Source organism: Pantoea sp. EKM21T (assembly GCF_011800405.1).
Taxonomy (GTDB): Bacteria; Pseudomonadota; Gammaproteobacteria; order Enterobacterales; family Enterobacteriaceae; genus Pantoea; species Pantoea agglomerans.
The window spans coordinates 343,948-399,506 of record NZ_JAALFV010000003.1 but is presented as its reverse complement, the minus strand read 5'-3'; the positions used below and the strand labels follow the sequence as shown (position 1 = coordinate 399,506).

Sequence of the window (55,559 nt, the reverse complement as noted above, 5' to 3'; positions counted from 1 at the left end):
CAGGGGGGCCGCACTGGCGCTGGCTGCGGGTGTCGTGAGTGGTTCGATGCTCTGGGCGCTGCTGGCCGCCTGCGGTGTGCTGACCGTGCTGGCCACCTTCGCACAGTTGCTGATCGTGTTAAAAATTGGCGGAGGGTTATATCTGTTATGGCTGGCGTTTAAAGCCGGCAAATCTGCGTTACGCCGCACTGAGGCCAGCGATTTTAAAGCCAGCGATGAGCGTGTCGCGTATGGCAGACTGTTCCGTCAGGGGATACTTATGCATATCGGCAACCCCAAAGCGATTCTTACCTGGGTGGCCATTATGTCGTTTGCACTGAAGCCGGATGTGGTCGCCGCCACGCTGCCGATAATCATCTGCGGCTGTGCGGTGATTTGCGTGGTTGTGTTCGGCGGCTATGCTCTGCTGTTCTCAACCGCCGTGATGGGCGCATTTTACCGTCGCATTCGTCGCGGACTCGATGCGCTATTAGCCTGCTGCTTTGCGCTGGCAGGGCTGAAACTGGTATTCAGCCGCAGTTAGTACTGATGAAGGTGTACGAGGGGTTATCCGCTTCTGGCTCAAATCCGCAAAAGATCATGCAATGAGCCGGAGCGGCATTAAAATGACAGGCTTGCGGTAGCGCTTCAGCAGCCCCTTACTTAAACAGCACTATGATCAGGCAAGTAGTCAGACAAACCAGGAATCTGAGTGAATAGGATGATGAAATGAAAGGCGCATGTCTGTGTGAAACCGTTGCTTTCGAAATATCAGTAACCCCCACGCGCTATTACCGTTGTCACTGTTCTTTGTGCAGAAAACAGAGCGGAACCGGCTATAACCTGGCAACGATCGTAAAAGAGAGTGACTTTAGCTGGGTTTCTGGTGAGAGCCAGATCGCGTCATGGCGCAAACCCACAGGTTATCGCAACGATTTTTGCGCCAGCTGTGGCTCCACAGTGCCTAACCGGTTGCGTGGCAGACCTTATATCTGGCTTCCGGTTGGTTTACTCAGTGAGCCTGCCGATATGCAGTGCACTGGTGATTATTGTACTGATGACGCCATGCCCTGGGACACAATCCGTTCAGAGACAAATCATGCCGGGCCGGTAGAATCGCTGGACTCTCTTCTGACGAGCTTAAAGCTTATTGATTGATGGCAGTGGTGCTTCTTTGTTATTCAAAAAGTCACTGAGTCAAAGCGACCCCATTAACGGAAAACAGACGTTATTCCTGCAGCCTGCATTCATCGAATATTATTCGTTAGCTGTAATCCCCAGTAGTCAGAACAGGCTTTAACATCGCGGGGAGAAGGAAGCAGAAGTTTTGGCAGTCTGACCTGGTCGTAAAGCTTTTTATGGCGCTTTCGATTCTGCGGGGCAGTACGGATAATATATTTCAGCATCTCCAGGTTCATATGCTCTCTGCCCATCCCCAGACCGCCAATACGCGGAGTGGATGAGTAACATCTGCGAATGTACCGCAGCAGTGCCACTGTCACTTTTACATCCAGCAGAATTAAGCCTGTGGCACGCGCGAATCGTTCTTCAATGCATTTGGTGTAATTACCCTCCATTACCCATCTTTCCTGGCTCACCGCTTCAGCATGCAAACGGAGAAATTCTGCCGGTGCTCTGGGCACCCATTGACTGTCCGGAATATGGTGAAGCGGATCCAGATGAACTGCTGGTAGATCTTTTTTGCGAGCAATGGCCTCAGCTAAGGTCGATTTTCCGCTGTTCGATGGACCCATAATACAAATGCGTGGCCCAAGCGCGTCTAATGGAAGTGCACTATTCACAACGTTTCCTCTGAATTAACCCTGTCTGAAAATGGATAAATGCGTACTGCTCTGAAACTTTCCTGTGCACCCCGCAAAGTCTTAAACGCTGCCGGGAGCCGTTGGCTGGTCAGCCTGAGGATTCTGAACCTTTTCTGGATCAAAGTCAGGCCGCAGCGGCGATGATAGCCAGACTTGCCCTGAGACGTCTTAACCCAGGCAGCAATAAGATTTCGGTAAAGATTGGTTACATTTTGCCGATAAATTGTTCAACCAATCAAACCGTAGAGGGCATTATGGGGTTAATCAATGGCGTGACAACAGAGGTGGCAAGAGGATATTTAGCCACGCTCACCGTAACAAACAGATCTGAGAACACGACTAAAGAAACTATTACCGGAAAAGAATTACCTGCCAGTGTGGTGGTGATCTCGCCCGAGGCAAGAGCGCGCCTGGTGCAGGCTATCGCTGAGCCCATTACGGCAGAGCAGCAGGCCAAAAATTCAGAGGAACTGGCAAAGACAAAGTCATCCGGTCAGGGACCGTCCGTTAACCTCGGATATGCGTTATTCAACGATCCCTACACCAGCTGGGACGCCAGAACATTTACTCCGCTTCTGAGTATGACGGCTGCCAATACGCAGACCGCTATGGATGAGTTTGCCGCTGCACTCCATGAGGTGCTGGCTGAAGGCCAGGTGGGCCGTAATCAGTACGATAATTCGGATACCTCGGAAGCCATGGCGCTGACCCTGACGCAGTCTAAGCTCCATAAACTGATAGAAAAATATGTCTCCGGCGATAACCAGAAGCAGGCGAATGAGATTGCTGATGAGATGATAAGCGTCAAAGTTGCCATTCGTGAACGTCAGACGTTGCTGGGAGCACAGGATACGCTGGCGTTAGCCATACGTCATGGAACACGCGACATGCAGGAGAGCGCACGTGACTATCTAAGCCAGGTTAAGAGCGCAACCGCACGGCCACAGGCGGAGCTGGCCGGGATGATGGAAGCCATGAAGTCGGGCCGTGATATGGAATCTGTCTTCAGCACCTTTGCCGATTTGATTCGTGCCACGCCGAATCCTGACAACAAAGCACAGCCCTCCATTGATGGCGCACTCAGTCAACTGGAGGTTTATCGCCAGCAGTGGCAGGCGTTCACTGAAAAATACGCTTCTTAATGTTCTTATGATCCTGCAGGCAGCACCTCCGTCCCGGCGAAGCAATTTGCCTGAAAGCGGCGTCTGCAGGATCTCCTCCTTACGTTACGCAGTCAGGCGCTGCGCTGAGGGACTGTTAATCCCACGCGCTGTCAGCACTCACCCAGAAAGTGACCCTCTGCCAGAAACCACAGATACCGCTCCGGACAAAAAGCACAGATTACACATTTACAAATTTAAATGTGTAAATATAATGTCGCCTCTTCACACATCAGAGGATTTTTTGTCATGCCGTCACTTTTTACCCCCTTGAGTCTGGGCGACCTTCAGCTTCGTAACCGCATTGTACTGCCGCCGCTGACGCGCTGCCGCAGTGAACAACCGGGCAACATTCCCGGCGAGATGATGGTGGAGTACTACCGCCAGCGTTCCAGCGCGGGACTGATGATCACCGAAGGCACCCAGATTGAGCCTCGCGGGCAGGGCTATGCATGGACGCCGGGGATCCACAGCGAAGCGCAGATCGCCGGCTGGAAAAAGGTTACAGAGGCAGTACATCAGCAAGGGGCCACGATTTTCTGCCAGCTCTGGCATGTTGGCCGCGTGTCGCATAATGAACTGCAGCCGGGCAAGCAGGCACCCGTTGCCCCTTCAGCCATCGCAGCCGATAACGTTCGGGTATTTATTGAAACCGGGCCTGGCGCCGGCATATTGACCGCACCCAGCGAGCCACGCGCACTGACTACATCGGAAGTTAAAGAGATTGTAGAGCTTTACCGACGCGCGGCGGAGAATGCCAAAGCGGCCGGTTTCGACGGTGTGGAACTGCATTCCGCCAACGGTTATCTGATTAACCAGTTTATTTCTGAGCACACCAACTTCCGTACGGATGAATATGGCGGATCTGCTGAGAATCGTCTGCGCTTCCTGCGAGAAGTCGTTGAGGCGGTCAGCTCGGTATTTGGCAGCCACCGCGTTGGCGTCAGATTTGCGCCTCTGTTTACCAGTACCGACGAAGAGCGCGTCTATCTCGGCCTGGTTGAAAGTGATCCACACGCGACCTACATCCGCGCAGCAGCACTGCTGAACGAGCTGGAAGTTGGCTATCTCTCCATTGCTGAAGCCGACTGGGACAACAGTCCGGAGATGCCAGAGAGCTTCCGTGTCGCGCTGCGGGAAATATTTCGCTCTCCGATCATCTATTCGGGTCGCTACACGGCTGAAAAAGCGCAGCATGTGCTGGAAAAAGGCTGGGGCGATCTGTTTGGTTTTGGCCGCTCATTTATCGCTAATCCCGATCTGCCCGCGCGGATTAAATCAGGATATCCGCTGAATGAGGTCGATCACGCCTCCCTGTATGGCGGCACTGAGAAAGGCTATACTGACTATCCATTTTACCCATCCTGATATTCTGTGAGGCGGCATGTCCCCCGAAAATGCCCTGAAGTTACTGTCCAACCCGACCAGAGTGGCAGTGCTGAAGTGGCTTAAAAATCCTGACGAAGCGTTTGCGGGCTATACCCAGCTCTATCCCTTCGATCAGTATGGCGTCTGTGCCAGCCTCATACAGGACAAGGCGGGCTTATCACAGCCCGCCACCTCGTTATGCCTGAAAGCACTTCACAATGCGGGGCTGGTTGAAGCCAGCAAAGTCGGAAAATGGACTTACTATCGCCGCGCCGAACCGCGCATTCGTGAAATAACCGATGCGGTAACCCAATCGCTGCAGGCGCTTTAAAAGCGACGGCGTACAGGGTAATGTAGATGTCAGCACCATCCTTCTGAGGGTGACTTCACCGAACGCATTAACTCAGGGTCAGAAAATGTTTATGTCAGTTCTGTCTTTCACAACCGTCACCACCACCACCGCCTCTGGCGGCGGCGTGAGCGACTCTGTGACTGGCACCTGACACAACAGATTCTCACTCCCCGCCGAACCGGACGGGGAGCTGTTCTCCGTTCTTAAAAACTGAATGGAGACAGGTCATGGTTACATCTGAAAGTGCACTTTTAATTATCGACATGCAGCAGGGCCTTTTTAATGGTCCCGAGGCTCCCTTCGCCGCAAATTCGATCTTGTCGAACATCTCACTTCTCATTACTAAAGCCCGGGCTTCTGCCGTCCCCCTCTTTTTCGCACGCCATATCGGCCCGGATGATTCCCCTTTTAACGAGCAAAGCCCGCTGACGCGCCTGATCCCGGAATTGCAGGTTAACCCGCAGAGTGATGTCGTCTTCACCAAAAGATATCCCAGCTGTTTCAGGGATACTGGCCTGCAGCTTCAGCTGAGGCAAAAGGGCATTAAGCAACTGGTGATTGCGGGGATGAAAACGGAGTTCTGTATTGATACTACCTGTCGGGCAGCCCCGGAGCTGGGTTTTAACGTCGTACTGATTTCCGATGCGCACACCACCGTCGATAATCCCCACCTCTCTGCGGAGAAGATTATTGCGCATCACAACCAGACGCTGGCGGGCCCCTTTTTGACGCTGGCAACCGCAACTGACTGGCATTTCGGTTCTGCCGGTTAAGTCCGATTTTCTGACCCGGTTCCATGCAGTCTGCTTGACGAAGCTGTCTGCTTAACTTACAACTAAACCCGTCAGGGGAGTCTCGCCAGAGAGACTGAGAGGCTAATAGCGCACCGCGCGGCTTAGCGACCCTTAGAACCTGACCCAGTTGATACTGGCGTAGGAAGACGGGTATCTCATCAGATACTTGCCGCAGGGGCGCATTCGCAACGTTCCTGCCTTTTCCCTCTGTATCACGGGTCTTCGTTAACGGATAACGAGGCCAAAATGAAAAATCTCATCCTGAATCTTTCTTTTCCTGTCCGGTGGACACCATGAGCCGCTGGTCGGTGCTCGGCAGTGGCGTGGCCGGGCTTTGTGTCGCCACGCTGCTGCTGGAGCGGGGAGAAACGGTCGAAGTTATTACTCAGCCTGACTGCCGTGCGGCCTCGCACTGGGCGGGTGGCATGCTCGCGCCCTGGTGTGAAGCAGAAAGCGCACCGCCACAGGTGATCGAATGGGGCCAGCACGCGGCCAGCTGGTGGGCGAAACGCGTTGATGGCGTGGAACAGCAGGGCACGCTGGTGGTTGCTCCGCCGCGTGACAGCCGCGAACTGACGCGCTTCGCCAGCATGACGCAGCAGCATCAGTGGGTCTCTCCCGGTGACATTGAACCCGCACTGGAAAACCGCTTTGCCCGCGGCCTGTTTTTCGCCGCAGAGGCGCATCTCGAACCGCGCCGCGCCTTGCAGCAACTGCGCGACAAACTGCAACAGGCTGGCGTCCCCTTTCACAGCGGTAAACCCGGCGGCAAAATCATCGACTGCCGTGGCATCCACGCCACCGATCGGCAGCCAGCCCTGCGCGCCGTGCGGGGCGAAATGGTGATCCTGCACACATCCGACGTACAACTCTCCCGTCCTGTCCGGCTGCTGCACCCACGCTTTCCCTGCTATCTGGTACCGCGTGCCGGGGGCCACTTCATGCTGGGTGCCACCATGGTCGAAAGCCACGACAGCAGCCCGATCAGCGCCAGGGCGATGATGGAATTGCTCAGCGCCGCTTACAGCCTGCATCCGGCACTGGCCGAAGCGCGGATCGTGGAGAGCGGCACCGGTCTGCGTCCTGCTTACCGGCAGAACCTGCCGGAAGTCCGCTACGAAAATGGCCGTTTCTCACTTAACGGCCTCTACCGCCACGGCTTTTTGCTGGCCCCGATCATGGCTGAAAAACTTATGTTGCAACTGACTCAGGAGATGACTCATGCGCGTTGAACTGAATGGCCGCACGATTGAAACCGGCGCAACGACGCTGGCGGAGCTTATGGCGGAGCAGCAGATCGATCCGCGGACCGTCGCCACCGCGCTGAACGGGGAGTTTGTACCGCGTAGCCGCTATGCCAGCCAGCAACTTGAGGCGGGCAACCAGCTCGAAATCCTGTCACCGATGCAGGGAGGTTAACCATGTTCTATCAATTTACTCCGCAATCCCGATTTCTGCTCGGCACGGCCGGTTATCCGTCACCGGACATTCTGCAACAGGCGATCAACGCGTCAGGCGCGGAGATTATTACCGTCAGCCTGCGACGGGAAGGCAGTGAAGGCGGCGCTTTCCGCACGCTGCTGCAACAGCTCAACAAACGTATTCTGCCGAATACGGCGGGCTGCCACACGGTGAAAGAGGCGGTGACGACGGCGCAGATGGCGCGTGAACTGTTCGACACACCGTGGATCAAGCTGGAGGTGATTGGCCATGCCGACACGCTGCAGCCCGATCCTTTTGCGCTGGTTGAGGCCGCACGGATTCTCTGCGCTGACGGGTTCCAGGTGTTTCCCTACACTACGGAAGATCTGATTGTCGGCGAAAAATTGCTGGAAGCGGGCTGTGAAGTGCTGATGCCCTGGGGCGCGCCGATCGGCTCTGGCCAGGGGCTGCGTAATATCGAGGGACTGCGCGCTATGCGTGCGTGGTTTAAAGATGTGCCGCTGATTATTGATGCGGGCATTGGCGCGCCTGGCCAGGCGGCTCAGGCGATGGAGATGGGTTTCGATGGCGTGCTGCTCAACACGGCGGTGGCAAAAGCGCGCGATCCGGTGCGCATGGCGGGTGCCTTTGCTGCTGCGATCCACGGCGGACACGAGGCGTTCCAGGCGGGATTGATGGAGCAGCGCGACATGGCGTCTGCCTCTACGCCCATTTTTGGTCTGGCACAATTCAGTTAAGGAGCAGCGATGGAGCGTTATCAGCGACAGACGATGTTGCCAGAGATTGGTGAAGCGGGGCAGCAGCGGCTGAGCAGGGCAAGGGTGCTGGTGGTGGGGGCGGGCGGGCTTAGTGCGACGCTGCTGCCGTTACTGGCAGGCGCGGGTGTGGGATTTATCCGTCTTTACGATGGCGATCGGGTTGAACTGCACAACCTCCACCGGCAGACGCTGTTTGGCGTCGACGATGTGGGTCAGCAGAAAGTATTTTGCGCTCAGCGTGCGCTGGCGCAGCGCAATCCTGACTGTCGCGTTGAGGCGCATCCACACGCGCTAAGCGCCAGTCAACTGCCGCAGGCGCTGGAGGGAATCGATCTGGTGGTGGATGCGGCGGATAACTTCGCTATTACTTATCAGCTCTCCGACGCCTGTTATCCGGCAGGCCTGCCGCTGATCTGCGCCTCGGTGCTGGGACGCAAGGGCTATGTTGGCGGATTCTGTGGCGGTGCGCCTGGCTATCGCGCGCTGTTCCCGCAGCTGCCCACGGCCTCGGGTAACTGCAATACGGCAGGCGTAATGGGACCGGCGGTAGCGACGCTGGGCGCAATGCAGGCGCAGATGGCGCTGAGCGTATTGTTAAAACTGACGCCATCGCCGCTCGGCTGCATGATCCACTGTGACTTTGTTGACTGGCATATCAGGCAGTTTCGTTTTGATGACGCACCTGAACCTGACGCGCCCGGCACGCCCTTTATTGATCGGGCCATGCTGATGGAGGATGATTGCATAGTGGAGTTGCGCAGCCTGGAAGAGGCACCGGTCAGTGTGGCCGAGCGGGTGGTGCGAATTCTGCCGCAGCAGATAGCGGCCTGGCAACCGCCGGTCAATCAGCGTGTGGTTCTGGTGTGTGCCAGTGGCATGCGCGCAGCCCAGGCGGCTGAGAACCTTGCCGCGCGGGGGATTGCGCGGCTTGCGCTGGTGGCGGCAAACACCCTGTAGCGTGCCGGTTTAGACTACCTCGACCAGCTGGAACGTCTCGAAGATAAGCTCCATTTCGCTGTGAAAATAGCCAGCGCGCTCGAAGTAGCGCTGATGTTCCTGACGCCAGTGGTCGAGGCTCAGATCGCCTTCACCCTCCAGCATCGCCATCTCTGGCGTGACGCGATCAAAGCGCGTCAGGAACAAGCCGGTGGTGCGGATCACGCAGACGGGCTGCTGTTCGCCGTTGAGAACAATGCTGTAACCGCCCGGTTGAGGCAATGCTTCCTGATCCTGCCAGCTCCGCAACGACCCGCAGGTGGCCACTTTCTTACCGGCAATAATCAGCGTTGCGAGCTCGCTGGCTAATTCCGGGGAGTCACCAAATGCATCTGTGAAGGCACCCGGATATTTGTCCTGCAGTTGTTGCAGCGTCATCGTCATCAGCAAATCCTCAATGAATTAGGCGTGCGGGCCCGGCGTAACGTCAGGTTATCGCCATGCAGGCCAGCGGTGCCGTTAAGATGAACAACAGCAGCGGCTTTAATCCCACCGTCTGCTGCTGATAGCGGTACAGCTTACCCGGCCTCCACATGGGAAAACAGGCTTAATTATCAGGATATTGAGTTTGAGCGTGAGTGGGGTCGCAAAGGAGAGACTCAGTCTGGCGCGGCCGGGCACAGCCGCGCACTAATATTAACGAATCAGAAAGCTTGCCCAGTGCGCTATATCGTCACCGCTGCTGATTTCGGGCTGTACCAGACCGTTTACCATAAAGGTCGGTGAAACGTGAATGCCGTTCTGACGGGCATACTTGCAGTGCCATTTAATGGCGTTCTGCAGGTCGGGCTGATCAAACGCGGCGCTGGCATTCACGCCGCTGTAATCTTTCAGGCGGGCGAGGATCTGATTCGGCGTGGCATCGCGGTTCGGACCGGTACAGTGGTCGGTGAACTCAAACTCTTCACGATGATCGGCTACCGCCTGCATCACCTTTTTCGCGGCCTCTTTGCTTTCGCAGGCGGCGGCAAGGATATAGCGCACTATCAGCCCGGAATAGAGGTGCCACGGCTGTGATTGCAGACGGATCTTCAGGGTGATGTTCTCTTCACCTACGTGCGCCAGTAACGCGTCGAATTTATTGAAGGCGCGCACCGAAAAAGGACACGTGGGTTCCAGAAAGACTTCAAAGATTTCAGGGCCGTGGCCCCATACCAGTACATCAGCGTGCTGACTCATCGACAACTCCTTGAACATTAACCACACGGGAAACCTGTTTACCCTGGCAAATCCCTCTGACATCAGCCAGTTAAGAATCAGCTGTAATTGTTACAAAAAACAGCAATCAGCTGATGAGTCGCGTGTAATACGCGACAGGCAGGTCCATTAGTCGTTAGAATTGCCAACTTTGGCATTTTCAACTGCTGGCACGGCGTAGCCGCCCACGAACAGCTATAGTTGTCAGCAGTGTGCAATCTTTTGCAGGATGCAGCCATTTAAGCTGCTTCACTGCTGTTTGTTTGCCCGGAGCTGATAAGCGTTAGAAGAGGTTAATTTTGCATACCGATCTCACCTGGAAAACTCTCCATCACGTCATCAATCAGACGATCTCTGACATGCTTGACGAGCAGCAGACCATTGATGTGTTATCACTGCGCGCCCGGCTGCATGAACTGGCTGAAAAAGAGGAGGATGAGGTCATGCTGCTCTGTTACTGGCAGGCGAGCAAAATTCTGATGCGCTTACCCACGACCGTCACCGCCAGTCAGTTAATGACCGCGGCACGCCACGCTTTTCGTACCCCGCTGAATCACGATCTGCTTTAAAGGCTGCGTCCTACACAAATATCAGGATGGTCCTCACTCAAGCTTCAACAGCGTGTTCCCTTATTTTTCTCCTGAACACTGTTTTCCCCAATCTCTGTTAAAATTGAACCTCTGCGCCACTTTGCAGGATGCATGTTCGGGAGAAACTATGTTGTGGATTTGGAATGCCCTGATTGTTCTGGTCACTGTTATCGGAATGGAGATAACGGCTGCACTGGCGCACAGATACATTATGCATGGCTGGGGTTGGGGCTGGCATCTGTCACATCATGAACCGCATAAAGGCTGGTTTGAGGTTAACGACCTCTATGCCGTAGTGTTCGCCGCTCTGTCGATCTTGCTCATTTATCTGGGCAGCACGGGTGTCTGGCCGTTGCAGTGGATCGGGGCGGGTATGACGCTCTACGGCCTGCTCTATTTTATTGTGCATGACGGCCTGGTGCACCAGCGCTGGCCATTCCGCTATGTTCCGCGCCGGGGTTATTTACGCAGGCTTTATATGGCGCACCGCATGCATCATGCGGTACGAGGCAAAGAGGGCTGTGTCTCGTTTGGCTTTCTTTACGCGCCGCCGCTGTCAAAACTGCAGGCGACGCTGCGAGAACGTCATGGCGTTAAACGGGGCGCTGCCAGAGGTCAGCGGGGCGTGGAGCGTGACGCGCCACCCGGGAAGTAACCGCCTGACCCGATGCCGCCACCAGCAGTGCCAGTTTCTCTGGCGTGCTGGTGGACTGGCGTTGATCCCACGCCTGTGAACCCGCCTGAACCACCTTCATACCGATTTTACGATAGACCTGCTGCGCGGTAGCAATCGCCCATGCTGAACGCAGCGGTAAACCCGGCAGGCCAGCCGACGCCGATCGATAATAGGGCTCTGCCGTTTCCACCAGCCGACGGGCGACGCGGCTTAATGCCTGGCGATTTTGCGGATCGGCCAGATTCTCTCGGGTCAGCCCCTCTTCAGCCAGCCACGCAGCGGGCAGATAGCAGCGTCCCGCTTCAGCATCTTCAACGATATCGCGCGCAATATTGGTCAGCTGAAACGCCAGACCGAGATCGCAGGCGCGATCCAGCGTGGCGTTGTCGCGTACGCCCATAATCTGCGCCATCATCAGGCCAACCACGCCCGCGACGTGGTAACAGTAACGCAGCGTATCATCCAGCGTCTGATAGCGTGTCTCATGCACGTCCATCGCAAAGCCCGCCAGATGATCAAAAGCGTAAGCAGGCAGAATATCGTGTGCCATTGCCACCTCCTGAAAGGCCGCAAAGGCGGGCTCATGCATCTGGGACCCGGCATAGGCCTGACGCGTTTTCATCTCCAGCTGCGCCAGGCGCTGTTCGGCGGATTGCAGCGATGGCGTATCGTTGCTGAATCCCAGGACCTGATCGTCAATCACATCATCACAGTGACGGCACCAGGCGTAGAGCATCAGCACGCTGCGTCGGGTTTTGGCATCAAACAGTTTTGACGCGGTGGCAAAGCTTTTCGATCCCACCTCCATGGTGTCTACGGCATGATCGAGCAGTGACGGACTATTCAAGCCAGATCCTCCAGCATCAATCCTGCGGTAGCCTTGGCCGAGCCAATCACGCCTGGAATACCCGCGCCAGGATGGGTACCTGCACCGACCAGATAGAGATTATTAATATTTTTATCGCGGTTGTGAGGCCGGAACCAGGCGCTTTGCGTCAGGATCGGCTCCACCGAGAAGGCCGAGCCCTGATACGCATTCAGCTCATCGCGGAAATCAAACGGCGTGAAGATGCGATGCGTGACCAACTGGCTACGCAGGCCCGGCATATAGTGCTGTTCCAGATAGTCAAAAATGCGATCGCGCAGGCGCGGACCTTCAACGGCCCAGTCGATATCGGCGGTGCCGAGGTGCGGTACTGGCGCCAGCACGTAGTAGCTGCCGCAGCCCTCCGGCGCCAGTGAGGGATCGGTCACGCAGGGCGCATGCAGATAGAGCGAGAAGTCCTCTGCCAGGCCATCTTTGTTAAAGATCTCATCAATCAACTCACGATAGCGCGGACCAAAGCAGACCGTGTGGTGCGCCAGCTGATCGTGATGATGATTCAGGCCAAAATAGATCACAAACAGTGAGTTGCTCATGCGTTTGTTTTGCAGTGATCGTCCCTGCGCCTGCGAAGCGGGATGCTGGCTCAGCAGTTCGCGGTAGGTGTGAACCACATCTGCGTTGGAGGCAACCGCGCGGGTTGGGAAGACCCGGCCATCTTTCAGGTGTACCGCGGTAATCCTGTTTTCCTGGGTCTCCAGCCGGGCAACGCTGGCATTGAGCTCCACTTCGCCGCCCAGATCTTCAAACAGTTTCACCATGCCCTGCACCAGCGCGCCCGTGCCACCGCGCGGGAACCAGACGCCCCATTCACGTTCCAGCGCATGAATCAGGGTATAGATTGAGGAAGTGGCAAACGGATTTCCGCCCACCAGCAGTGAGTGGAAAGAGAAGGCCTGACGCAGATGCTCATCTTCAATGTAGCTCGCCACTTTGCTGTAAACGCTGCGCCATGCCTGAAGTTTTGCCAGCTGAGGCGCGGCCCGCAGCATGTCGCGGAATGACAGAAACGGCACGGTGCCAAGCTTCAAATAGCCTTCAGCAAACACCGCTCGGGAATAGGCCAGAAAGCGACGATATCCTTCAACGTCACGCGGATTAAACGCGGCAATCTGCGCTTCCAGCGCGGGCTGATCGTTGTCATAACTGAACACCTTGCCGGACTCCCAGCAGAGGCGATAAAACGGCTTCACCGGCATCAGCTCGACATAGTCAGAGAGCTTTTTACCCGCGAGGGTGAACAGCTCTTCAATGGCGCTGGGATCGGTGATTACTGTGGGGCCGGCATCAAACGTGAAGCCCTGATCCTGATAGACATAAGCCCGGCCGCCAGGCTTGTCACGCTGCTCCAGCAGTCGGGTAGGAACGCCTGACGCCTGAAGGCGAATGGCCAGAGCCAGACCACCAAAGCCTGCGCCAATTACTGTAGTTCTATTCATTGCATCGCCTGTTGACGGTGAGGAGTCATAATAGCCTGTAACGCCGCCAGAACGGGGACCGGGGGCTTGCCGCTTAAGATGCGCAGCCGATCAGGCAAAGTGAGTTTTCCCGCATAAAAACGGGCGATCAGACCTTCGGGAAGGCCGTAAAAACGTTGCATAACCTGCCAGCGCTGGTCAGCCGGACCCGCCAGAAACAGCATACGGTTCAGCATGCGGAAGAAGCGCTGTTGCTGCCAGGCCTGACTGGCGAATTGCTGAATGGTGGCGTGCAGGGTCTCAGAGGTAAACGTCTGCATCTGCGCCAGCCGATCAGCCAGCGCGACCGCCAGCGGCAGAGAATAGCCGGTGGTGGGATGGAATAACCCGGCACGCAAACCGCTGCAGGGCAGATCGTGTTTCTGCCAGAAGGCGGCCACGTCGCCGGTCAGCGTAATGGGTAACGCGCCTTGCTCTTCGCGTAGCAGCCGGTCTAATCGCCATCCCTGCTGCGCGGCATAGTCGCGGATATTCTGACGGGCGCGATCGCCTTCCAGCGTGGCGTTATCAATGTAGTGGGTATCTTCAATCAGCAGGGTGTCTGCAGAAAAGGGCAGGCTGTAGACAAAGCGATAGCCTGCCTGCTGATCTACCGTGGCATCCATGATGATCGGCGCGGTCAGGCCATGTGGCTCGCTGAGCTGCCACTCCTGTCCGACAAACGACTGGAAGCCCATGCGCAGCGCGGCATCGGGCTGGTAGCCACGGCCATCAATCACTGCGTCACTCTCCAGCACCCGGCCATCGTCCAGCGTAACCGCGCGTGAAGCGATGCTCGCAACCCGGGTATTCAGCAGCAGATCCGGCGCAAACCTGTCGCGGATGACCTGCGCGAAGCGCTCCGCAGTCACGCAAAAATAGCCACTGTTCAGGCTGCGACTGCGTTGGGGAAAGCGGACCTCATAGCCAGGCCAGTGATGTACTACCAGCGGAGCGATCCAGCGATGCTGCGTTTCGGTGAGATCTTCCGCATGAAACGACCAGGTGTGATTGGCACCCGGTTCACGTTCGGCGTCAATCAGCAGAATGCGCAGGGAGGGCCGCTGCTGTCTCAGGCGCAGGGCGATCAGCCCGTTGGCCAGTCCCGCACCCACCAGAATCAGATCATACCGCGGCATAGTCTCTCCTGGTGAGCACCGGCTGGCGGGTCAGCATCGCCTGTTCGACGATGTCCGCCGCCAGGGTGGTTCCGCCCGCCTGACGAAGTGCGCTACGCAGCGTTTTCATCTGCTGAACGTAGCTTTCATCAGCCAGTAAGGTCTGGAGCTGACGTGCCATGGAGTGGCTGGTGGTAAAGCGTGAGGCGCGACGTCCGATACCGTGCCAGACCACTCTGGCAGCCACACCCGGCTGATCAAAGGCCAGCGGGATCGTCAGCAGCGGCGTCAGGTGGTTAATCCCATCCAGCACCGTATTCATGCCGCCGTGCGTAATGGCAAGATCGGCCTGAGCCAGTGCAGCTGCCTGGTCGGCAAAATCGACCACCTGAACATGGCTGGCCTGCGCCAGTTTCTCCGCCTGGAAAGGTGACAACCGACCGCAGTGCGCCAGCAATAACTGAGCATCGATCTCCTGGCAGGCGCGGACGATGGTTTTAAACAGGCCGTAGCGATGTCCCTGCAGCGTGCCGAGGGAAGCAAAAATGCGCGGTCTGTCGCCATGCGGGAAGTAGCGAGGCTGCGACGCGGCGGATGCCGGTTCAGTGGTACGCAGCGGGCCAACCGAATGGAAATGATCGGGCAGCGCCTGGCGGGGAAAATCCAGTTCCGGAATCAGCTGGCTGATCTGCGCCAGCGGTGAAAAACAGTGATGCAGTTTTTCCCGTGGTGCTAATCCCATCGCATGAGCGTTGCGGGCGATCACCCGATCGTGACGTCGCATCAGCCAGTCATAGATTTTTTCACTGGTGCGATAGCGTTCCCGTGCCTGATCGGTCCTGGCATAGTCAAACGGCATCACGGCCAGCGGGAAATCCGCTTCACGGTTAAGTGGCAGCGCACAGGCAACCGAAACATAAGGCAGGTTCAGCGCTTCTGCCGCCAGTGCACCGGCAGGCTCCATCTGATCGACGATCACGCCATCAATCGCCAGCGTGCTCAGCACCACGGGCAGTTCACGACAGAGCATATCGGTGCTGCGGGCCATCTCATTGATCAGTTTCAGCATTGAGGGGCCGAGAGGATGCGCCGCCAGTTGCAGGGTGTGTGCCAGACTGCCCGCCGGATGCGAGGCTAAACCCAGCGGGAAAAAGCCGATCCGGCTATCGGTGAGTAGCGCGCCAACGTCCGTCTGCTGGATGAAAGTAATCTGGTGTCCGCGTGCGATTAAGGCCTGGCTAAGGTGCTGAAGCGCCTGCACATGGCTATAGAAAGGCGGTGCAATGACCGCAAAGTGGCTCATGCAGCATCCTTAACTGACGGCAGCGAGTTTTTTCTCAAACCAGGCCTGAACAAAATGGTGTGTGGCATAACCGTCCTGGCAGGCCGATAACAGATGCTCGCTGGCGCAGCGCAGATGATCGCGTAGTCGCGTTTCAACCGCCTGTGGTCCCAGCAGATTCACCAGCGTTGATTTCCCCTCATCCTGATGGGCATCTTTACCGGTGTCGGCCATGCCGTCAGTGAGATCGTCTAATAGCTGGAAAGCCTGACCAAGATTAAGCGAAAAACGGTGCAGCTGTTCGCGGGCTTCACCTGAGGCTTCAGCCACGATAGAGGCCATCTGCATGGAGGCGCAGAACAGGGTGCTGGTTTTATAGTGATTGGTCATCAGAATGGCGTCAGCGCTGCGTGGCTTGTCACCTTCGGAGAGATCCTTAAACTGCCCCTGCACCAGCCCCTGCATGCCGACTGCGTGGGATAATTCTGCCACAGCGTCGGCTCTGGCGGTTGCCGTTAAGCCTTCTGCCGCAGCAACCACGCCGAATGCCTTACTCAGCAGGGCCACCGCGGCCAGAATCGCGACATGTTCACCATACTGGCAATGAATGGTCGGACGTCCGCGACGCAGTTGCGCATCATCCATGCAGGGCATGTCATCCAGAATCAGTGATGCGGCATGCACCATCTCTACCGCGCAGGCGAGATCGAGCAGGCCGGCAGGCGTGGCGTTGCAGCCCAGATCGCGCGCTGCCAGCAACAACAGCAGTGGACGGATACGCTTTCCTGGTGCCAGCGCACCGTCGCGCATGGCAGCGCCCACTAAGTCACGTTCGCTTTCAACCGGTAAAAGCTGATCAAGCCGTTGCTCAATGTCGTTCAACAGGCTGGCTGCATCGCTGTGTATGAAATTGACGTGTTGTTCTGCACAGACCGTCATCATGGCTGTCCTTATCTACAGAGGAAGTCACAGCAGGTCGAATGATTCGATGCCATCTTCAATAATCGTCCCCGACTGCCATAGCATAGTTGGCAGGTTTTCAAAGAACGGCGGGTTAATCCATTACAACTAAGAGTAGTTCACGATAATAAAAATGTCGGAGAATTCAGCAGCCTTCCGCATTTTGCGGCGATAGCCGGACGGGCATTATGCGTGAATTAACCCAGTAATGCGCGCAGCTGTTTCATCACGCTGGCGACATCCTCCGCAGATAATGCGCCATCTTTAGCAAAGCGCACAATGCCTGCCGGATCAATCACCACCACGGACGCGCTTTCCGGCTTAAGATGCCAGCTGTGCGCGGTTACGCCACTGCTGTCGATAATGAATTGCTGCCACGGTGCCGCTTTTTTACTGGAAGCGATGCTGCGCACCACAAAAATGGCACTGCCAGGCAGCGCATCGTCAGTATTCACGATGGTGGTGGTCTGAAAACGGTCACGCGGCAGGCTGGCCTGCTGAATGGCTTCGATTAATCGTGCACTCTGATCCTTCGCTGAGAGACGACCCGCCACATGAATCACCAGACGAACTTTTCCGGTCAGAGTCTGACTGTTCCAGCGCTGATAATTTATGTCGCCCTGATTCAGCACCATTTCGCCTTTATCGGCAACGAAGACAGGTGGTACAGGCTGACCAGGGGTCAGGGTGTGAGCGGTGGCAAAGCCGGAAAACAGCAGGGCAATCATCAATCCATAATGGCGCACGGGTTCCTCACTTCTTTCTCGGTTTGCGTCAGGCGCGGTGAACGCTCTCATTAGCAGGCAGAAGATTAGTACCACATCTATGTTTCAGATCAATAAAAGCATTCAGGATTTGGCCTGAAAATGCAGGGGAGATTGTGTTTACAGGAGGTGGGAAATGAGTACAGCATTGATGACATTACCTGAATTTGCCCGTTATATCGGCATTGCCACCCCAACGCTGGCGCGTGCCTTTTGCTGCCGGGGATCGCTGGCGGGTGTGCCGCTGCCGCAGGCGCTGGATGATGCTCCGCTGACGCAACGCCACTGGCTGCGCGATGATGTACGTCAGTTCGATCATGCCTATAAACGGGTTCAGGCGATGCAGCAACGGAGCACGCTTTAATCTGCGTTAAACAAGACGTGAGCGCGGGAAGTTCCCGCGCTTTTTTATGCAAAATTATCGGGCTTTATCAGGAAGCAGACCAGATTGGCATCCCGATCGCCCACGATCTCAATGCTGGAATCCAGCCCGCTGACGGCATCACCGCGACTCAGTCGCAGATCGCCGACGCGAATAATCCCTTCAAGCACGGTGAGATAAGCGACAAAGCCCGGCATCGACGGCACGTCCAGCGTATGGTTGCGCTCAAGCAGTGTGTCGAAGATGTAGACTTCCTGGCGAAGTTCCAGCGGCGCATCAGACTCTTCCGGCCCGGCCAGTTCGGTCCAGCCATTGGTCATAATGCCCTGATCGCGCTCCAGCACCTGGGTCATCGCTTCACCGCCCTGCTGTGCAGGCCGGATAACCGCCTGCAACAGCTCCGCTTCATACAACGGCACCGACTCTTCATATTGAACGCCATCACCCGCGTTCACCACCATCACGCGTTTTGCAGAGAGCTGGGTACGTTCGCCATTACTGTCCTGATGCTGCATCGAACCACGCCACAGGTAGGTGAAAACTTCTTCATCCTGATGCTGCTGCATCGGAATCCGGGCATCGAGTTTTAGCGACATCAGATCAACACTGACCAGCGGGCTTAACGCCTCGCCAGGACGCTGGCGCCGGACGGTAAAAGGACCGTACTCAAACAGTTGTTCAGGATTAGCTCGCACAATGTTCATGATTTGCTCTCAAATAAAGTGACTCATAACAACGATCATAGACCTCAGGCGGAGAATGAGAAGCCGGGAGTTTTGCCCGGCTTCGTCAGTTATTTTGAATAATAGAGTTTAGGGTGTCTTGCCAGCTTACTTGCCCTGTTCGTCGCTCTCACCGAGGAAGAAATACCAGAGTGGAATCGACAACAGCCCGGTAAAGACGGTGGAGTAGAGCAGGATCATCATCGCCTGGGTGATATACATGGTCAGCGACCAGTGACTGAAGGGGATCTGATACTGATCAATCACTCCGCCAATCATCGCATTCGCCATCACCGTAATGACAATCAGCGCCAGCACCGTCACGCTGCGCAGAAAATAGCGCATCTCTTTGCGCTTCCCGGCAAAACGCGACTGGACGATGGCCAGCGGCGACTGTTTGTCCGGAGCGACATCCACGCGGACGACCGCGGCGAGCTGTGCGCTGCGCCAGCGCTGAATATCCAGCAGCACCAGCACCAGCAGGCTGATACCCATAACGGGCAGGGCATATCCCAGCGCCAGCATCACTATCAGGCTGGTGCCCTGCGCATAGCGCGGCAGCGCTAGCCAGGCGGATAACAGCGTCTGCGAGGGGTTGAGCTGCGGAACAGCCGGGCGACGAATCCACCACATGCGGTAGCCCAGCACAATCATTGTGCAGAGTCCAAAGCCAGACAGCGCCAGAATCAGCTGATTAGGCAGGCCAAACAGCACGCCCATATGCGCATCCACGCCCCAGCGGGTCAGTTTCGCCACCAGCGGGAAGCTGGCGAACTCAACGCGGTCAACCACGCTAAAATCAGTCGGGTTAATTGAAACCGCATCGACCTGGCTTGGCCAGCTGCGGTCAATCTCCGAAACCGTCCACGCCTGTTCAGCGTTCTTAGGCTGGCGTAGTTCCAGTTTCGCTGCGTGCAGTCCGGCCTGACGCGCCGCTGCCAGCGCCTGATCCCAGCTGGCATTCGGCTGATTGAGAATCACAGGCGCAGCGGTTTTCGCTGGCATGGTCATTCCGGACATCGTCATCCCTTCCATTGCGCCGCGATGGTCAGCATGGGGATCGGCGGCTTCAGCGGGCGCGTTACCGTTTAGCGCGGTATTAACCTGCGGCGTTTTCCAGCCAAAGTCGCTGCGCATCTTTTCAATATTATTGCCCGCCCACTGTGACCAGGTCAGCCCGGTTACTGAAAAGAACACCAGTCCGATTGCCAGCAGCAGCCCCAGCGTGACATGCCAGTGACGGGTTGCCGCGAAGCCGCTCCGTGCTTTACTGCGGATGCGCGGCGGCCGGGTGCCGGACCATAAGACAATCCCACCCAGCGCAGCGACCCACAGCCAGGAGGCTGCCAGTTCACTGTAGTTTCGGCCAAAATCACCCAGCAACAGGCCGCGATGCAGCTGATCCAGCCACATGCGCAGCGGCAGCACACCGCTGGTGCCATACACCGTCATATCGCCTTTCACCTGCAGGGTGTAGGGGTCAATAAACAGCGATCGTGATTCCGATGGGCCAAGCTGTGGCTCGGCAAACTGCACGCGGGTTGTATCCTGCGGGCCGGGTGCCGGACGCACAGCGTAAATGCGTGCTGATTCACCGGCACGGGCTCGCGCAGCGGCAATCTGGGCGGACAACGGTTGGGCCTCACCCTGGGCATCGGTGGTCAGGGCATCATGGTAGATAGCCTGTTCCAGTTGCGGCGTCAGAACGTAGAGCGTGCCGGTGAGTGCCGCGACAAAAATAAACGGCGCAATAAACAGGCCGATATAAAAATGCAGGCGGCGAAAGAGATTAAACACCGTGCCGCGCGGTGCAGGGGACATTTCCTGAGAAGAGGACATAGCATTCCACACTTTTCAAAAGACAAAGACGATCAGGTGACGTTGTCACGCAATCGGATTAGTAAGCAGTGAGTGTGACGCGATAAAGGGTGGCGCGCGCGGTCGATGAAGACGCAGCAGCCGTTGCCATTGGGGTGGATTGATAGCCGCTGGCGGCGGGGCGCGGCTGATCAGGCACATCCACCAGATAAACGGGATAAAAACCCAGAGCATCAGCGGAACATGCACCAGCAGATCGCAGTAGCCACAGGCAAAGCCCGGGCCCATCATCATCCCGTGATCCGCCATCGACATCTCGCTGTGATGATCCATCATCGGCATCTCTGCGCTCATGATCGAAGCGCCTTGCATCCTGGCATGATGTTCAGCGAGATTCTTTGAGATCATCGGTGCAACAAACAACAGCAGCACGGCCAGTATCGCAATACCGGCGGTGAGTCGTTGTCTGAGTGAAGATCCCGGCATGATTTCAACGGTCGTATGAGGTCAGAATTCAGGGCGGCAGTGTAACGCGAAGGGAATAAAAGAGTTAAATAAAGTGGCATTTGTTCCGAAAAATTTCGCACTCTTTGAACATTTTCACTTTAATTTCAGCATCATTTAACTTAGTTATTACTCGCGGTGCACATACAAATAACATTAATCATTCGCCTGCGGTTTAACCAAACCTGATGAAGGAATAAAAAATGAAAATTGTAATGCTGGATGGTGACACGCTGCCGGTACCCCTGCCGACCGGTCAACAGCAGGCTGACTGGGAGATGCGCGCGCAGACTCCGGCTGATGACATTGTATCTTCTCTGGCGGGCGCAACGGTCGCTATCACCAATAAAGTGCCGTTGCGGGCTGACACACTGCAACAACTGCCTGAACTGCGTTTTATCTGTGTCGCAGCGACGGGCTATGACTGTATCGATCTTGATGCCTGCCGCGCACGCGGCATCGTGGTCAGTAATGTTCCAGGCTATTCAACTCAGAGCGTTTCAGAGGCGGTGATAGCCGCGATTTTTGCCCTGCGCCGTCAGCTGATGGCTTATGCCAGCAATACCCGCATCGACTGGCCCCAGGCTAAGCACTTCTGTGTGCATCATCAGCCGATAGGGGATATTGGCGGTGCCACGCTGGGCATCGCGGGCAAAGGCGACATCGGCCAGGCGGTCGGCAGGCTGGCCCAGGCGCTGGGAATGCAGGTGCAGTACGCCGAGCGCAAAGGCAGTGAAAGGGTGCGTGACGGTTATATCAGCTTTGAGCAGATGCTGGCGACCAGCGACATCATTTCGCTGCACTGCCCGCTGAGTGACAGCACCCGCCAGATGATTGATCGCGAGGCGCTGGATAAAATGAAGCCACAGGCGCTGCTGATAAACACGGCACGTGGCGGACTGATTAACGAAGCCGATCTTGCTGCCGCGTTAAAGCAGGGGCTGATTGGTGGTGCGGCGCTGGATGTGCTGAGCAGCGAGCCACCCGCTCCGGATAATCCGCTGCTGGCGGATCTGCCAACGCTGCTGCTGACACCGCACATCGCCTGGGCAAGTCGCAGCGGCGTGGAGAATCTGGTGGCTGGCGTCATGGCCAATATCGCGGCCTTTATTCAGGGCGAGCCAATTAATGTGGTGAGCTGAGTCAGATGGAATAGTTTTTAATGCCCGACAGGGGTTGATATTCAGAGCAACCTCGTAGATTTCAGGAAAAGCCTTTTACGCGGTTTAGTCATCAGGGTATTAATTTCGTTATTTCCATCAGGACTTTAAACGTTCGTGCGCTACAGGAATTAGCGCCTTTTACTGGCTGAATCAGCCGATGTAAGCGCTTCAGGAACAGAAAGGATTCTGGCCAGTGAAAAAGAAGAACAGTACGCCTGTGCCTCATGATGCCACATTCCGGCAATTTCTGACTCAGCCGGATATTGCCCGGGATTTCATGGAGCTGCATTTGCCGCCAGAGCTGCGCATATGCTGTGATCTCAGCACGCTGAAACTGGAGTCGGGGTCATTTGTCGAGGATGACCTTCGGCAGTACTTTAGCGACGTGCTTTACAGTCTTAAAACAACCGCTGGCGATGGATATATCCATGTACTCATTGAGCATCAGTCTGTGCCAGACAAACATATGGCATTTCGGCTGATGCGCTATGCAGTGGCTGCCATGCAGCGCCATCTTGAAGCAGGGCATAAGCGGTTGCCGCTGGTAATTCCCGTACTGTTTTACACTGGCAGACGCACTCCCTATCCCTATTCGACCCGGTGGCTGGATGAGTTCGACGCCCCGGCGCTGGCGGACAGGCTTTACAGCCGCAGTTTTCCGCTGGTCGATGTCACGGTGATTCCTGACGATGAGATCATGCAACATCGCAGCATGGCGGCTCTGACCCTGTTGCAGAAGCATATCCGGCAGCGTGATCTGGCTGAAATGATGGACAGGCTGGTAACCATTTTGCAGGCTGGTTATCACTCTTCATCACAGGTGATAACGCTGGTACACTACATTGTACAGGCGGGTGAAACATCGGACGCCAAAGCCTTTGTACGGGAGCTGGCACAGCGTGTGCCCCAACACGAGAACGCACTTATGACTATCGCACAACAGCTTGAGCAGATAGGGCTTGAGAAAGGCATTGAACAGGGTATTGAACAGGGACGGACAGAAGGTAGTCGTGGAGCAAGCCTCAGAATTGCCCACACCATGCTGAAGAGTGGCATGGATCGCAATACCGTTATGCGGATGACTGGTCTGAATGAAGACGATCTGGCGCAGATTTCGCACTAATTAGTTTTTTGAGTTCTGATTATCGCTGACGACTCAAATCGCCAGCGGACTACACGGAAAATGCAAAATCAGCTTCCCGAAATCATGGGAATCCCGCCGCATTTCACCACAGCGAGCCTGTGACTTGCGCGCTCAGACTCAGAATATCGATCGCCCCAGCTTCTCGGTCAGCAATTCCAGCACAGCGGTACCGGCCAGAGAATTGCCCGCGCTATCCAGCCCAGGCGACCAGACGGCAATGCTCATCTCACCTGGGATGATGGCAATAATCCCGCCACCCACGCCCGATTTTGCGGGCATCCCGACTCTCCACGCGAATTCGCCAGCGCCGTCGTACATCCCGCTGGTGATCATCAGTGCGTTAATTTGCCGCGCCTGACGTGGAGTAATCATCTGGCTGCCATCCAGGGTTTTGCCCTGATTCGCCAGATAGATAAACGTGCGGGCCAGCTCAACGCAGTTCATCGACAGGGAACAGTAGTGGAAATAGGTCTGCATCACGCTGGTGACATCGTTGTCGAAATTTCCAAACGACTTCATCAGCCAGGCGATCGCTGCATTGCGGGCCGAATGTTCGAACTCAGAGCGGGCAACGTGGCGATCGTAATTGATATCGGACTGCTGACTCAGCTGGCGCACAATTTCCAGCATTCGCTGACGCGGGGCGGTCAGTCGGGTTTCCAGCAGATCGCAAATCACCAGCGCACCGGCATTAATAAACGGATTACGCGGCTTGCCCTGTTCCAGCTCCAGCTGAACCAATGAATTAAATGGCTGGCCAGAAGGCTCTTTGCCGACCCGCTGCCAGATTTCGCTGTCCTCATAGCGGGTCAGTGCTACGGTCAGAGAGAGCGCCTTGGAGATCGACTGAATCGAAAAGCGCGTCTCAGCATCGCCCGCCTGAAAGAGGGTGCCATCACGCAGGCAAACCGCTATTGCCAGATGATCGGCAGCCACATCCGCCAGCGCAGGGATATAGTCAGCCACCTTTCCCTGATGGATCAGCGGACGCACCTGATCCAGGATCTCCTGCAGCAGAGCATTATTCAGTTCAGACACGCACATTCTCCCGTCGATTCCCGCCGACCCGTGATGCTAAGCATCCGCGATCGGCGAGTCATTTATTGTTAACGGCTCCGCCGCATTTTCAGCTAATGGGTTTTGACTGCGCTGCCAGCGGAGCCAGCAGCATCTGTAACAGGCTCAGCATTGCCAGCACGCTGAAGGGCAGCGTCCAGTTACCGCTCTGCTCATGGAGCACGCCAAAGAACAAAGGGCCGAGTGCCGCCAGCGCATATCCGACACACTGTGCCATGCCCGACAGTTGTGAAGCCTGACGGTGATGAGTGGCTCGCAGATTAAACAGTGAGAGGCAGAGCACCAGTGATGCGCCTGCGCCCAGTCCGGCCAGTGTCAGCCAGATGACGGCCCACTGCGGATTGAACAATAGGCCCAGCATGCCGAGGAAAATGCCTGATGAAGCAATGAACGCGGTAAGCCGGGCATCTTTTACCCGCTTCAGCGCCACCATGCAGCCCAGGTTGGCGACGATCGCAATTGCCTGATACCAGAACAGCAGCCAGCCTGCGTGGGCCTGACTGAAGCCGTTATCCTGGGCAAACAGCGTAAACCAGTCAATCACGGTATAAAACGCCAGCGATTGCAGCGCCATAAACAGGGCGATTTGCCAGCCTCCGGGCGTTCGCCACGGATGGCGATATGCAACGGGCGCGTCGGCGGACGCTGCGGTTGACCGCCGTTGACGTAACAGCGGCAGCCAGACGAGTAGCGCAATCAGCCCCGGTAGCGCCCAGACAACCAGCGAGAGTCGCCAGCCTGCCGCTGAAAGCTGGCTCAGCGGAACGGCAATGCCAGATGCCAGGCTGGCAGTAATCGACATGGTGGCGGCATAAAGGCCAATATATTTAGCGGTGTGGGCGGTGAAATCGCGTTTAATCAGTGGCGGCAGCAGCACGTTGGCGGCGGCAATACCTGCGCTGAGCAACAGCGTTCCGCTCCACAGCGCCGCTTCCGCAGGCTGCCAGCGCAACAGCGAACCGGCAGTGATCAGGCATAGCGCGCCCCATAAACTGCGCTCAAGCCCGACGCGATTTCCCAGCCAGGCGGCCAGTGGGGCGAGCAGGGCAAACAGCATCAGTGGAATAAAGTTAAACAGACCCGCTTCACCGACACTCAGGCCAAAGGTCTGGCGGATATCCTGTAGTACCGGGCCGATGACAGTAATGGGCGCACGAAGATTAGCCGCGGTCAGCAGCAGGACGAACAAAAAAAATGTGGCGCTGGAATACGCAGCGAGAGGTTTAGCTGGGTGTTGTACAGGCATCATGGCAGGGATCATCACATGCAGCAGTGCTGCGGGGGCGTTGGTTGACGTTAACGCTTACGCATCAGAATTGATGTCTGGGCGCTACTTTACTGACCGGTTAGCAGCGTGTAAAGCCTTGTTATGCGATGAAATAGCGTAATTGAGATCTCACAGCAGCGATCGCCTTGTGACAGGATCAATGGAATTCAGGTTCAGGGAAATGACCGCAGTCGTTCTGGCTGGGATTGGAGCCTGGCTGGCAGGTCTGCTGGCGGGTTTCGGCCGCCGGAACCGGTTTTTCAGCGTGCCACGGGGCACTACAGGCACTGAGAAGAGAAACCAGAATCATCACACTGATAACGCGCATATCCGCTCCTTATTAACCGTCATGAACAAGGCCACGTCGGTGATCGGCGGTTTGCAGGTCAGGGACGTCTTACCTGAGTGTGGTATCTAAGGGGATAATGTCAATTAAAACAGAGCAAACATCAGCGCGACAGGAAAACTCATCGGCCAGGTGGCCCCCACCAGAAAGGCGCTCAGCAGTTTGATGCTCAGCTTATCTTTGGCGATGAAGAACGTGATCAGCGTAGCGATCAATGCAACAACGGCATAGAAAATTAGCATACCCTGGTACAGTGTCATTGATATCTCCGCAGCGTCATTAAGGTTTTCGCTGCGCATGATGCGGATTTCTGTGATCCAGATCAAGTGAATCAGGGTTTAGCATCTAAAGAAATCATGGGTAAGGGCAGTTGGTTCGCTCGGTGAACTTCATCGTAACAGCGGGCGATTTCAGGCTGAAACCAGGCAGGATAAACGCGGCTAAAACCTTGGCTGATGCCGTAAGTCAGACTGAACAACCTCTGGCGAAGGCTCCCGGATTAAGCGTTGCCATGACGTAAAAAAGCCCGCCAGCGAGGACGGGCCTGTTATCGGCAGTGCATCACTACAGGATATGCGCTTTAACTCTGGCGGTATAACGCCATCACGTCCTCCAGGTCCGGCGTACGTGGGTTGCCGCCGGTACAGACATCATCCAGCGCGGCCTGTGCCAGTGCAGGGATATCCGCCTCTTTTAAGCCCACTTCACGCAGCGAGCGGGGAATACCCACATCGCGACAGAGCTGACGCACCGCGGCGACCGCCGCTTCCCGTGCCTGATCCAGCGACAATGACTCAACCTGTTTCACACCCATTGCACGGGCAATGTCGCGATATTTTTCGCCAGTGCCTGAGGCATTCCACGCCATCACCTGCGGCAGCAAAATGGCATTGGCTACGCCGTGCGGGACATTGTAAAAAGCGCCCAGCGGGTGTGCCATGCCATGCACCAGACCAAGGCCGACATTAGAGAAACCCATACCGGCCACATATTGTCCCAGCGCCATCTGCTCAACCGCCTCAATATTTCCTGCCACCGATTCGCGCAGTGACTGGCTGATAATCTCAATGGCTTTGAGGTGCAGCATATCGGTCAGGGTCCAGGCTCCGCGTGTGATGTAGCCTTCAATGGCATGGGTTAAGGCATCAATACCGGTCGCAGCCTTCAGCGACGCGGGCATGCTCGCCATCATCTCCGCATCAATGATCGCCACTTTCGGAATGTCATGGGGATCGACACAGACAAACTTACGGCGATTCTCTTCATCGGTAATGACGTAATTAATCGTCACTTCTGCGGCGGTGCCTGCCGTGGTCGGGATAGCGATGATCGGCACGCATGGATGACGGGTGGGGCTGACGCCTTCCAGGCTGCGCACATCTTCAAACTCAGGGTTATTAATAATAATGCCGATCGCCTTGCTGGTATCCTGTGGTGAGCCCCCGCCAATGGCGATCAGGTAGTCGGCACCTGACTCTCTGAACACCGCAACACCCTGCTGCACAACCCGAATGGTAGGATTCGGCACCACCTCATCATACACCGCCCAGTCAAGCTGATGTTGCGCCAGCAGATCGGTCACCCGCTTCAGCGCACCCGCCGCGACCAGCGCTTTGTCAGTGACGATCAATGCTTTTCGCATCCCGCGACGTTGTACCTCTTCCGGCAAATGGCGCAATGCACCAGCACCAAACCAGGCGGTTTCATTGAGAATCATACGTTGGGTCATTAAAACATCCTCTGTTAACAAATGAATTTTTACCATCCGTGATCCCCGGTTCATGTTCTGCGCAGAACCTCTCACTTTCAGGTAAAGACATTTGATAAAAATCAATCAATTAGTAAAAATCACTGCGCCTGTGTCAGCTGGTTTTCGTGCGGTATGTCTGAAATCAGACTACAGACCTGTTGATGGATTTCTCACTGTCGTCAGTGGTATGTAACACTGGGTCATCAGCAAACCCGCATGCCTATGAGGAAAGAAGACATGACCCGATTCGTAATGAATAAAAAGGATGATCTCGTCGACAGCGCGTTAGATGGCATGATTTACGCCAGCCCGTGGCGCAATCTGGTCCGGTTGCAGGTCGATCCGCGCATTCGCATCGTGATGCGTAATGACTGGCAAAAACAGCAGGTCGCGCTGATTTCCGGTGGTGGTTCAGGCCATGAACCGGCCCATGTCGGCTTTATCGGCAAAGGGATGCTGACGGCTGCCGTCTGTGGCGATGTTTTTGCTTCCCCCAGCGTTGACGCGGTTTACAACGCCATCATCAATATTACCGGTGAGGCGGGATGTCTGCTGATTGTGAAAAACTACACCGGAGATCGCCTCAACTTCGGTCTGGCGGCAGAAAAAGCGCGCAAAGCGGGATTCAGCGTCAATATGGTGATTGTCGGTGATGATGTTGCGTTGCCCGATAACCCTCAGCCACGCGGCGTCGCGGGCACGTTGCTGGTGCATAAAGTGGCGGGCTTCGTCGCAGAGCGGGGTGATGACCTGGCGGCGGTGACCGAGGCAGCAGAGGCAGCCAGTCGTGCTATCGCCACCATGGGCGTTGCGCTCTCAAGCTGCCATCTGCCGGATGAACAGACCGGCCAGCGGGTGCCAGACGGCAGCGTTGAAATGGGGCTGGGGATTCATGGCGAACCGGGTGTTGACGTCATGCAGACGCAAAACAGTCAGCAGATTGTGCAGCATCTGCTGGAGAAAGTGATGCCGGACAACGATCAGCCACGCGCGCTGTTAATCAATAATCTTGGCGGCATGTCCGCGCTGGAAATGAGTCTGGTCACACGCGACCTGATTGAGTCGCCGCTCAGCCGGGGCAGTGATTATCTGATTGGCCCGGCTCCGCTGATGACCGCGCTGGACATGAAGGGCTTTTCCGTCACCTCCATGACGCTGACGCCGTTGTTCGAAGAGGCGATCTGTGCGCCGGTTGAGGTCACCGGCTGGGTTCAGGCGGTTAAAATCGCACCGCTGCAGCCGGTAAACGCGACAAAAGAGGCAACAGCGCATCCGGCGCAACCCTCAGATAACCCGACCGTCGCTGCGTTTGTTAACAGCATCTGTGAAACCCTGATCGCCAGCGAAAGCGAGCTGAACAAACTGGATGCGCAGGTCGGTGATGGCGATACCGGTTCGACCTTTGCTGCTGGCGCACGCCAGATCCAGCGCGAATGTACAGATAATCAGCTGCCGTTAAATGCCTTGCCCGATCTGCTCGCGGTGACGGGTGAGCGACTGGCGACCGTGATGGGCGGCTCCAGCGGCGTACTGATGGCGATCTTCTTCACCGCTGCTGCGCAGCAGCTGGCTGAAGAGGATGCGCTGCCCGCGGCCCTGCAACAGGGTCTGGAGAAGATGAAGCAGTATGGCGGGGCACAACCAGGAGATCGCACGCTGATTGATGCGCTGCAACCGGCAATCGAGGCGCTGGTGGCGGGTAAATCGCTGGCAGAGGCGGCTGATGCGGCACAGCAGGGCAGTGATGCAACCGCCAGCATGGGGAAAGCAAAAGCGGGCCGATCATCTTATCTTAACAGTGCTAACCTCAACGGCGTGTCTGATCCGGGTGCCGTCGCTGTCGCCAGGGTCTTTGCGGCATTAAAAAAACTTTAGTGCTGTCACGACGCTAAACGCGTTTGGAGAAAGGCCAGTAACTGGCGGTTTACTTCGCTGCGCTGACGGTGCTGCGGGTAAACCGCATTCAGGGAGAGCGGGGGCGGCAGATAGTCGTCCAGCACGGTCACCAGCTCACCGCGTTGCAGGGCTGTCTCAACGATAAAGGCGGGTAACAATACCAGTCCTAAGCCTGCCAGTGCGGCATCACGCAGAACCTCGCCATTGTTACTCACCATCGGGCCCTGAACCGCCAGCCACTTCGGTTTACCATTGACCTGCAGTTCCCAGCCATTCTGACCTTCACGTCCGTAGCGCAGACAGGCATGTTGCAGCAAGGCTTCTGGCTGCTGCGGCACGCCTGCCCGTTCCAGATAGCGGGGGCTGCAGCAGATAACCCGCTTCAGCTCGCCGAGCGGACGGGCAATCAGCGTGGAATCAGCCAGCGTACCGATGCGAATCGCCATATCAACGCCTTCGCCAATCACATCGGCATAGCGGTCAGCCAGCTCAATATGAAACTGCAATGACGGATGGTGGCTTAGAAACTCGGCAATCAGGGGGGAGAGGTGGCTCATGCCAAAGGACATCGGCAGATTGATTCGGAAGGTGCCGCGCAGCGCCTGCTGCTGCTCTGACACCGCCAGTTGCGCTTCCTGAATCTCATCCAGAATGCGCTGAGCATGTTGCGCGAACAGTAAACCTGCATCCGTTACAGACAGCTTACGGGTGTTACGGATCAACAGTCGTACCCCTAATGATGCCTCCAGCGCAGCCATACGGCGGCTGACATACTGTTTCGATAGCATCAGATGCTCAGCTGCTGCAGTAAAGTTGCCAGCATGCATTACCGCAACGTAAATCCGGAGATCTTCAATCTGCATAGTGTCCACTTATCGGTGACAGTGACGATGATTCAGGCGAAACTTCAGCCAGATGCGTTAACTTATATCGGGTAATGCGTCACAGGGCAACGCGTCAGCTCTCTCAGCCAGCGCGACGGAGATCATAGATTTGCCGTTTCCTTACCCCTGAACAGGCGGTCAGTCGGGTCAATCGCGTTAAAGCCGTTATAGTAATCAGGCAGTGACGCAATCCATACGGAACATAATCTCTTGAGTAATCTGATAAGGAGTGGCTGGTGAAAAAATTACTCTGCGCGACGGTGCTGGCCGTTTTGCCAATGACCACGCTGGCAGCGTCGGTATTTACGCTGCAATCACAAGACTTCAGCGATAATGCGCTACTGGATAAAAAGTTTGCCGGTGCCAATAAAAGTAATCCTTCCTGTACCGGTGAGAATATCTCTCCCGAATTGAACTGGTCTGCGATTCCGGCGGGCACCCGCAGTCTGGCTCTTCTGATGACCGATCCGGTCGGGGCCAAAGGGCTCGGCGTTACCCACATGGTGGCCTATAACATTCCCGCCAGCCGCTCGTCATTTGCGCAGGGGGCTCTGACAAAGGGCAAGGACTACACCGGCGGAAAAAATACCCCAGGGACGCTGCACTATTATGGCCCTTGTCCGCCTGCAGGCAGTGGGCTGCATCACTATAACTTTGTGCTGATCGCCACCGATTTGCCGGTGGGTCAGTTGAAAGCGGGGTTAACCCAGGCAGAGCTGGTGGCACAGCTGAAAGGCCATGCGCTGGGCGCGGCCAGCACCGTTGGCCGCTTTAGCAATGAGTGACCTGCACGCTTGCAGAGGCAGCGCTGAACAGCCTGCCTCTGCGCAGCGGGTCAGTCGCCACTGAACATCTCGCGGATGCGCGACGCAATGTGATGCGTGTGTGTCTCCAGCGCGAAGTGGCCGCTATCCAGCATCTCGACCACCGCCTGTGGATTATCCCGCTGCCAGGCCACTGCGCCCGGTGGAATAAAGAACGGATCGTGCTTGCCCCAGATCACCAGCGTTGGCACCTGCTGCTGGCGAAAGAACGCCTGAAATTCCGGATAACGTTTCAGGTTACTGGCGTAATTGAGAAACAGGGCCTGCTGAATATCTTTGTTACCGGGGCGCTCCATCAGCAGGGTATCCAGGGTATAGGTTTCCGGGGCGATCTGCTGCGGATCGCTCACCCCATGCAGATACTGCCACTTCACCCCTTCCAGCGTCAGGATGGCGTCACGGATCACCTGACCATTTGCTTCGCTGGGATCGTCCCAGTAGGCGCGGACCGGCGCCCAGGCCTCTCCTAATCCCTCCAGATAGGCGTTACCGTTTTGTGATATCAGTCCGCTGACGCGATCGGGGTAAGCCAGTGCCAGTCGCAGACCGGCAGGTGCGCCATAGTCGAAAACATACATCGCATAACGTTCCAGCCCCAGTGCATCGACAAAGGCGGTCAGCGTCTGGCCCAGCGCGTCGAAGGTCCAGGAATAGTTGCGCTCAGCAGGCACTTCAGTGAAGCCAAAGCCCGGCATATCGGGTGCGATGAGATGAAATTTATCGGCCAGAAGCGGGATCAGATTGCGGAACTGATGTGAAGAGGTGGGAAAGCCATGCAACAGCAGCAGTACCGGCAGGGAAGGATCGCCCGCTTCGCGATAGAAAATATTGACGCCATCGGCCTGCTGGTAACGATACGAAATGGATTGATCACGCATGCTGAACTCCTGTAACTGGTTAAGTGGTATTTATGGGGTTACTAAGAGTCATTATGCAGCCAGAATGTAACCTGTCAAATCAATTTATAACGGTTACAATAAGGGCGGTGTAACTATTCAAATAATCCTTTGTCGGTTACAGTGGCATCAGCAGAGTTAACAAGGGAGGCAATATCATGGCGGAAACGCAATCACACACCGCCCAGGGACCGTGGTTTCTGGCCGATCATCCGGCGCTGGATTTCATCAATACCCTGGCCATCGTGGAAGGCCAGCCGCACGACTTCTGGCAAACCGATCAGGATGTTGAAGCCTGGCTACACCAGGCCGGACTGGCACCAGACGCCCCGGCTCCGCAGCATGAACCGGGTGCGCTGTTGGAAGCAGCGCGTCACTTACGTCAGATCATTCGTGATAACGTGCAGCAGCACAAAGCGGGAGAGGGCGTTGATATTCAGGCGCTGAACGCCTGGCTGGGTGAAGCGACCAGCCATCTGCAAATGACCGGGGAGCCGGGTGCCTTAAAAATCAGGCGGGTCTATGCGGGCCAGAGTGTGATGCAGCGGCTGGGACAGGTTGCGGAACAGACCGCGATGTTGCTGGCGCAGGAGGACTTCAGCAGAGTCCGTGGCTGTGAACATCCCGCCTGCACACTGTGGTTTTACGATCGCACCAAAGCGCATCGCCGTCGCTGGTGCAGCATGGCGCTGTGTGGCAATCGGGCGAAAGTGGCGCGTTTCAGGGCAGTTAAATCAGCTGGGTAAACAGATCGGATGGCAGATAAAAAAACACCCTGCAGAGCAGGGTGTCAGAACAGTTATTTCGCAGTGGTCGCTGATGGCTTGTGCCGCTTGCGCAGCTTGTCGATCAGGCGATGCGCTTCCGCTTTGGTCGCTACCGCAGGGGATGAACCGGTCAGCGGTTGACGGGCTGTTTCACGTACCGTCAGAATGGTGAGCAGGCCAATCACGCCCGCGCCCATCATGTAGTAAGCCGGCATCATATTGTTTTTAGTGGTATCCACCAGCCACGCGGTAATCAGCGGTGTCGTACCCCCAAACAGCGATACCGACAGGTTGAAGCCGATGGCCAGCGCACTGTAACGGATATCGGTAGTAAACAGCGCAGGCAGCGTCGAAGGCATAGTGCCGCTGAAGCAGGTGTGCAGTACACCCAGAATCATCAGGCCGCCAAATACCGCCCACATATTACCGGACCCGATCAGCATAAAGCTCGGGATGGCGAGCAGGATCAGACCCACCGCACCAAAGGCAATCACCGGACGACGACCGATGCGGTCAGTCCAGCGACCCCACAGCAGCGTCAGCGGCATCATCACGAACATCGCCACCATCACCAGCAGCAGGCCACTTAACTCTGGCAGACCCAGCACGCCGGTCAGATAGCTCGGCATGTACGAGGTCAGCATGTAGTTAGAGACGTTAAACAGCAGCACCAGACCGATACATTTCATCATCGGTGCGCGGTATTTGCTCAGCATCTGCATCAGCGTAAGACGCGGCTTGCTTTGCTCCAGTGCTTCCTGTTTTTCCATGTGCTGCTGGAAAGCCGGAGTCTCTTCCAGCTTCAGTCGCACATAGAGACCAAACAGGCCCAGCGGCGCGGCGATAAAGAACGGCACGCGCCAGCCCCAGGACATCATCGCCTCATTCGACATCACGGTGGTCATCACCGTGACCAGGCTGGCACCCAGCAGGTAACCGCCGATGGTGCCGAATTCCAGGAAGCTACCCATAAAGCCCCGGCGTTTATCGGTAGAGTACTCCGCGATAAAGGTCGCTGCGCCGCCATATTCACCACCGGTTGAGAAGCCCTGGATCAGACGTGCCACCAGCAGCAGAATCGGTGCCATGATGCCTATTGAAGAGTAAGCCGGGATCAGACCGATACAGAACGTACCAATCGACATCATGATCATCGTCATCGCCAGCACTTTCTGCCGTCCGATGCGGTCACCCAGCGGGCCAAATACCAGGCCGCCAATCGGACGGACCAGGAAGGCCGCGGCAAACGTACCAAAGGTGGCGATTAGCTGCACCGCGTTGTTGGCATCCGGGAAGAAGACTTTGCCGATGATCACGGCGAGATAGCTGTATACGCCAAAGTCGAACCATTCCATCGCATTACCTAACGCAGCTGCGCCAACTGCACGCTTCAGCATGTCGTTGTCTATTACGGTAATGTCGTCAACAGTCAGCTCTTTTGGCTTCCTGTTCCAGAAATGTTTCTTTGGGTGTTCAGACGATGAGTTTCTGGTGTCCATATTCTCCTCAGGTGCATCAATGAAGGAGTCTTATAGCTTTCGCAGCCGCAAACAATGTTCAGAAGAAACCGTGGAAATGAAAGCTATAAGAAGCCGAATAAGTTTTAAGTGAAGCGGCAGAAACCGCAGCCGGTAAACTCTAGACTACGATTGTAAGTTTTTGCAAGTTTTCAGCCGAAATAACTGCATTTACTGACAAACCCAGCATAGTGAACTTATTCACGCCTGCTTACGGGTCTGAACATTTGGTAATAACTTGCGGCTGGTGCTCTGGTTATATCTGGAACTGGTTTTCCCGGTGCTGATGCGCTACTTAAACAGTTTCAGTTCGTCGATGCGATCCAGCGCCTGCAGTAATTGCTCCGTCCCGGTTGTCAGGCTGATGCGAATATAATCACGACCCGCTGCGCCAAACCCGTTACCCGGTGCCACCAGCAGATGACACTGGGCCAGTAGCAGGGCGGCGAATTGCTCCCCGGTGAAACCAGCTGGCGCTGCCAGCCAGAGGAAAAAGGTGCCCTGACGGGCGCGTACCGGCCAGTGCATTGCTGCCAGCCTGGCTAAAATCACTCTGCGGCGCTGATGGTAATGCTCTGCCAGCAAGCTGAGTTGTTCAGCGGGCAGCGACAACGCGGTGATGGCGGCATCCTGCACCGCGCCATACACCGTGCTGTAGCTATGAGTATGAAGTTTTTTAAATGCTGCAATCATCGAGGCGTTTCCCACCGCAAATCCCACCCGCCAGCCTGCCATGAGTGCGCTTTTTGACAGCGTGTAGATTTCCACGCCCCAGGCTTTGCCATCGGGCTGTGCCAGCAGACTCAGCGGCTGTTCGCCCGACTCATTGCCCAGCGTGGCATAGGCGAAGTCATGAATCAGCGGAACATGATGCTGGCGGGCGAAGGCCAGCGCGTCGGCGAACAGCGCGGCTGTCGCCAGTGCGCCAGTGGGATTATGGGGATAATTGAGCAGCAGCAGACCGGCACGCGCCGCGATCTCGTCCGGCACCAGGGTGAAATCGGGCAGGAAAGCATTGCGCGCCTCCAGCGGAATGCCATAAAAATCGGCACCTGCCTGACGGGCCGCTGAGCGGTAGAGCGGATAGCAGGGATCGGTAGAGATCAACACCTGACCCGGATTAAGCAGGGCGCGGGGAAAACCGTTGACGCCAATGTGCGCGCCCTGGAACAGCGCCACTTCAGTTTCAGGATCGAGCGTGACGCCGTAGTGACGCTGGTAAAAGGCTGCGATAGCACGGCGCAGCGCGGGTTTGCCCCAGAACGAGGGATACTCATGGTTCTCCGGTTTCGCTGCCGCAGCCTGTAATGAAGCGATTACCGCGGGCGGCGTTGGCTGACGTGGACTGCCGGAAGAGAGATCGATCAGCGGTAACAGCGCATCATCCAGTTGTGCTGCCTGCTTTTCCAGCATGCTGAAGAGGTTCTCTTCGAGCCCTGCGACCATCTCTGAAGCTGCAAACTCCGCCATATCTCTCCCGCAATAAACAGTGTTAAGCGAGGAAGAATGACACAGCTGACATTAAAATCTTTAGCAGAAATAACGCTGTTCTTTGCAAGGATTCGAATATCCAGCATGTGACTATCGTTAGCATAAATAAGCCAAAGTCGGGGCTGGGTTTTGCCTGTTCCTCTCCGCGATGGCTGTGATTAAATCGATCGCTCTCACAATAATGAATCAGGCCAAACAATGCAGATCACATCCCGGGGAATTATTCTGGCGCTGACCACCGCCAGCCTTTTTATTTCTGCCGCTCAGGCAGCCGACCAGAAGAAAATACGGATTGGATTTAATCCAGGGCCTTATAAAGAGCAATTTGAAAAAGGCGTCGCGCCCTTATTAATCAGGCAGGGGTATACTCTGGAGTATAAAGATTTCAGTGATGGAATTCAGGTTAATGATGCTGTTCATCGCGGGACGATTGACGCCAATATCATGCAGCATCCTGTCTATCTTAAGTCGGTTAATGACCGGCTTGGCATTGATAACGTTGGGATTGTGCAGGTGCCGACCCCGCCAATGGGGCTCTACTCTGGGCGCGTGAAAACGCTGACTCAACCCGCGCCGGGCAGCACGGTCTCTGTGCCCAATCAGCCCTCAAATGAGTATCGGGCGGCGCTGTTACTCCAGAGCATCGGCTGGCTCAAAATCAGCCCCGATAGCGATGCTGCCACTTTTTCGCAGAAAAATATCACGGAAAACCCCTACAAAATCGTGCTTAAAGAGATGGATAACGCCCAGCAGGTGCGTGCACTCCCCGACGTTGACTATGGTGTCATTCAGGGCAACTTCGCGGTATCCAGTGGCATGAAACTCAATTCGGCACTGAAACTGGAAGCAGCAACCAGCCAGTTTATTAACGTGGTGACGGTAGCCGGTAAAAATAAGCAGGCTCAGTTTGCCCGTGACATTATTGCCGGCTACCACTCAGCAGAATTTAAAAGCTATATCACCGGTAATGCGCAGTATGCGGGCTATCTGCTGCCAGATTATTTCAAATGAGTCAGGTAGCCATTGCGTTTCGCCATGTCAGCAAAACGTTTGCGCGTAACGGTGCAGAAGTGCAGGCGCTGAAGGAGATTAATCTGCGCATCAACCAGGGTGACATCTTTGGCGTCATCGGCACCAGTGGAGCCGGAAAAAGTACGCTGCTGCGCCTGATTAATCACCTGGAGACCCCCACAACCGGCTCGGTTGAGGTGCAGGGTGAAGCGTTACAAGGGATCAGCAAAAAGCGCTTAATTCAGGTCAAAAAGCAGATTGGCATGATCTTCCAGCACTTCAATCTGCTCAATGCCAGAACGGTGTTTCACAACGTCGCCATCCCACTGATTTTACAGGGCCGGGATAAAGATTTTATCGCCACCCGCGTGGCGGAGCTGCTGGCGTTTGTTAACCTCAGCGACAAAGCCCACAGCTATCCGGATGAACTCTCCGGCGGTCAAAAACAGCGCGTCGGAATTGCCCGCGCGCTGGCAACCAATCCCGCGATTCTGTTGTGTGATGAGGCGACCTCCGCGCTGGATCCCCAGACCACGGTACAGATTCTGCTGCTGTTACAGGAGATTAATCAGCGTTACGGCATCACCATTGTCCTGATCACCCATGAGATGTCGGTGGTGCAGAAGATCTGCAACCGGATGGCGGTGATGGAGCAGGGCCGTATCGTTGAACAGGGCGATGTCCTGTCGCTGTTTGCTGAACCGCAACAGTCGGTGAGCGCCAGCTTTGTGCAGTCCGTCATCCACGATCGTCTGCCACAGCAGACCCTTGCGCTGTTAAGCCAGCATCCGGCTGTCGACGTGTTGCGGCTGGAGTTTGTCGGCAGCACGGCACAACAGCCGATCATCAATCGCCTGATCCGTGAACATGAGGTTGAAGTGAATATCCTGTTCGCCAGCATGACGGAAGTACAGCGTACCATTCTGGGTTTCATGATTGTGCAGATCAAAGGCGAGCCCGCAAGACGCGAGGCGGCCATCCAGTTTCTCATCGCGACCGGAGTGAAAATCAGTGATGTCAGAACTCTTTGAAACTGCCGTTACCGGCGATCAGTTCCTGACGGCGATGCAGGACACGCTGATTATGGTGGCGCTGTCGCTGGGCTTTGGTTCGCTGCTGGGCCTGCCGCTTGGCATTGTGCTGGTGATCTGTCGTCCGGGTGGGATACAGCCGAATCGACTGGTACATCAGTTGCTGAACCCGATCGTGAATATCATCCGTTCACTGCCGTTTATTATTCTGCTGATCACTATTCTGCCGCTGACGCGCCTGCTGGTGAACACCACCATCGGTACGGCGGGGGCCATTGTGCCACTGGTGATATTTATTGCGCCCTATATTTCGCGGCTGGTGGAGAATGCCCTGCTGGAGGTGGATGAGGGCATTCTGGAGTCAGCCAATGCGATGGGTGCCACCACGCTGCAGACCATCTGGTATTTCATGATACCGGAAGCCGCCTCGTCGCTGGTGTTAGCCCTGACCACCGCCACTATCGGCCTGCTGGGTGCGACGGCGATGGCGGGCACGGTGGGCGGCGGCGGCATTGGCGACCTCGCCATCACTTACGGCTATCAGCGCTTTGATGCCTTTGCCACGATTTCGACTGCGCTGGTGCTGATTGTCATTGTCCAGCTACTGCAAACCCTGGGTACGCGTCTCTCGCGCCGTATCCGACGCGAGTGAGCCATGAAAAAGAATGATTTAGCTGTTATGCACTGGGGCACGTATCACGTCACCACCGAAGGGGACACGCTGACGTCGGTCAGGCCGGTGGCGTGGGACCGTAATCCCTCTGCGATCGGGCAGTCGTTACCGGGCGCGGTGCAAAGCGAAACCCGGGTCAAAAATCCGGCCGTCAGGCTCGGTTATCTCCAGAACAGAAGCGCATCCCGCAACGGGCGCGGCAAAGAGCCGTTTGTGGAAGTGAGCTGGGATGTTGCGTTGCAACTGGTGGCGGAGGAGCTGGGGCGTGTCAAAACAGAGCACGGCAATCAGGCGATCTACGCCGGCTCTTACGGCTGGTCGAGTGCCGGACGTTTCCATCATGCCCAGAGCCAGCTTCATCGTTTCTTTAACCACTATGGCGGCTATATCGCCAGCACCAACACCTACAGCATTGCGGCCGGTGAACGCACGCTGCCGCACATCATCGGCAACCTCGATGAGTTACAACGTCACCATACCCATTGGCCGGTTCTGGCAGAGCATTGCGAACTGTTTGTGGCTATCGGGGGTTTGCCGCTGCGCAATGCGCAGGTCAATGGCGGCGGGGCTAATGACCATGCGCTTTCTCATTGGTTAACCACGCTACGGCAGAATGGCACCCGGTTTATCAACATCAGTCCGGTCAGAAACGATCTCGCTGGGGTGGCGGATGCGGAGTGGCTGGCGATACAGCCCGGCTCCGATACGGCGCTGTTACTGGCAATCGGGCAGGTGTTAATTACTGAATCTCTTTACGATGCGTCATTCACAAAACGTTACACGGTGGGCTTTGACCACTATGCCGCCTACCTGCTGGGTGAACGCGACGGGATAGCTAAAACGCCAGAATGGGCCGCTCCGCTGACCGGGCTGGCGGCCGCGGAAATCCGTGCGTTGGCACGGCAGATGGCGGCGCATAAAACGATGGTGAATATTGCGTGGTCAGTGCAGCGGGCGCGGCAGGGCGAGCAGGCTTTCTGGGCCACCGTTGCGACTAGCGCTCTGCTGGGTCAGATCGGCACGCCCGGCGGCGGGCTGGGCTTTGGTTACGCCTCAACCAATCTGGCCGGTGCCGCCCGGCGACAGTTTTCCGGGCCTCGTCTGCCCGCCGGTCATAATCCGGTTCAGGAGACGATTCCGGTGGCACGCATCGCCGACATGTTGCTCAATCCCGGAGGGCACTATGAGTTTGATGGGCAACAGCGGGTCTATCCCGACATCCGGCTGGTCTACTGGGCGGGCGGCAATGTCTTTCATCATCATCAGGATATCAACAAGCTGATACGCGCCTGGCAGCGGCCGGACACTGTAATTGTGCATGAGCAGTTCTGGACGGCGCAGGCAAAATTTGCCGACATCGTGCTGCCTGCGACCACGTCGCTGGAGCGTGAAGATATTGGCAGCGCCAGCAACGACGGTTTTATCATCGCCATGCCGCAGCATCTGCCGCCGTTTGCAGCTGCAAAATCGGATTACGCAATTTTTGCCGCTCTGTCGCAGCGGCTCGGTTTTGCTGACGCCTTTACGCAGGGACGGGATGAGCGCCAGTGGCTTCAGTCACTCTATGAAGATTCCCTGCCACGCGCGGCAGCGCAGGGCATCGAACTGCCGCCCTTTGAGGCGTTCTGGTCACAGGGAGTGGTGGAGTATCCCGCGCCAGAGACGCCGCAGATCCTGCTAAAAGCGTTTCGCGATAACCCGGAGTCAGCCCCGCTCAGCACGCCGTCGGGGAAAATCGAGCTTTTTTCTCAGCAGGTGGCCGATTTCGGGTATGACGAAGCGCCCGGATTTGCCTGCTGGTATGCGCCGGAATACCAGGCGCAACAGCAGGAAAAGCAGCAGTGGCCGTTGCATCTGCTCTCCAGCCAGCCACGGACCCGGTTGCATAGTCAGTACGATCATGGACGGGTCAGCCGGGCCACCAAAATTGCCGGGCGTGAGCCACTCTGGATGCATCCTGAAGATGCTGCTGCGCGCGGCATTGAGGAGAACAGCATCGTAAAAGTCTTTAACGGACGCGGCGCGCTGCTGGCGGGTGTGCATCTGACGCAGGATATCCTGCCGGGTGTCGTACAGATGTCGACCGGCGCCTGGTATGACCCGCTCGATCAGCAGGAGGGCCAGCCGCTGGATAAACACGGCAATCCCAATGTGCTGACCCAGGATAGCGGCAGTTCACGACTCGGCCAGGGGTGCAGTGCGCAGACCTGTTTTGTCGAGATTGCGCTTTATCAACAGCCTTTGCCTGAGATTACGGCATGGTTACCGCCGGCATTCGTGGCGTGGAGCGCAGAGTAATCTGCGGGTTTAAAGCCCGCGGCGTGGTGGGATATTCCCATCAGTCGCATATACATAGCAGGATTAGTTGGTAGTTAACGCATAAATGAAATGGCAGTGTAAAGCGATTCCATGCCAACAGAGTGTCAATCATGAGCGCGTTAACCACAGCAGAATTGCCGGTAATTGATTTCGCATTATTGTCAGGTAATCAACAGCAGCAGCAACAGGTCCTGGAAAAATTAAGCCAGGCCGCGCGTGATGTCGGTTTCTTCTATTTAATCAATCACGGCATCGACCGTGAATTATTAGATGAGGTTCAGCACGTCGCGCGGAAATTTTTTGCCCTGCCACAGGCGGATAAATCCGCAGTGGCGATGGCGAACTCGCCGCATTTTCGCGGCTATAACCTGGCGGGGGTTGAAATAACCCGCAGCCAGCCTGACTATCGCGAGCAGTTTGATATTGGTGCGGAACGGGAAGCGCTGCCCGTTACCGCCGATTCACCCACCTGGCAACGGATGCAGGGGCCGAATCAGTGGCCTGAAGCTTTACCTGAACTGCAAACGGTGGTCACCCGCTGGCAGCAGCAGATGACAGCGGTGGCGCTGGAGCTGCTGCGCGCCTTTGCCGGGGCACTGAATCTGCCGCGCAACGCCTTCGATAACCTCTATGGCGACTATCCCAACGAACATATCAAACTGATCCGTTATCCGGGCCGCACGGAGGGCGAATCACGCCAGGGTGTTGGCGCGCACAAAGATTCAGGCTTCCTGACGATGTTACTGCAGGACGATCAGCCGGGCTTACAGGTGGAAGTGACGCCGGACAACTGGATCGATGCCTCACCACTGCCGGGCGCGTTTGTGGTGAACATTGGCGAGCTGCTGGAGCTGGCGACCAACGGTTATCTGCGCGCGACGGTGCATCGTGTGGTGTCGCCACCGCAGAGCAGCGAACGCTTATCCATCGCCTTTTTCCTGGGCGCACAACTCGACGCCGTGGTGCCGATCTATCAACTGCCTCCTCAGCTGGCTGAACTGGCACAGGGACCGAGCAGCGATCCGCTTAATCCGCTGCTGCGCGAAGTGGGCTGGAACTACCTTAAAGGCCGGCTGCGTTCGCATCCGGAAGTTGCCCAGCGTTTCTACCCCGAACACAATACCCACTGATAACGATAAGGGATAAATGATGATGATTAAAAAGCGCTTTCTGGCCCTGGCCGGTCTTTCACTGCTGATTGCCCAGAGTTTACAGGCCGCGCCGCTGCGCGTAGCGGCCGATCCGCTGCCCCATGCTGAAATCCTGGAGTATGTCAAAACTCTGGATCCGAAACTGGATCTCAAAATTGTTGAGCTGAGCGGGGGCGTGAATGCCAATGAGCTGCTGGCCGCCGGGGATGTAGATGCCAACTACTTCCAGCATCTGCCTTACCTGAAAGATCAGGAGAAGGCGCTGGGGAAAACCTTTGCCGTGGCCGCCAGTGTTCACATCGAGCCGCTGGGTATCTATTCGCGGAAAGTGAAAAGTTTAGCGGCGCTACCTGAAGGGGCCAGCATTGCGGTACCGAACAATACCACTAACCTGAGCCGCGCACTCTGGCTGTTGCAGGACAAAGGGGTGATCAAACTCAACGCGCAGGGTGAAACGGGTTCGACGCTGGTGACGCCGAAAGATATCAGTGATAACCCGAAGAAAATTAAAATCGTTGAGATTGAGTCGCCGCAGCTGCCACGCTCGCTGGATGATGTGGATGCCGCAATTATCAACGGCAACTACGCGCTGGAAGCAGGTCTGACCCCGGCGAAAGATGCGCTGGGACTGGAGTCTGCAGCACATAATCCCTACGCCAACCTGCTGGTAACGACGCCAGAACTGGCGAAAGATCCCCGCGTGTTACAGCTGGCGAAAGATCTGCGCTCGCCGCAGGTAGCGGAGTTTATCCGTAAAAATTATCAGGGCTCAGTGATTCCGGTTGCGGACCAGCAGCATGATTAAACTCAGTCATCTCAGCAAACAGTATCCTGGCGCATCTGCGCCAGCGTTAGACGACATCTCACTCACCATCGAAGAAGGGACCATCTTTGGCATCCTCGGTCGGAGCGGAGCGGGAAAAAGTACATTATTGCGCTGCCTCAATCGGCTGGAGAGTCCCACCAGCGGCCTGATTGAAATTGACGGGCAGGATCTCGCTGCGATGAGCCTGGCGCAACTGCGTCAGCAGCGACAGCAGATGGGGATGATCTTCCAGCACTTCAATCTGCTGCATTCGCGCAACGTGCAGGACAACGTCGATCTGGCGCTGGAGATTGCCGGTGTGCCTGCGGCTGAACGCCGCGAGCGGGTCGCATCGCTGCTGAAACTGGTGGGGCTGGCCTCCTTTGCGGCGGCCTGGCCGTCGCAGCTCTCCGGTGGACAGAAACAGCGCGTCGGCATCGCCCGCGCGCTGGCCGCCCGACCCCGTTATCTGCTGTGCGATGAGGCGACCAGCGCGCTGGATCCCGAAACCACCACTTCGATTCTCGATCTGCTGGCCGATATTCAGCAGCAGCTCAATATCACCATTGTATTGATCACCCATGAAATGGCGGTGGTGAAGCGGATTTGTGACGGGGCGGCGCTGCTTGAGAATGGCCAGCTGGTTGAGAGCGGCAGCCTGAGCCAGATCATGGGACGTGAAGAGGGACGCCTGCGCAAAATGCTGCTGAAGGATGGCGAAGCAGACCGGGCGTTTATCGAAAAATATCAGCACGAGGCGTTAACCCGATGCGTAGCATGAGTAGTGAGCGGTTTCAGGAACTGCTGCTGAACGCCACTGGCGAAACACTGTATATGGTGTTGCTGGCGGCCCTTTTCACGGTCGCGATAGGGCTGCCGGTAGGCGTGCTGCTATTTTTGACCCGGCCAAAAGGCATTCTGCCCAATCGCGCGATTTCACTGCTGCTGAATACGCTGGTAAATACCGGACGCGCCTTGCCATTTGTGGTGCTGCTGATTGCGCTGATCCCCTTTACCCGTCTGCTGGTCGGCACCACGCTGGGCAGCACTGCCGCTATTGTGCCGATTACGCTGGGGGCATTTCCCTTTTTCGCCCGCATCGTGGAGAACGCGCTGGATGAGGTCGACCGCGGCCGTATAGAAGCGGTGGTATCAATGGGCGGTACCCTGTGGCATATCGTCAGCCGTGTGCTGCTGCCGGAAGCGCTTCCCGCGCTGGTGGCGGGCGTTACCCTGACGATTGTGATGTTGATTGGCTTCTCGGCGATGGCGGGTGTGGTTGGCGGTGGCGGGCTGGGCGATCTGGCGATTCGCTACGGTTATCAGCGCTTTGATAACCAAATCATGGCGGCCACCATTGTGGTGCTGCTGGCGCTTGTGATGCTGATTCAGAAACTCGGCGACCGGCTGGTACGCTCGCTGGCTTATCGTCGATAAGGAGCAACCATGTTTCGCGTGATGTCGCCGAAAGGCTATCTGCAACGGCCAGGGCTGCGGGCCGGGGTGGGAGAAATTATCCGGCCGCTTGCCTCGCATATTCACATCCTCACCTCGCCGCGGGCCTGGCAGGCGGTGAATCCTGACATGAGCATAAGTCTGGAACGGGCGGGGATCCGCTGGCAGCTCGACACCCTGACCGGTGAGTGTACCGATGCGGCGATTGCTGCCCTGCAACAGCAGGTGCAGACGCACGGCGCTACCCTGATTCTGGCCGTCGGCGGCGGGCGGGTGCTGGACTGCGCCAAAGCGGTCAACGACGCGCTGCCGGATATCCGGCTGGTTAACTTCGCCACGCTGGCCGCCACCTGTGCCGCCTGGTCTCCGCTGGCGATTATCTATGATGAGCGCGGCGGCCATCTGCGCAGCCAGCCGCTTAATGCCATGCCGGAGCGGATTCTGGTGGACAGCGAGGTTATCGCCCGCAGCGAGGTACGCTATCTGCGGGCCGGGATCGTGGATGCGCTGGCCAAATGGTTTGAATTTGAGCCTTATCAGCGACAGACGCCGCACCAGCTGGCGCTGGATCTTAAAGTCGCAGCCGCCTGGCAGGCGGTGACGGTGCTGAAACGCTGGGGAGACACGGCAGTGGCCGATAACATCAGGCAGCAGGTCACCCCGGCGCTGGAGAAAGTGATTGAAGCCAACATTGTGCTGGCGGGGCTGGCTAACAGTATTCAGGATGCGATGGCAACCCCCGGTTTTGCCCATATCATCCACGATCGCCTGACTCACCAGCCAGAGCTGCATAACTGGCTGCATGGTGAAAAGGTCGGCTTTAGCTTGCTGGTACAATCCTGGATTGAACAGCAGGGTAAGCAGGTGGAGCCTGAACTGCTGGCGCTGCTGCGCCGTTTCCACTCTCCCCTGACGCTGCCTGCGGCGATTAACGCGGACAGGGTAAGAGAGATTGCGCAGCAGATCCATTTCCCCTCCGCCAGCCTGGCGCACTTTCCCTTTACGTTCGATCACCCTCTGCTGGAGCAGGCCTTGCTGGCGACTTCTGCGTTTAAACAGTAAGTGCGGTCAGCGAATCGATCAACGGTCGCCGCTTGCTAACCTACCAATAGTAACTTACCTTTAGTAGCTTAATGGCTAATCAGGTAAGGTGACGACGATGAATGCATTAATAGTGACTTCCCATCCCAATCAGGACGCTCACACCCATCGCGTGGCGGACCAGCTGGCGCAGGGCATTATCGCGACAGGCCACCATACGGCTGAAAAGGCCGATCTGGCGGCAGAAGGGTTTGATCCACGTTTTACGCTCAGCGATCACAGACATTTCAACGGTCTGGCACCGACGCCGCCCGATGTGCTGGCAGAACAGCAGCGGCTGGATCGTGCCGATTCGCTGGTGCTGGTCTATCCGGTCTACTGGTGGTCATTTCCGGCACAGCTTAAAGGCTGGATAGACCGCGTCTTCATCGCGGGCTGGGCCTTTGATGAGCAGGATGGCCATATCGTAAAACGCCTCGGCCATCTTCCCGTGCATCTGGTTGCGATTGGCGCGGCTGACACCCGAACCTTTCTGCGGCGCGGCTATTTCGCCAGCATGCGGAATCAGATTGATCACGGCATCTTTGACTATTGCGGTGCGCCGGTGGTGACCAGTGAACTGTTGCTTAGCGGCGATGAAGGTTATCCTGAGTCACACTATCAGCTGGCGCATCAACTGGGCCAGCGTCTGTTCGCCCATCAGGAAAAGCATGACCGTTGAAAAAACACCCCGTAAGCGTCTGTCACGCGAAGCACGACGCAGGCAGTTGTCAGACGTCGCGTGGCAGATAATGCAAACCGAAGGCAGCGAGGCACTGACGCTGGCCAGAGTCGGCGACGCGGCGGGGGTCAGTAAACCGGTGGTTTATGACCACTTCACCACCCGTCATGGATTGCTGGCGGCATTGTATGACGATTTTGATCGCCGCCAGACCGAAAAGATGGAAGCGGCGATGAATGCCGCGCCGATGGTGATGCAACAAAAAGCGGAAGTGCTTGCGGCCTGTTATGTGGATTGTGTGATGACGGAAGGGCGTGAGATTCCGGAGTTGCTGTCAGCGCTCAGCACCTCACCGGAACTGGCTGCCGTCAAACGCCACTATCAGCTCGACTTTATCGCCCGCTGTCAGCGCTGGTTTGTCCCTCTGGCAGGCAGCAGCGGTATTCCGGAAGCAGGCATGTGGGGCTTGCTGGGGGGCGCGGATGCCATCGCAGGTGCGGTGGCACGCGGCGATGTCAGCAAACGGGAAGGAGAGCAGGCGATCACTGCCATGGTCGTGGCGCTGGTGGCAGGCAGCCGTGCGTCGGAATCGGATTAGCATAAAAAAGGCGGCCCGCAGGCCGCCGAATCCTTCAACCACAACAGGCGTTGTGTAAGTAGTGGCAACGTACAATGATGATCGTTTTAGCCTTTCACCCCGCCCGCGGTTAAACCGCTCACCAGCCAGCGCTGCGCCAGCAGGAAAACCAGGGTGATCGGAATCGCGGAGAGCACCGCCGCAGCGGCGAAATCGCCCCACAGATAGTTCTGCGGATTGAGGTACTGCTGCATCCCGACCGCCAGGGTGTAGCTGTTCACATCGCGCAGCAGCAGCGAGGCGACCGGCACTTCAGTCACCGCGGCGATAAACGCCAGAATAAACACCACCGCCAGAATCGGCACCGACAGCGGCAGCAGCACCAGCCGGAACGCCTGCCACGGCGTTGCGCCATCCAGCGCGGCCGCCTCTTCCAGTGACCCGTCGATAGTTTCGAAATAGCCTTTGATGGTCCAGACATGCAGCGCGATACCGCCCAGATAGGCGAAGATCACCCCACCGTGGGTATTCAGCCCGATAAAGGGCAGATACTGACCGAGACGATCAAACAGGGCATAGAGCGCCACCAGCGACAGCACCGCCGGGAACATCTGGAATATCAGCATTCCTTTCAGCAGGCTGGCACGGCCGGTAAAGCGCATACGGGCAAAGGCATAGGCGCAGGTAGTAGAGAGCGCCACGATGCCCAGCGCACTGATTGCCGCAATCTTGATCGAGTTCCATAACCAGAGCAGCACCGGGAAGGGCGGCGGTGTCACCCGGCCATCCGCATGTTCCACGCTGAAACCCAGCGCCAGACGCCAGTGCTCCCACGAGATCTGCTCCGGGATCAGGCTGCCGGTGGCGAAGTTCCCGGCACGCAGCGAAATCGCAATCACCATCAGCAGGGGAAAGAGAATCGCCGCGATAAATAACAGCAGCAGCAGATGCGTGGTGAACAGACGCAGCCGTTGCGATTTCGGTTGTACCATAGCCATAACAACTCCTCTGAGCCTGGTCCCTCAGGCTATTTTATTTGTCAGTCTGACCCCGGGCAGTGCTCACAATCCTCACCTCCCAGGTTCCGGTTGTTCCACGCTCTTCGCGTCCGGACTGCCTGCAACCATGACGCCTGTCGGGCCAGGCGCTTAGTCGAATTTCATCCGCGAGGCTTTCAGGTTAATCACCGCCAGCGCACCCACCAGCAGGAAGATCAGCGTGGCGATAGCGGCGGCCAGCCCAAAGTCCTGCCCGCCGCCGCCTTCAAAGGCGATACGCCAGGTGTAGTTCACCAGCAAATCGGTGTAACCGGCTGGCGTGGTGGTGCCGAGGCGATCCGGCCCGCCGTTGGTGAGTAACTGCACCAGCACAAAGTTATTAAAGTTAAAGGCAAAGCTGGCGATCATCAGCGGCATCAGTGGTTTCAGCAGCAGCGGCAAGGTAATCAGGAAGAAGTTCTGCAGCGGTCCTGCACCATCCATCGCCGAGGCTTCATAGAGATCGTCCGGAATCGCCTTCAGCAGGCCCATGCAGAGGATCATCATGTACGGGTAGCCGAGCCAGGTATTGACGATAATCAGCATGGTGCGCGCCAGCGTCGGGTCGCTGAACCAGGCCGGCTTCACGCCAAACAGCGCGCTGAGCATCACGTTGATTTCACCAAAGCTCTGGTTGAACAACCCCTTGAAAATCAGGATCGAGATAAACGCCGGCACGGCATAGGGCAGAATCAGCATTACCCGATAGACCGCTTTGCCGCGCAACGCCTCCCACTGCACCAGACACGCCAGCACCATCCCCACCGCGACGGTCAGCACCACCGTGATCAGCGAGAAGAGTAGCGTCCAGCCAAATATCGCCAGGAACGGCTTCTGAATCCCTTCGTCAGTAAACACCCGCACGAAGTTTTTCCAGCCGGTATTCACGGTAAAGCCGGGACTCAGGGTTTCGTTCGCCCAACTGCCGTCGGCGTTAATCGCCTGATAGAAACCGGTCTGCGGATTAGCGCGATAGCGCGCGTTGCTCTGCTGATTGATCAGCTCATCCTGCGCACCCACCCGATAGAGCGGCTGGGTGCCGGAGAACTGGCGCAGCGAACTCATCCGTAACTGACGACCATCCGGCATTTCCGCCCGGATCTGGCTCAGAGCCTGACGATGGGTCGTGATCGCTCTGAAGTTTGCCCGTTCACCTGACGGTGGTGCGGCAGGGGCCATTTTCAGTATCTGTTCAGCGCCAAACTGAAACGGCGGCGAAACATAGTCTTTGCCATCATTCAGCACCAGCTGCCAGCGATCGCCGGCCGGGAACAGAGAAAAACTGACTGCTTCACCCGACTGGAAGGTGCGGCCCAGCAAAACCTGCTGCGCCCGTTCAAAGGTGAGCTGGTTGCTGCTGCTGTAGTTGGTAAAGGCAATGGCAATCGTGCAGGCGAGAGGGAACAGCACAAACAGCGCCATTCCCGCCACGCCGGGATAGACATAACGCCACGCATAGGCGCGACGGTTAGCAAAAATCCACAGTCCGGTCGCACTGAGGATCAGCGTCAGCAACGCAAACAGATATTCGCCCTGCGCGTACATCAGCACCAGCAGATAGCCGACCAGCAGACAGCAGATCCCGATGAGAACGCTTTTCAACAGCACACTGCGCGTTTTCGGTTTTCCTGACATGATGCGGTTTTCCTTAACGGTCACTCAAGCCGGGTTGCCCCGGCTGCAAGGGGAGAATTACTTCTTCAGACGGGCCTGAGCATCTTTCAGTGCGGCGTCGACGCTCTGACGACCGCCCAGCGCGTTCAGGGTAGCGGTGCGCATCGCATACCAGAATGCCGCCATCTGCGGGATATTCGGCATGATGTCACCCTGACGGGCGTTGTTCATGGTGGCGGCAATACGCGAATCTTTTTCCAGCGTCTGCTGGAAAGATTTCAGCGCCACAGCACCCAGCGGCTTATCTTTGTTGACCGCATCCAGACCGGTGTCAGTCAGCAGATAATTCTCCAGGAACTCTTTTGCCAGCTCTTTGTTAGGACTGGCGGCGTTGATCCCGGCACTCAGCACGCCGACAAAAGCCTTCGACGGTTTACCGTTCAGGGTTGGCAATTCGGTGACGCCATAGTCGATGCCGCTTTTGTCGAGGTTGCCCCACGCCCACGGACCATTAATGGTCATGGCGGTTTCGCCCTTGTTAAAGGCGGCCTCAGCAATCGAATAATCGGTGTCCGCATTCAGGGTTTTGGCTTTAACCTGATCGACCAGGAACTGCATGCCCGCTTTAGCACCGGCGTTATCGACGCCGACATCCTTCACGTCATAATGTCCGTCGGTGAGCTTAAAGGCGTAAGCACCGCCTGCGGCCAGCAGCGGCCAGGTGAAGTAGGGCTCCTGCAGGTTAAACATGATGGCGCTTTTGCCTTTGGCGCGCAGTTGCTTGTCGAGACCGGCGATCTCTTCCCAGGTTTTTGGCGGGGTCGGCAGCAGCTTTTTGTTGTAGATCAGTGACAGCGACTCAACGGAGATCGGATAGCCAATCAGCTTGCCGTCAAAGCGCACCGCGTCCCAGGTGAACGGGAAAATCTTCTCGCGGAAGCTGGCATCCGGCGTGATCTCAGCCAGCAGGCCGGATTGCGCATAGCCGCCGAAACGGTCATGTGCCCAGAAGATAATATCCGGGCCATCGCCGGTCGCCGCGACCTGCGGATACTTCTCTTCCATTTTGTCAGGATGTTCGACCGTAACTTTGATGCCGGTCTCCTGCTCAAATTTCTTACCCACTTCGGCAAGGCCGTTGTAGCCCTTGTCACCGTTGATCCAGATGACCAGTTTACCTTCCTCAATTTTTGCCATCGCGCTGGCCGAAAAGAGCACGGCAGAGAGGGCAGAAAGGGCCAGAATTCTTGCTCCGGTTTTCATCGTCATAAATCCATCCTGTTAGCGGAAGTGGTGAATGCTTTACCGGCATCATTGTGCTTATCCGCCAGGGCTTCTCATCCTCCTCTGCTCTACGCCCCTCGGCCTGCCGCTGTGATCGCGCTGGCAAAAAGCCCTTTAAGCGGGCGCTTACGCGGCAAAAATTCCTGCGGGTCTGCGTGAGCGATCACAAAAAAGTGCGGCAGCGTGCGGGCCGCGGCGTCAGCCTGCGTTTCTCCTCCTCCCGCCTCCTCCCCCAGCGGAATGCATTGCGGTGGAGGATGTTACCGTCAGTTTCCTCTCGCATAGTGAGCCCCGGAACTCGTCTGCCGCTGGGCAGACACGACTATGCAGCTAAGAGGGAAGGGATCATGGCGAGCGTTGTGTTACGCAATGTCACGAAAGCCTGGGGCGATACGGTGGTGTCGAAAGATATCGATCTCACTATTCGTGAAGGGGAATTTGTTGTTTTCGTCGGCCCATCAGGCTGTGGCAAATCGACGCTGCTGCGCATGATTGCCGGACTGGAGACCATCACCAGCGGCGAGCTGTTAATCGGCGACCGGCGCATGAATGAAGTGCCGCCCGCCGAACGCGGCATCGGCATGGTGTTTCAGTCCTATGCGCTCTATCCCCATCTGTCGGTGGCGGAGAACATGTCTTTTGGCCTCAAACTGGCCGGGGTGAAAAAAGCGGAGATCCAGCAGCGGGTTAATCAGGTGGCGGAGATTCTGCAACTGGCGCATCTGCTCGATCGCCGTCCTAAAGCCCTCTCTGGCGGGCAGCGTCAGCGCGTGGCGATTGGCCGCACGCTGGTGGCGGAACCGCGCGTCTTCCTGCTGGATGAACCACTGTCGAACCTTGACGCCGCGCTGCGCGTTCAGATGCGGATTGAGATCTCCCGTCTGCATAAGCGCCTCAAACGCACCATGATTTACGTGACCCACGATCAGATCGAAGCGATGACGCTGGCCGACAAAATCGTGGTGCTGGACGCCGGACGCATTGCGCAGGTCGGTAAGCCGCTTGAGCTCTACCACTATCCCGCCAACCGTTTTGTCGCCGGGTTTATCGGCTCACCAAAAATGAATTTCCTGCCGGTCAAAGTGACCGCCACCGCCATCGATCAGGTTCAGGTGCGGCTGCCGAATCAGCAGCTGGTCTGGCTGCCGGTTGACAGCGCCGGTGTGCAGGTCGGCAGCAACATGTCACTGGGTATTCGCCCGGAACATCTGCTCTCCAGCGATATCGCCGACGTCACCCTGGAAGGGGAAGTGCAGGTGGTGGAACAGCTGGGGCATGAAACACAGATCCACATCGAGATTCCCGCTATCCGTCAGAACCTGGTTTACCGCCAGGAGGACGTCGTGCTGGTAAAAGAGGGCGCCATCCTCGGTATTGGCCTGCCGCCCGAGCGTTGTCACCTGTTCCGCGAGGACGGGAGCGCGTGCCGCAGGCTGTATCAGGAGCCGGGTGTATAGCCCTGCCAAAAACAATAAAAGCAATGACCTCAGGAGATAGAAAATGTTAACTCTGCGCAAACTTCCCATCGCCGTTGCCGTCGCGGTGGGAACCCTCTCCGCCCCGACGATGGCGGTTGATTTTACCGGTTACGCCCGTTCCGGCATTGGCTGGACCGGCAGCGGTGGTGAACAGCAATGCTTCCAGGCCACCGGCGCCCAAAGTAAATACCGTCTGGGCAACGAATGTGAAACTTACGCCGAACTGAAATTAGGCCAGGAAGTGTGGAAAGAGGGCGACAAAAGCTTCTATTTCGACACCAACGTGGCTTACTCCGTGGCACAGCAGAATGACTGGGAAGCCACATCGCCCGCCTTCCGTGAAGCCAACGTAAAAGGTAAAAACCTGATCGACGCGCTGCCAGGCTCTACCATCTGGGCCGGTAAGCGTTTCTATCAGCGTCATGACGTCCATATGATCGACTTCTACTACTGGGATATTTCCGGTCCGGGTGCCGGTCTGGAAGATGTCGATCTCGGCTTCGGTAAACTCTCTTTCGCCGCAACCCGTTCATCTGAAGCGGGCGGCTCTTACACCTTCTCCAGCGATCGTATCCGTGACTTCGCCACCAGTACTGCCAACGACGTGTTTGATGTGCGTCTGGCCGGTCTGGAAACCAACACCAACGGCGTGCTGGAGCTGGGTGTCGACTACGGTCGCGCTAATGCCCGTGACGACTACCGTCTGGAAGAGGGGGCTTCTAAAGATGGCTGGATGTTCACTGCTGAACATACCCAGAGCATGCTGAAGGGCTATAACAAATTCGTACTGCAGTATGCCACCGATGCGCTGACCTCTCAGGGCAAAGGCGTGCCGCAGGGCACCAGCCTCAATAACAATGGTGACATGTACCGCATCCTCGACCACGGTGCGATCTCGCTGGCCGAACGCTGGGATCTGATGTACGTCGCTATGTACCAGAACATCGATCTGGACAACAACCGCGGCACCGAGTGGTACACCGTGGGTGTGCGTCCGATGTACAAATGGACGCCGATTATGAGCACGTTGCTGGAACTGGGCTACGACAACGTCAAATCACAGCAGGCTAACGAGCGCAACGGCCAGTACAAAGTGACGCTGGCGCAGCAGTGGCAGGCGGGTGACAGCATCTGGTCACGTCCGGCTCTGCGTCTGTTCGCGACCTACGCCAAATGGGATGAAAAGTGGGGTTACAACAAAGATAACTCAGGCGATCTCACCACCTTCGCCTCTGCGGACACCAGCGGCAACGGCATCCTGACCAACAGCCGTGGTAAAGACGATGAAGTGACCTTCGGCGCGCAGATGGAAATCTGGTGGTAAGCCAGCACCTTTTCTGACAGGCGCGCCTGCGCCTGATGGATCTCTTTGGTCGCGGTGTGCCATTGCCTGGTTCACGCCGCGACCTGCAATAAGGTAGACATAATGAAAATGAAAAAACTGGCTGCACTCTGCCTGAGTGCGGCGTTACTGACAGGACACGCGCTTCCCGCCCTGGCGGATGTCAATCTGGTGCCGCAGGATCTCTCGTCCGCACCGGTCGTGGCACCCGAGACACTGCAACGCCTGAGCTGGCAACCGTTGGCTGCTTCTCAGATACAGACAACAAAACTCGCTAACAGCGGACAGACGCTGTATGCGCCACACATTGCCGGTCCGGTCGCGGCCTACAGTCTGCCCGCCAATATCGGCGAACTGACGCTGACGCTGAGCAGTGAAGTGGCGAACGGTCAGGTTTTCGCGCCGAACGTGCTGGTGCTGGATGAAAACCTGCGTCCTGCGGCCTGGTTTCCCAGCCGCTACTTTACCTATCAGAAGCCGGGCGTGATGGCGGCAGATCGACTGGAAGGGGTGATGAAATTAACCCCGGCGCTGGGTCAGCAAAAAATCTACCTGCTGGTGTTTACCACCGACAGCGATCTGACACAAACCACCACGCTGCTTGACCCGGCCAAGGCCTACGCGCAGGGCACCGGTCATGCGGTACCGGATATTCCCGATCCCGTCGCCCGCCACAGCCGGGAAGGGACAATCAAGCTGAAGATGCAGACCAGTTCCGGCTCATCCATTCTGGTCGGGCCGCTGTTTGGTTCATCCGGCCCGAGCGCGGTGACCGTCGGCAATACCGCACCTGCGGCAGCGTACAGCGCAGCACCGGCGCCTGCACCCGCCGCAGCGCCCGCGCCAAAAGCCCGTGCGGAACCGATCATGAGCGACACCGAGAGTTACTTTAACCAGAAGATCAGACAGGCAGTGAACAGCGGTAATATCGATAAGGCGCTGAAACTGCTGGATGAAGCCGAGCGGCTGGGTTCCACCTCTGCACGGCAGACCTTTATCAGTAGTGTTAAAGGCAAGGGGTGAAGCTGCCCCGACAATACTGATGTTGTTCCATCTGGTGCGCTGCGGCGCACCTTTTTTTGTTGCAGAGATCCTGATTGCATGATTTTTTTGCGTGGTTTTACGCATTGCGTAAGTCATGCTGTGGGCAATAGCGTTTGATGAATATAGGCTAACTAAGCTGTTTCAGGGATGACTTTTCTGGAGGCTATATGCGAAGTTACACGACAACACAGGCCCGAAAATATCTTGCTGAAATCATGGATATCGTGATGGCGGGTGAGCCTGTGATTATCACCCGCCGGGGCGGCTCTGCTGCTGTGCTTATCAGTCGCGAAGAGTTTGATGTCTGGCAGGAAATAAAACAGGGTGCCAATTTTTCAGTCGATACGGAAAAGCGTAATCAGAAACTTTTAATGAAGACTTAGTAACAAAACATTCGCTCTTATCGCGATCAATGCATTTGCATTGCCAATGCACTTGCATTACTGTTGCGCTATCTTGTTTTTTTCTAGTGAGAATCCGCAATGGGAACTCTGACTCATGCAAACATCTCTCTGCGTGCTTCATCAAAACTGACAGCGCGCAGCCAGACCACTATCCCTGCCGCAGTTCGTGATGCGATGAATCTGCAACCTGGTGAGAATATCGAATACGCTGTTCTGCCGGGCGGCAAAGTCCTTATTACCCGTCAGGAAACGGTGACTGATGATGATCCAGTGATGGCGAGCTTTCTGAGTTTTCTTGCTGCTGACATACGCAACACACCTGCAAATATTAAAACGCTGGATCGAGGATTATTAACTCGCATTACATCGTTGACCGAAGGTATGGACGTTGATTTGGATGCTCCACTCATGGACGATGAGTAATTAAGTATGGAAGACAGCACGGTTATAAATGGATGGCACGTTTATGTTCATCCCTGTTTTGAATCGCAGCTGATTGCGCTGACCAATGAAGTGGAGTTACT

The 55,559-nt window shown here is 56.5% G+C and carries 59 protein-coding genes and 1 riboswitch (2 of these 60 only partly in view); of the genes, 35 read left to right on the top strand and 24 right to left on the bottom strand.

The features are described 5' to 3' along the window. Window positions 1–523, top strand: the 3' portion of a protein-coding gene (locus HFD87_RS08165; RefSeq protein ID WP_010670716.1) for a LysE family translocator. It extends 107 nt beyond the left edge of the window; only the last 523 of its 630 coding nucleotides appear in the window; its start codon lies beyond the left edge, outside the window; its stop codon occupies window positions 521–523. 185 nt (window positions 524–708) lie between these two features. Continuing rightward, window positions 709–1,137, top strand: a complete 429-nt coding sequence (locus tag HFD87_RS08160) for a GFA family protein (RefSeq protein ID WP_167423216.1) — start codon at window positions 709–711, stop codon at window positions 1,135–1,137. A gap of 89 nt (window positions 1,138–1,226) precedes the next feature. Here the strand turns inward: HFD87_RS08160 and HFD87_RS22970 are convergent, their stop codons facing one another. Next, the gene (locus HFD87_RS22970) at window positions 1,227–1,781 is read right to left on the bottom strand and encodes an AAA family ATPase (protein ID WP_243207465.1); all 555 of its coding nucleotides are present in this window, start codon (window positions 1,779–1,781) and stop codon (window positions 1,227–1,229) included. Window positions 1,782–2,056: 275 nt separating this feature from the next. On the opposite strand from HFD87_RS22970, the gene HFD87_RS22965 reads away from it, so the two are divergent. From HFD87_RS22965 to HFD87_RS08115, 8 genes are all read left to right on the top strand, one after another. Beyond that, window positions 2,057–2,944, top strand: coding sequence for a hypothetical protein (locus HFD87_RS22965; protein WP_232526469.1), 888 nt, complete (start codon window positions 2,057–2,059; stop codon window positions 2,942–2,944). A 267-nt stretch (window positions 2,945–3,211) separates the two neighbouring features. Then, window positions 3,212–4,330 carry an alkene reductase gene (locus tag HFD87_RS08145; protein ID WP_124890514.1) on the top strand — a complete coding sequence of 373 codons (1,119 nt, stop codon included), beginning with the start codon at window positions 3,212–3,214 and terminating at the stop codon, window positions 4,328–4,330. 16 nt (window positions 4,331–4,346) lie between these two features. Continuing rightward, on the top strand, window positions 4,347–4,661 hold the full coding sequence (locus HFD87_RS08140) for a helix-turn-helix transcriptional regulator (protein WP_010247494.1): 315 nt from the start codon (window positions 4,347–4,349) through the stop codon (window positions 4,659–4,661). Between the two features lie 248 nt (window positions 4,662–4,909). Next, window positions 4,910–5,455 carry a cysteine hydrolase family protein gene (locus HFD87_RS08135; RefSeq protein ID WP_061703397.1) on the top strand — a complete coding sequence of 182 codons (546 nt, stop codon included), beginning with the start codon at window positions 4,910–4,912 and terminating at the stop codon, window positions 5,453–5,455. A gap of 63 nt (window positions 5,456–5,518) precedes the next feature. After that, window positions 5,519–5,638, top strand: a riboswitch (TPP riboswitch). Window positions 5,639–5,769: 131 nt separating this feature from the next. Then, on the top strand, window positions 5,770–6,708 hold the full coding sequence (locus HFD87_RS08130; RefSeq protein ID WP_060679027.1) for an FAD-dependent oxidoreductase: 939 nt from the start codon (window positions 5,770–5,772) through the stop codon (window positions 6,706–6,708). Next, window positions 6,698–6,895 carry a sulfur carrier protein ThiS gene (thiS, locus tag HFD87_RS08125; RefSeq protein WP_010247485.1) on the top strand — a complete coding sequence of 66 codons (198 nt, stop codon included), beginning with the start codon at window positions 6,698–6,700 and terminating at the stop codon, window positions 6,893–6,895. Before HFD87_RS08130 ends, thiS begins: the two co-directional genes overlap by 11 nt. A 2-nt stretch (window positions 6,896–6,897) precedes the next feature. Then, the gene (locus HFD87_RS08120) at window positions 6,898–7,656 is read left to right on the top strand and encodes a thiazole synthase (protein WP_167423215.1); all 759 of its coding nucleotides are present in this window, start codon (window positions 6,898–6,900) and stop codon (window positions 7,654–7,656) included. A 9-nt stretch (window positions 7,657–7,665) separates the two neighbouring features. Continuing rightward, window positions 7,666–8,634 carry a HesA/MoeB/ThiF family protein gene (locus HFD87_RS08115; RefSeq protein WP_033780146.1) on the top strand — a complete coding sequence of 323 codons (969 nt, stop codon included), beginning with the start codon at window positions 7,666–7,668 and terminating at the stop codon, window positions 8,632–8,634. Window positions 8,635–8,643: 9 nt separating this feature from the next. Here the strand turns inward: HFD87_RS08115 and HFD87_RS08110 are convergent, their stop codons facing one another. Further along, window positions 8,644–9,057 carry an ASCH domain-containing protein gene (locus HFD87_RS08110; RefSeq protein ID WP_010670725.1) on the bottom strand — a complete coding sequence of 138 codons (414 nt, stop codon included), beginning with the start codon at window positions 9,055–9,057 and terminating at the stop codon, window positions 8,644–8,646. A gap of 252 nt (window positions 9,058–9,309) precedes the next feature. Continuing rightward, window positions 9,310–9,852: a thioredoxin domain-containing protein gene (locus HFD87_RS08105; RefSeq protein WP_167423214.1), complete on the bottom strand. Its 543-nt coding sequence runs from the start codon at window positions 9,850–9,852 to the stop codon at window positions 9,310–9,312. Between the two features lie 317 nt (window positions 9,853–10,169). Here HFD87_RS08105 and HFD87_RS08100 point away from each other — a divergent pair, with 317 nt between their 5' ends. Together HFD87_RS08100 and HFD87_RS08095 are read left to right on the top strand one after the other, a co-directional pair. Next, window positions 10,170–10,439, top strand: a complete 270-nt coding sequence (locus HFD87_RS08100) for a hypothetical protein (protein WP_010247470.1) — start codon at window positions 10,170–10,172, stop codon at window positions 10,437–10,439. Between the two features lie 148 nt (window positions 10,440–10,587). Beyond that, a complete protein-coding gene (locus tag HFD87_RS08095) occupies window positions 10,588–11,115 on the top strand; it encodes a sterol desaturase family protein (RefSeq protein WP_031593382.1) in 528 nt (175 codons plus the stop codon). Here HFD87_RS08095 and crtB read toward each other — a convergent pair. The 6 genes from crtB to HFD87_RS08065 form a co-directional block, all read right to left on the bottom strand. After that, window positions 11,054–11,983 (bottom strand): 15-cis-phytoene synthase CrtB, encoded by a 930-nt coding sequence (crtB, locus tag HFD87_RS08090; RefSeq protein WP_031593381.1) that lies wholly within the window; start codon window positions 11,981–11,983, stop codon window positions 11,054–11,056. The genes HFD87_RS08095 and crtB overlap by 62 nt on opposite strands. Continuing rightward, window positions 11,980–13,458 (bottom strand): phytoene desaturase, encoded by a 1,479-nt coding sequence (locus tag HFD87_RS08085; protein WP_010670728.1) that lies wholly within the window; start codon window positions 13,456–13,458, stop codon window positions 11,980–11,982. Before HFD87_RS08085 ends, crtB begins: the two co-directional genes overlap by 4 nt. Further along, window positions 13,455–14,615, bottom strand: coding sequence for a lycopene beta-cyclase CrtY (gene crtY, locus HFD87_RS08080; RefSeq protein ID WP_010670729.1), 1,161 nt, complete (start codon window positions 14,613–14,615; stop codon window positions 13,455–13,457). Before crtY ends, HFD87_RS08085 begins: the two co-directional genes overlap by 4 nt. Then, entirely contained in the window at window positions 14,602–15,897 is a 1,296-nt protein-coding gene (locus HFD87_RS08075; protein ID WP_167423213.1) for a glycosyltransferase, read from the bottom strand. The genes crtY and HFD87_RS08075 overlap by 14 nt, the downstream gene beginning before the upstream one ends. A gap of 9 nt (window positions 15,898–15,906) precedes the next feature. Continuing rightward, window positions 15,907–16,815, bottom strand: coding sequence for a polyprenyl synthetase family protein (locus tag HFD87_RS08070; protein ID WP_010670731.1), 909 nt, complete (start codon window positions 16,813–16,815; stop codon window positions 15,907–15,909). 218 nt (window positions 16,816–17,033) lie between these two features. After that, window positions 17,034–17,564, bottom strand: coding sequence for a YtfJ family protein (locus tag HFD87_RS08065; protein WP_010247442.1), 531 nt, complete (start codon window positions 17,562–17,564; stop codon window positions 17,034–17,036). A 172-nt stretch (window positions 17,565–17,736) separates the two neighbouring features. Between HFD87_RS08065 and HFD87_RS08060 the strand changes: the two genes are divergently transcribed. Further along, on the top strand, window positions 17,737–17,964 hold the full coding sequence (locus HFD87_RS08060) for a hypothetical protein (RefSeq protein WP_010247439.1): 228 nt from the start codon (window positions 17,737–17,739) through the stop codon (window positions 17,962–17,964). A 44-nt stretch (window positions 17,965–18,008) separates the two neighbouring features. Here the strand turns inward: HFD87_RS08060 and HFD87_RS08055 are convergent, their stop codons facing one another. The 3 genes from HFD87_RS08055 to HFD87_RS08045 all read right to left on the bottom strand — a co-directional run bounded on the left by HFD87_RS08055 (window position 18,009) and on the right by HFD87_RS08045 (window position 21,008). Continuing rightward, a complete protein-coding gene (locus HFD87_RS08055) occupies window positions 18,009–18,686 on the bottom strand; it encodes a pirin family protein (protein ID WP_010670732.1) in 678 nt (225 codons plus the stop codon). Window positions 18,687–18,812: 126 nt separating this feature from the next. Continuing rightward, window positions 18,813–20,543 (bottom strand): DUF2534 family protein, encoded by a 1,731-nt coding sequence (locus HFD87_RS08050; protein ID WP_010247433.1) that lies wholly within the window; start codon window positions 20,541–20,543, stop codon window positions 18,813–18,815. Window positions 20,544–20,588: 45 nt separating this feature from the next. Further along, on the bottom strand, window positions 20,589–21,008 hold the full coding sequence (locus HFD87_RS08045; RefSeq protein WP_010247431.1) for a DUF2946 domain-containing protein: 420 nt from the start codon (window positions 21,006–21,008) through the stop codon (window positions 20,589–20,591). A 221-nt stretch (window positions 21,009–21,229) separates the two neighbouring features. Here HFD87_RS08045 and HFD87_RS08040 point away from each other — a divergent pair, with 221 nt between their 5' ends. Both HFD87_RS08040 and HFD87_RS08035 read left to right on the top strand, forming a co-directional pair. After that, the gene (locus tag HFD87_RS08040; RefSeq protein ID WP_010670734.1) at window positions 21,230–22,168 is read left to right on the top strand and encodes a D-2-hydroxyacid dehydrogenase; all 939 of its coding nucleotides are present in this window, start codon (window positions 21,230–21,232) and stop codon (window positions 22,166–22,168) included. 214 nt (window positions 22,169–22,382) lie between these two features. Next, window positions 22,383–23,312 carry an Rpn family recombination-promoting nuclease/putative transposase gene (locus HFD87_RS08035; RefSeq protein ID WP_010670735.1) on the top strand — a complete coding sequence of 310 codons (930 nt, stop codon included), beginning with the start codon at window positions 22,383–22,385 and terminating at the stop codon, window positions 23,310–23,312. Window positions 23,313–23,450: 138 nt separating this feature from the next. Here the strand turns inward: HFD87_RS08035 and glsB are convergent, their stop codons facing one another. From glsB to fucO, 5 genes are all read right to left on the bottom strand, one after another. Continuing rightward, window positions 23,451–24,377 carry a glutaminase B gene (gene glsB, locus HFD87_RS08030; protein ID WP_010247422.1) on the bottom strand — a complete coding sequence of 309 codons (927 nt, stop codon included), beginning with the start codon at window positions 24,375–24,377 and terminating at the stop codon, window positions 23,451–23,453. A gap of 82 nt (window positions 24,378–24,459) precedes the next feature. Then, the gene (locus HFD87_RS08025; protein WP_167423212.1) at window positions 24,460–25,659 is read right to left on the bottom strand and encodes an MFS transporter; all 1,200 of its coding nucleotides are present in this window, start codon (window positions 25,657–25,659) and stop codon (window positions 24,460–24,462) included. Between the two features lie 175 nt (window positions 25,660–25,834). Continuing rightward, window positions 25,835–26,005, bottom strand: a complete 171-nt coding sequence (locus HFD87_RS08020; RefSeq protein ID WP_010247418.1) for a hypothetical protein — start codon at window positions 26,003–26,005, stop codon at window positions 25,835–25,837. Between the two features lie 104 nt (window positions 26,006–26,109). Then, on the bottom strand, window positions 26,110–26,283 hold the full coding sequence (locus HFD87_RS08015; protein WP_010247416.1) for a GhoT/OrtT family toxin: 174 nt from the start codon (window positions 26,281–26,283) through the stop codon (window positions 26,110–26,112). Window positions 26,284–26,603: 320 nt separating this feature from the next. Continuing rightward, entirely contained in the window at window positions 26,604–27,752 is a 1,149-nt protein-coding gene (gene fucO, locus HFD87_RS08010; protein WP_010247415.1) for a lactaldehyde reductase, read from the bottom strand. A gap of 258 nt (window positions 27,753–28,010) precedes the next feature. Here fucO and HFD87_RS08005 point away from each other — a divergent pair, with 258 nt between their 5' ends. Beyond that, a complete protein-coding gene (locus HFD87_RS08005) occupies window positions 28,011–29,648 on the top strand; it encodes a dihydroxyacetone kinase subunit DhaK (RefSeq protein ID WP_060679055.1) in 1,638 nt (545 codons plus the stop codon). 5 nt (window positions 29,649–29,653) lie between these two features. Here HFD87_RS08005 and HFD87_RS08000 read toward each other — a convergent pair whose 3' ends face one another. Next, window positions 29,654–30,532 carry a LysR family transcriptional regulator gene (locus HFD87_RS08000; RefSeq protein WP_010247411.1) on the bottom strand — a complete coding sequence of 293 codons (879 nt, stop codon included), beginning with the start codon at window positions 30,530–30,532 and terminating at the stop codon, window positions 29,654–29,656. Between the two features lie 257 nt (window positions 30,533–30,789). On the opposite strand from HFD87_RS08000, the gene HFD87_RS07995 reads away from it, so the two are divergent. Next, window positions 30,790–31,338: a YbhB/YbcL family Raf kinase inhibitor-like protein gene (locus HFD87_RS07995; RefSeq protein ID WP_010247409.1), complete on the top strand. Its 549-nt coding sequence runs from the start codon at window positions 30,790–30,792 to the stop codon at window positions 31,336–31,338. 50 nt (window positions 31,339–31,388) lie between these two features. Here HFD87_RS07995 and HFD87_RS07990 read toward each other — a convergent pair whose 3' ends face one another. Continuing rightward, window positions 31,389–32,255, bottom strand: coding sequence for an alpha/beta fold hydrolase (locus HFD87_RS07990; RefSeq protein ID WP_010247407.1), 867 nt, complete (start codon window positions 32,253–32,255; stop codon window positions 31,389–31,391). A 176-nt stretch (window positions 32,256–32,431) separates the two neighbouring features. On the opposite strand from HFD87_RS07990, the gene HFD87_RS07985 reads away from it, so the two are divergent. Next, complete coding sequence (locus HFD87_RS07985; protein ID WP_010670738.1) at window positions 32,432–33,019, top strand: ABATE domain-containing protein; 588 nt, start codon at window positions 32,432–32,434, stop codon at window positions 33,017–33,019. A 53-nt stretch (window positions 33,020–33,072) separates the two neighbouring features. Here HFD87_RS07985 and proP read toward each other — a convergent pair whose 3' ends face one another. After that, window positions 33,073–34,539: a glycine betaine/L-proline transporter ProP gene (proP, locus tag HFD87_RS07980; RefSeq protein WP_010670739.1), complete on the bottom strand. Its 1,467-nt coding sequence runs from the start codon at window positions 34,537–34,539 to the stop codon at window positions 33,073–33,075. 309 nt (window positions 34,540–34,848) lie between these two features. After that, on the bottom strand, window positions 34,849–36,027 hold the full coding sequence (locus HFD87_RS07975) for an aminotransferase class I/II-fold pyridoxal phosphate-dependent enzyme (protein ID WP_167423211.1): 1,179 nt from the start codon (window positions 36,025–36,027) through the stop codon (window positions 34,849–34,851). A gap of 219 nt (window positions 36,028–36,246) precedes the next feature. Here HFD87_RS07975 and HFD87_RS07970 point away from each other — a divergent pair, with 219 nt between their 5' ends. From HFD87_RS07970 to HFD87_RS07920, 11 genes are all read left to right on the top strand, one after another. Then, window positions 36,247–37,059 (top strand): MetQ/NlpA family ABC transporter substrate-binding protein, encoded by an 813-nt coding sequence (locus tag HFD87_RS07970; protein WP_010247400.1) that lies wholly within the window; start codon window positions 36,247–36,249, stop codon window positions 37,057–37,059. Continuing rightward, window positions 37,056–38,090 carry a methionine ABC transporter ATP-binding protein gene (locus tag HFD87_RS07965; protein ID WP_010670742.1) on the top strand — a complete coding sequence of 345 codons (1,035 nt, stop codon included), beginning with the start codon at window positions 37,056–37,058 and terminating at the stop codon, window positions 38,088–38,090. Before HFD87_RS07970 ends, HFD87_RS07965 begins: the two co-directional genes overlap by 4 nt. Continuing rightward, window positions 38,074–38,742: a methionine ABC transporter permease gene (locus HFD87_RS07960; RefSeq protein ID WP_010670743.1), complete on the top strand. Its 669-nt coding sequence runs from the start codon at window positions 38,074–38,076 to the stop codon at window positions 38,740–38,742. The genes HFD87_RS07965 and HFD87_RS07960 overlap by 17 nt, the downstream gene beginning before the upstream one ends. A gap of 3 nt (window positions 38,743–38,745) precedes the next feature. Continuing rightward, window positions 38,746–41,061: a molybdopterin-dependent oxidoreductase gene (locus HFD87_RS07955; protein ID WP_167423210.1), complete on the top strand. Its 2,316-nt coding sequence runs from the start codon at window positions 38,746–38,748 to the stop codon at window positions 41,059–41,061. 131 nt (window positions 41,062–41,192) lie between these two features. Continuing rightward, entirely contained in the window at window positions 41,193–42,212 is a 1,020-nt protein-coding gene (locus HFD87_RS07950) for an isopenicillin N synthase family oxygenase (protein ID WP_010670745.1), read from the top strand. A gap of 22 nt (window positions 42,213–42,234) precedes the next feature. After that, window positions 42,235–43,038 carry a MetQ/NlpA family ABC transporter substrate-binding protein gene (locus HFD87_RS07945; RefSeq protein ID WP_010247386.1) on the top strand — a complete coding sequence of 268 codons (804 nt, stop codon included), beginning with the start codon at window positions 42,235–42,237 and terminating at the stop codon, window positions 43,036–43,038. Further along, window positions 43,031–43,819: a methionine ABC transporter ATP-binding protein gene (locus tag HFD87_RS07940; protein WP_050498567.1), complete on the top strand. Its 789-nt coding sequence runs from the start codon at window positions 43,031–43,033 to the stop codon at window positions 43,817–43,819. Before HFD87_RS07945 ends, HFD87_RS07940 begins: the two co-directional genes overlap by 8 nt. Continuing rightward, window positions 43,807–44,475 carry a methionine ABC transporter permease gene (locus HFD87_RS07935; RefSeq protein WP_022624728.1) on the top strand — a complete coding sequence of 223 codons (669 nt, stop codon included), beginning with the start codon at window positions 43,807–43,809 and terminating at the stop codon, window positions 44,473–44,475. The genes HFD87_RS07940 and HFD87_RS07935 overlap by 13 nt, the downstream gene beginning before the upstream one ends. 9 nt (window positions 44,476–44,484) lie before the next feature. Further along, window positions 44,485–45,555: an iron-containing alcohol dehydrogenase family protein gene (locus tag HFD87_RS07930; RefSeq protein WP_167423209.1), complete on the top strand. Its 1,071-nt coding sequence runs from the start codon at window positions 44,485–44,487 to the stop codon at window positions 45,553–45,555. Between the two features lie 97 nt (window positions 45,556–45,652). After that, entirely contained in the window at window positions 45,653–46,255 is a 603-nt protein-coding gene (locus HFD87_RS07925; protein WP_167423208.1) for an NAD(P)H-dependent oxidoreductase, read from the top strand. Then, window positions 46,245–46,853 (top strand): TetR/AcrR family transcriptional regulator, encoded by a 609-nt coding sequence (locus HFD87_RS07920; protein ID WP_022624730.1) that lies wholly within the window; start codon window positions 46,245–46,247, stop codon window positions 46,851–46,853. The genes HFD87_RS07925 and HFD87_RS07920 overlap by 11 nt, the downstream gene beginning before the upstream one ends. 86 nt (window positions 46,854–46,939) lie before the next feature. Here HFD87_RS07920 and malG read toward each other — a convergent pair whose 3' ends face one another. The 3 genes from malG to malE form a co-directional block, all read right to left on the bottom strand. Further along, on the bottom strand, window positions 46,940–47,830 hold the full coding sequence (gene malG / locus HFD87_RS07915; RefSeq protein WP_010247369.1) for a maltose ABC transporter permease MalG: 891 nt from the start codon (window positions 47,828–47,830) through the stop codon (window positions 46,940–46,942). A 150-nt stretch (window positions 47,831–47,980) separates the two neighbouring features. After that, window positions 47,981–49,504, bottom strand: coding sequence for a maltose ABC transporter permease MalF (gene malF, locus HFD87_RS07910; protein WP_060679068.1), 1,524 nt, complete (start codon window positions 49,502–49,504; stop codon window positions 47,981–47,983). Between the two features lie 57 nt (window positions 49,505–49,561). Next, window positions 49,562–50,752, bottom strand: a complete 1,191-nt coding sequence (gene malE, locus HFD87_RS07905) for a maltose/maltodextrin ABC transporter substrate-binding protein MalE (RefSeq protein WP_167423207.1) — start codon at window positions 50,750–50,752, stop codon at window positions 49,562–49,564. Window positions 50,753–51,114: 362 nt separating this feature from the next. Here malE and malK point away from each other — a divergent pair, with 362 nt between their 5' ends. The 6 genes from malK to HFD87_RS07875 all read left to right on the top strand — a co-directional run. After that, complete coding sequence (gene malK / locus HFD87_RS07900; RefSeq protein WP_010247360.1) at window positions 51,115–52,224, top strand: maltose/maltodextrin ABC transporter ATP-binding protein MalK; 1,110 nt, start codon at window positions 51,115–51,117, stop codon at window positions 52,222–52,224. 43 nt (window positions 52,225–52,267) lie between these two features. Continuing rightward, on the top strand, window positions 52,268–53,569 hold the full coding sequence (locus HFD87_RS07895) for a maltoporin (RefSeq protein ID WP_033760237.1): 1,302 nt from the start codon (window positions 52,268–52,270) through the stop codon (window positions 53,567–53,569). 102 nt (window positions 53,570–53,671) lie between these two features. Further along, on the top strand, window positions 53,672–54,610 hold the full coding sequence (gene malM / locus HFD87_RS07890; RefSeq protein WP_167423206.1) for a maltose operon protein MalM: 939 nt from the start codon (window positions 53,672–53,674) through the stop codon (window positions 54,608–54,610). Between the two features lie 188 nt (window positions 54,611–54,798). After that, entirely contained in the window at window positions 54,799–55,014 is a 216-nt protein-coding gene (locus HFD87_RS07885; protein ID WP_033773851.1) for a type II toxin-antitoxin system Phd/YefM family antitoxin, read from the top strand. A gap of 99 nt (window positions 55,015–55,113) precedes the next feature. Beyond that, complete coding sequence (locus tag HFD87_RS07880) at window positions 55,114–55,458, top strand: type II toxin-antitoxin system PrlF family antitoxin (protein WP_033773852.1); 345 nt, start codon at window positions 55,114–55,116, stop codon at window positions 55,456–55,458. A 6-nt stretch (window positions 55,459–55,464) separates the two neighbouring features. Continuing rightward, a protein-coding gene (locus HFD87_RS07875) for a type II toxin-antitoxin system YhaV family toxin (protein ID WP_167423205.1) crosses the window boundary here: on the top strand, window positions 55,465–55,559 show its 5' end (the start). 376 nt of this gene lie beyond the right edge of the window; the window shows 95 of its 471 coding nt (coding positions 1–95); its start codon is at window positions 55,465–55,467; its stop codon lies beyond the right edge, outside the window.

Excerpts from the sequence above, each read along its gene's own strand:
- HFD87_RS08160 (WP_167423216.1), top strand. The coding sequence starts at position 709 with ATGAAAGGCGCATGTCTGTGTGAAACCGTTGCTTTCGAAATATCAGTA.
- HFD87_RS22965 (WP_232526469.1), top strand. The coding sequence starts at position 2,057 with ATGGGGTTAATCAATGGCGTGACAACAGAGGTGGCAAGAGGATATTTA.
- HFD87_RS08145 (WP_124890514.1), top strand. The coding sequence starts at position 3,212 with ATGCCGTCACTTTTTACCCCCTTGAGTCTGGGCGACCTTCAGCTTCGT.
- HFD87_RS08140 (WP_010247494.1), top strand. The coding sequence starts at position 4,347 with ATGTCCCCCGAAAATGCCCTGAAGTTACTGTCCAACCCGACCAGAGTG.
- HFD87_RS08135 (WP_061703397.1), top strand. The coding sequence starts at position 4,910 with ATGGTTACATCTGAAAGTGCACTTTTAATTATCGACATGCAGCAGGGC.
- HFD87_RS08130 (WP_060679027.1), top strand. The coding sequence starts at position 5,770 with ATGAGCCGCTGGTCGGTGCTCGGCAGTGGCGTGGCCGGGCTTTGTGTC.
- thiS (WP_010247485.1), top strand. The coding sequence starts at position 6,698 with ATGCGCGTTGAACTGAATGGCCGCACGATTGAAACCGGCGCAACGACG.
- HFD87_RS08120 (WP_167423215.1), top strand. The coding sequence starts at position 6,898 with ATGTTCTATCAATTTACTCCGCAATCCCGATTTCTGCTCGGCACGGCC.
- HFD87_RS08115 (WP_033780146.1), top strand. The coding sequence starts at position 7,666 with ATGGAGCGTTATCAGCGACAGACGATGTTGCCAGAGATTGGTGAAGCG.
- HFD87_RS08110 (WP_010670725.1), bottom strand. The coding sequence starts at position 9,057 with ATGACGATGACGCTGCAACAACTGCAGGACAAATATCCGGGTGCCTTC.
- HFD87_RS08105 (WP_167423214.1), bottom strand. The coding sequence starts at position 9,852 with ATGAGTCAGCACGCTGATGTACTGGTATGGGGCCACGGCCCTGAAATC.
- HFD87_RS08095 (WP_031593382.1), top strand. The coding sequence starts at position 10,588 with ATGTTGTGGATTTGGAATGCCCTGATTGTTCTGGTCACTGTTATCGGA.
- HFD87_RS08085 (WP_010670728.1), bottom strand. The coding sequence starts at position 13,458 with ATGAATAGAACTACAGTAATTGGCGCAGGCTTTGGTGGTCTGGCTCTG.
- crtY (WP_010670729.1), bottom strand. The coding sequence starts at position 14,615 with ATGCCGCGGTATGATCTGATTCTGGTGGGTGCGGGACTGGCCAACGGG.
- HFD87_RS08075 (WP_167423213.1), bottom strand. The coding sequence starts at position 15,897 with ATGAGCCACTTTGCGGTCATTGCACCGCCTTTCTATAGCCATGTGCAG.
- HFD87_RS08070 (WP_010670731.1), bottom strand. The coding sequence starts at position 16,815 with ATGACGGTCTGTGCAGAACAACACGTCAATTTCATACACAGCGATGCA.
- HFD87_RS08065 (WP_010247442.1), bottom strand. The coding sequence starts at position 17,564 with ATGATTGCCCTGCTGTTTTCCGGCTTTGCCACCGCTCACACCCTGACC.
- HFD87_RS08060 (WP_010247439.1), top strand. The coding sequence starts at position 17,737 with ATGAGTACAGCATTGATGACATTACCTGAATTTGCCCGTTATATCGGC.
- HFD87_RS08055 (WP_010670732.1), bottom strand. The coding sequence starts at position 18,686 with ATGAACATTGTGCGAGCTAATCCTGAACAACTGTTTGAGTACGGTCCT.
- HFD87_RS08050 (WP_010247433.1), bottom strand. The coding sequence starts at position 20,543 with ATGTCCTCTTCTCAGGAAATGTCCCCTGCACCGCGCGGCACGGTGTTT.
- HFD87_RS08045 (WP_010247431.1), bottom strand. The coding sequence starts at position 21,008 with ATGCCGGGATCTTCACTCAGACAACGACTCACCGCCGGTATTGCGATA.
- HFD87_RS08040 (WP_010670734.1), top strand. The coding sequence starts at position 21,230 with ATGAAAATTGTAATGCTGGATGGTGACACGCTGCCGGTACCCCTGCCG.
- glsB (WP_010247422.1), bottom strand. The coding sequence starts at position 24,377 with ATGTGCGTGTCTGAACTGAATAATGCTCTGCTGCAGGAGATCCTGGAT.
- HFD87_RS08025 (WP_167423212.1), bottom strand. The coding sequence starts at position 25,659 with ATGATGCCTGTACAACACCCAGCTAAACCTCTCGCTGCGTATTCCAGC.
- HFD87_RS08020 (WP_010247418.1), bottom strand. The coding sequence starts at position 26,005 with ATGCGCGTTATCAGTGTGATGATTCTGGTTTCTCTTCTCAGTGCCTGT.
- HFD87_RS08015 (WP_010247416.1), bottom strand. The coding sequence starts at position 26,283 with ATGACACTGTACCAGGGTATGCTAATTTTCTATGCCGTTGTTGCATTG.
- fucO (WP_010247415.1), bottom strand. The coding sequence starts at position 27,752 with ATGACCCAACGTATGATTCTCAATGAAACCGCCTGGTTTGGTGCTGGT.
- HFD87_RS08005 (WP_060679055.1), top strand. The coding sequence starts at position 28,011 with ATGACCCGATTCGTAATGAATAAAAAGGATGATCTCGTCGACAGCGCG.
- HFD87_RS08000 (WP_010247411.1), bottom strand. The coding sequence starts at position 30,532 with ATGCAGATTGAAGATCTCCGGATTTACGTTGCGGTAATGCATGCTGGC.
- HFD87_RS07990 (WP_010247407.1), bottom strand. The coding sequence starts at position 32,255 with ATGCGTGATCAATCCATTTCGTATCGTTACCAGCAGGCCGATGGCGTC.
- HFD87_RS07985 (WP_010670738.1), top strand. The coding sequence starts at position 32,432 with ATGGCGGAAACGCAATCACACACCGCCCAGGGACCGTGGTTTCTGGCC.
- proP (WP_010670739.1), bottom strand. The coding sequence starts at position 34,539 with ATGGACACCAGAAACTCATCGTCTGAACACCCAAAGAAACATTTCTGG.
- HFD87_RS07975 (WP_167423211.1), bottom strand. The coding sequence starts at position 36,027 with ATGGCGGAGTTTGCAGCTTCAGAGATGGTCGCAGGGCTCGAAGAGAAC.
- HFD87_RS07970 (WP_010247400.1), top strand. The coding sequence starts at position 36,247 with ATGCAGATCACATCCCGGGGAATTATTCTGGCGCTGACCACCGCCAGC.
- HFD87_RS07965 (WP_010670742.1), top strand. The coding sequence starts at position 37,056 with ATGAGTCAGGTAGCCATTGCGTTTCGCCATGTCAGCAAAACGTTTGCG.
- HFD87_RS07960 (WP_010670743.1), top strand. The coding sequence starts at position 38,074 with ATGTCAGAACTCTTTGAAACTGCCGTTACCGGCGATCAGTTCCTGACG.
- HFD87_RS07955 (WP_167423210.1), top strand. The coding sequence starts at position 38,746 with ATGAAAAAGAATGATTTAGCTGTTATGCACTGGGGCACGTATCACGTC.
- HFD87_RS07950 (WP_010670745.1), top strand. The coding sequence starts at position 41,193 with ATGAGCGCGTTAACCACAGCAGAATTGCCGGTAATTGATTTCGCATTA.
- HFD87_RS07945 (WP_010247386.1), top strand. The coding sequence starts at position 42,235 with ATGATTAAAAAGCGCTTTCTGGCCCTGGCCGGTCTTTCACTGCTGATT.
- HFD87_RS07940 (WP_050498567.1), top strand. The coding sequence starts at position 43,031 with ATGATTAAACTCAGTCATCTCAGCAAACAGTATCCTGGCGCATCTGCG.
- HFD87_RS07935 (WP_022624728.1), top strand. The coding sequence starts at position 43,807 with ATGCGTAGCATGAGTAGTGAGCGGTTTCAGGAACTGCTGCTGAACGCC.
- HFD87_RS07930 (WP_167423209.1), top strand. The coding sequence starts at position 44,485 with ATGTTTCGCGTGATGTCGCCGAAAGGCTATCTGCAACGGCCAGGGCTG.
- HFD87_RS07925 (WP_167423208.1), top strand. The coding sequence starts at position 45,653 with ATGAATGCATTAATAGTGACTTCCCATCCCAATCAGGACGCTCACACC.
- HFD87_RS07920 (WP_022624730.1), top strand. The coding sequence starts at position 46,245 with ATGACCGTTGAAAAAACACCCCGTAAGCGTCTGTCACGCGAAGCACGA.
- malG (WP_010247369.1), bottom strand. The coding sequence starts at position 47,830 with ATGGCTATGGTACAACCGAAATCGCAACGGCTGCGTCTGTTCACCACG.
- malF (WP_060679068.1), bottom strand. The coding sequence starts at position 49,504 with ATGTCAGGAAAACCGAAAACGCGCAGTGTGCTGTTGAAAAGCGTTCTC.
- malE (WP_167423207.1), bottom strand. The coding sequence starts at position 50,752 with ATGACGATGAAAACCGGAGCAAGAATTCTGGCCCTTTCTGCCCTCTCT.
- malK (WP_010247360.1), top strand. The coding sequence starts at position 51,115 with ATGGCGAGCGTTGTGTTACGCAATGTCACGAAAGCCTGGGGCGATACG.
- HFD87_RS07895 (WP_033760237.1), top strand. The coding sequence starts at position 52,268 with ATGTTAACTCTGCGCAAACTTCCCATCGCCGTTGCCGTCGCGGTGGGA.
- malM (WP_167423206.1), top strand. The coding sequence starts at position 53,672 with ATGAAAATGAAAAAACTGGCTGCACTCTGCCTGAGTGCGGCGTTACTG.
- HFD87_RS07885 (WP_033773851.1), top strand. The coding sequence starts at position 54,799 with ATGCGAAGTTACACGACAACACAGGCCCGAAAATATCTTGCTGAAATC.
- HFD87_RS07880 (WP_033773852.1), top strand. The coding sequence starts at position 55,114 with ATGGGAACTCTGACTCATGCAAACATCTCTCTGCGTGCTTCATCAAAA.